We start from the raw sequence: 41,427 nt of genomic DNA on the forward strand, positions 1-41,427 counted from the left end.
CCAGACGGATTCGGGCTGGTCGAGGAAGCGGTCGCCGAACTCGGCCTTCAGCGCCTCACCCACGGCGATCAGATATTCGCCGGGATACAGCCCCTCGGCAATCTCGGGCGACAGGCCATGCGCTTCGCGGTAGCGCTCATAGGCCGAGCGTGCGAGCACATCCACCTGCGCGCCGCCATCGTTGATGTAATATTCGCGGGTGACATCATAGCCCGCAAAATCCAGCAGGTTGGACAGCGCATCTCCCACCACGGCGCCGCGGGTATGGCCCACATGCATGGGCCCGGTTGGGTTGGCGCTGACGAATTCCACATTCACCTTCACGCCCGCGCCAAGGGTCGATCGGCCATACTCCGCACCGGCCTCCAGCACGGCGCGCACCAACCCCTGCCAGACGCCGGGCGCCAGACGCATGTTCAGAAACCCCGGCCCGGCAACCTCGGCGCTGGCGATGCGCGAGTCCTCGCACAGGCGCAGGGCCAGCGCCTCGGCGATCTCGCGCGGTTTGCGGGCAGCGGGGCGCGCCAGCACCATGGCGGCATTGGTGGCCATGTCGCCATGGGCGGTATCGCGCGGGGGCTCCACGGTCACGGCGGCCAGATCCAGCCCCGCAGGCAGATCCCCCGCCGCCATCATCGCCTCCAGGCTGCCCGTGACCAGCGCGCGAATTTCCGAAAACAGGTTCATCTTATCCATCCCATCCATGCGCCCCTGCCCTACGGCGCCGGGCAAACCGGGTCAAGCCAGCGCGCACGCGCCCGCCACAGGCCCCGCCGGGCCGCCCGCGGCCCGGCAGCGCCCGGCGCGGGAGGGTGGGTGGGTGGGACCGCGCCGGGCGCTTCCGGCGCCGGCCAGTCAGACCATCATTTCCTTGGTGGCGGTCAGGCTGACATCGGGCCAGTCCCGCGCCACCCGGTCAATGTCCCATTGCAGCCGGGTCAGGAACACCACATCCCCATCGCTGTCATGGGCGATATGCTGGCGGTTCGCGGCGGCGAATTTCTCCACCGCCTCCTTCCCCCCCGACACCCAGCGGGCCGAGGTGAACTGCGTCGGCTCAAAGCGAACCGGCAGTCCGTATTCCAGCTCGATCCGGCTGGCCAGAACCTCGAACTGCAACTGCCCCACCACGCCCACGATGAAGCCGGACCCAAAGGCCGGCTTGAACACCTTGGCCGCGCCTTCCTCGGCAAATTGCGTCAGCGCCTTGTCCAGATGCTTGGCCTTCATCGGATCGCCCGCCCGGCAGGCCTGCAACAATTCCGGCGCAAAAGACGGAATCCCGGTGAATCGCAGCGCCTCGCCCTCGGTCAGCGCGTCACCGATACGCAACTGGCCGTGGTTGGGGATACCGATGATATCGCCCGCCCAGGCTTCCTCGGCCAGTTCACGGTCGGCGGCCAGGAACAGCACCGGATTGGTCACCGCCATCTGCTTCTTCGCCCGCACATGGGTCAGCTTCATCCCGCGCATAAAATGCCCCGAGGCAAGGCGAACGAACGCCACCCGGTCGCGGTGCTTGGGGTCCATGTTGGCCTGCACCTTGAACACGAAGCCCGCAACCTTCTCCTCCTCGGGCGCCACCACACGCTCAGCGCGCTGGGGCTGGGGTTCGGGGCCATAGGCGGCGATGCCCTCCATCAGTTCCTTCACACCAAAGGAATTGATCGCGCTGCCGAACCAGATCGGACTCAGATGCCCCTCCTGCACGGATTTCACATCCAGCGGCGGCAGCAGCTCGCGCGCCATCTCCACGTCCTCACGCAACTGCGCCAGCAGATGCGCGGGAATGTGCTCGGCCATCTTGGGGTCGTCCAACCCCTCCAGCACCACCGTCTCGGCCACCCGGTTGCGGTCGGCGCGGTCCATCAGCTCCAGCCGGTTGCGCAGCAGGTCATAGCAGCCGATGAACTCCGCCCCCTGCCCGATCGGCCAGCTTGCGGGCGTCACATCGATGGCCAGGTTCTCCTGAATCTCGTCGATGATGTCGAAGGTCTCGCGGCTTTCGCGGTCCATCTTGTTGCAGAAGGTCAGGATCGGCAGATCGCGCAGGCGGCAGACCTCGAACAGCTTGCGGGTCTGGGATTCCACGCCCTTCGCCCCGTCGATCACCATGATCGCCGCATCCACCGCCGTCAGCGTGCGATAGGTGTCCTCGGAGAAATCGCTGTGCCCGGGCGTGTCCACCAGATTGAACCGGTAGCGCCCGAAATCGAAGGACATGGCCGAGGCCGAGACCGAAATCCCGCGGTCCTTCTCCATCTGCATGAAATCCGAGCGCGTGCGCCGCGCCTCGCCCTTGGCGCGCACCTGCCCCGCCATCTGGATCGCACCGCCGAACAGCAGGAATTTCTCGGTCAGCGTGGTCTTGCCCGCATCCGGGTGCGAGATGATGGCGAATGTGCGCCGCCGGGCGATCTCGGGCGGCAATTCGGGGCGGTTTGAAAGGGCGTCCTGCATGGCGCGCGTATAGGCGAGCGCGCAGACCGGGACAAGACGCAGAAATCATGCATATCGCCGGCGCAGCGAAAGCAGACACCGGCGCGAATCACCACTTTTCATGCTATCGTCACAGCTGTTTTATCAAAATGGAGTTCAAAAATGACCGCTTTACGCTGTTCCGTTTCCGCCCTCGCCCTTGTTCTGGCCAGCACCGCCGCTTCGGCGCAGGACGCCCCCCCGGGCGCTGCCGCCAGCGATTGCGACATCAACGCATTTACGCCCATCATCTCGGAACGCACCGGCGAGGTCCTGTACTGGATCAACCCCACCTGCACGGCCGGCACCGGCGGGTCAGGCACCGAGCCGCAACCACCGGCTGCCCCGGCGCCCGCGCAAGCCCCCCCAGCCCCCGAACCGCCAGCCCCCGCACCACCAGCCCCACCACCACCGGACAATGATGCGCCACCAGAAGATGACAATGGCGGGAATGGGTATGATGTGGTCTGAAACCCGTCGCCGCCGCGCAGGCATGGGTGCCGGGAACAGGGGCCGCTGAGCGTGCCCGGTCTGCAAGGGTGACGGCACCCCATACAGCCCGCGTCCTGCTGTGCTGCGAAGCCGGCAGCGGGCGTGGACATGTCACCACCCTGGCTGCGGTGGCGCGCGCGCTGGCGCCGGACTATCGCAGCCAGGCGGTTCTGGCGCGGCTGGACCATGCCGATGTCCTGGCACCGCTTTGCGACCGGGTGGATCCAGGCCTGCATCTTCGGCGCCTCAAGCGGGCTCCGGTTCCACGCACCCTCAGCGCCGCCAGCTGGCTGCAGATCCGCGGCTTCGGCGATCCGGATACGCTGCGTGCGCGCTTCGAATGGTGCTGCGCCGCCCTGCAAGCGATCCGCCCGGCGCTGGTGGTAGGCGATTACGCACCCACCATGCTGATGGCAGCCCGCACCATGGGCATTACCTGCGTGGCGACAGGCGCCGCTTTCGGCCTTCCACCCGCCACGCTGGACCATCTGCCGGAACTTCTGACGCCGCAGGACGCGGCCGCCCATGGCACCGCCCTGCCCGATGATGCCCCGCCCGTAGACGAGGCCGCCCTGTGCAGTACCATCAACCACACACTTGCGCCGCTGGGCCTACCTCCGCTGCACCGCCTGGCCCAGGTCCATGACTGCACCATGGCGCTGCCACGCGGGGTAAGCCTTTGGGACCCCTATGCCGCATGGCGGGACCGCCCGCTGCTGTTGCCGCTGGACCGCCTGCCCCCGCTGGCCGATGGCGCGCAGGGCACCGTTTTCATCTATCTGTCCGGCGCCGATCTGCGCGAAGAAGCGATCCGCACCGCCCTGACCCGCCTGCCCTTTGCCGCATGTCTGGTGGCGCCGGGCCTGAGCGCCGAGGCTGCAGCCCAGCTTTCCGCCAACCCGCTGCTGACCATCTCTCCCACGCCGCTGCCCCCGGACCGGATCGCCGCGCAAAGCCGCGCGGTGCTTTGCGCCGGGCAGGCGGGCACGCTGGCGCTGGCGGTTCTGGCGGGGCTGCCGGTGCTTGCCCTGCCGATGCAGCATGAACAGCTCTCGAATGCCCTGCGCGCCGCCGCACAGCTTTCCGCCTGCCGCGTGCTGCCCCGCACCGCACGCAGCCCCGATGCGATCATCGACACCCTCGCCGCGCTGCTGGCCCGGCCTGCATCTGCAAAAACCGCCCGGCAGGATGCCCTTCGCCTGCGCTCTGCCTATGCCGAAACCGCCATCGAAAGCTACCGGCGCCTGCTGCGACCCCTGGCCGGGCGCGCAGGCAACGCCCCTCTTCCCCCGCCCGGCGATGCAGGCTAGAAGACCGCCATGTTGAAAACCCGCATCATCCCCTGCCTGGACGTTGCCGATGGCCGCGTGGTCAAGGGCGTCAATTTCGTGGACCTGCGCGACGCCGGCGACCCGGTCGAGGCCGCCCGCGCCTATGACGCCGCCGGCGCCGATGAACTGTGCTTTCTGGACATCCACGCCACCCATGAAAACCGCGGCGTGATGCTGGATCTGGTCACCCGCACCGCCGAACAGTGCTTCATGCCGCTGACCGTCGGCGGCGGCGTGCGCTCGGCCGAGGATGTGCGCGCCCTGCTGCTGGCCGGTGCCGACAAGGTCAGTTTCAACTCCGCCGCCGTGGCCGACCCCGATGTTGTCGCCCGCGCCGCCGACCGCTTCGGCAGCCAGTGCATCGTGGTCGCCATTGACGCCAAGACCGTCAGCCCCGGCAAATGGGAAATCTTCACCCATGGCGGGCGGCGGCCCACCGGCGTCGATGCGCTGGACTTCGCCCGCACCGTGGCCGCCAAGGGCGCCGGAGAGATCCTGCTTACCTCGATGGACCGTGACGGCACCCGCGCGGGCTTCAACCTGCCGCTCACCCGCGCCATCGTCGATGCCGTGGGCATACCGGTGATTGCCAGCGGCGGTGTGGGCACGCTCGATCATCTGGTCGAAGGCGTGACGGAAGGCGGCGCCTCGGCGGTGCTGGCCGCATCGATCTTCCATTTCGGCGACCACACGATCGGCGAGGCCAAGGCCCATATGGCCGCCGCCGGCATCCCGGTGCGCCTGGCATGACCCCGCCGGAAAGCCCGCTTGCCCGCCTGGCCGCCACCATCGCCGCGCGCAAGGGCGCCGACCCTGACAGCAGCTGGACCGCACGCCTGCTGGCCAAGGGCCCCGAAAAATGCGCCGAGAAATTCGGCGAAGAGGCCATCGAAGCCGTGATCGAAGCCGTGCGCGGCGACCGCGCCCGGCTGACCGCCGAAGCCGCCGATGTGCTCTATCACCTGCTGGTCATGTGCACCGCCCGCGGCATTTCGCTGGCCGATATCGAGGCCGAACTGGCCCGCCGCGAAGGGCAATCGGGCCTGGCCGAAAAAGCCGCGCGCAAGGGCTGAAGCCCGCCCCCGCCCGGGCTTCATCTTGCCGAAAAATTCTCCGGGGGGACGGCCCGGTGCCAGCAGGGACAGGGGCGGGCAGCCCCCCATGCCGCGCCCGCCACACATCCTGACGATGAACAGTTGAAAGCCGCGCCAAACCGCGCTAACGAAACCCCGGATGCGGGTGTGGCGGAATGGTAGACGCAGGGCACTCAAAATGCTCCGCCGCAAGGCGTGGGAGTTCGACTCTCCCCACCCGCACCAAGGCTCACATCACTCCTTGCCGTCCATCTTCTTGCGCAATCCGGCCAGTGCCGCAAAGGGGCGCAGATCGGCATCCTGCAGCGGCACCTGCCCATCCGGGGCGGCGCGCAGGGCGCCGTCCTCGCCCAGCGCGGCCCCTTCGGCGCGGGGAAAGGGCGGCAGCGCCAGGGTCAGCGCCTCGATCGCCACGGCGCCCACATCGATCACCGCTCCCAGCGCCTCGGCATCCTCATCCTCCGGGGTTTCGATGTCATCGCCCTCGGGTTCGACGAAATCGGCCAGGAAACGGCGCTCCACGCGCTCATCGATCCGCGCAGGAACGGGGGCCAGGCTGACCACGCAGTCCTGCACCACCGTTGCGCCCAGATCGGCCACCAGTTCCCAATCCTTGCGCCCAAGGGGCCGCAGCTCTCCGGCGAAGCGCAGCTTGCGCAGCTTCTGCAGTCCCAGCGCCGCGGCGATCTTCTGGCGGGTGCTGGCATCGGGGACCAGTTCGAACCGCAGATGCGCGCGGGACGCCAGATCATTGCGGCGCAGCACCAGCGTCAGATCGCTGCGGGCGGCGGGTGACTTGGGATCATCGGTCACGGCAGGCTTCCCCATCTTGGTTTGCACGGGACGGACGGCAGCTTCCCGTCAGCGTTCCATTCTTGAACAGTCGGCATGGCTTATGTAAGCCTTGCGGCAGGGTTGCGCAAAGGGCGTATCTTCAGGGCGGGTCCAATCGAGCGGATGCCGCACCATCGCGTGCAGGCCGCACCATCAAGGCATGAGGGGCACCATGACGAAGCTGACGCATCTGACGCGGGGCAGGGTTTTTCCGATCCTGGCGCTGGTCCTGATCATGGGATGCGCGCCGCAGCCCAGTTTCCACGGCTTTGTCCCCAGCGAAGCGGCCCTGGCCGAGGTTGAGGTTGGCCGCGACACCCGCGACACCGTTGCCGAGAAGCTGGGCCGCCCCGGCGCTGCCGGATTGATGGAGGGTGCGGGCTGGTATTACGTCCAGAGCGACTGGGTCCGCCGCGGCTGGAGCGCCCCGGTTGAGATCGACCGCCAGGTGGTGGCGATCAGCTTCGACAGCGCCGACCGGGTCAGCAATATCGAACGCTTCGGGATCGATGATGGCCAGGTCGTCGCCCTGTCACGGCGTGTCACCGACACCGGCCCCACCGGCGGCAGCCTGCTGCGGCGCCTGTTCGGAAATCTGGGCCGGTTCGCACCCGGCCTGATCGATGGGGGCTGATCGACAGGGGCTGATCGCCCGGGCGCGGACAAAACGGCGCGCCCGGGACAGCATGCGCCCGATGCGGCGCGGGCCTCAGACCTTTTCGATATCCTGTGCGATCAGCTTGCCGACCTTGTCCAGCGGGTGATGGATCAGGTCCTTGTCGATCTCGGCCAGGATCACGGCGCGGGTGGCGTCCGACACGCCATCGCGCAGCCCAGACAGCGTCTGCGGCGGCGCCACGATCACCAGCCGCTCTATCCCCTTTTTTGCAACCATGCCATTGAGCGTTTCGGCCACAGACTGAGCAAAACGGTCCCGGGCGATACGGTCATGGTCGGTCAGTTCCATGGCCGAAAGCTGCTGACGCCCGGTATCCTGCATGCGCCCCGGCTTGTCGGCCAGTTCCATGTCAGCACCCGCGCTTTCCAGCTTGCGCCGAAGCGCCAGACGGGGCTTGTCCGGAGTGCCCTCGTTTTCCAGAAAAAGAGCGCGTTCGCCATCGGCCACCAGGGCCCAGACACCTTTTGCCAGCAATGCCATGAATGATCCTCCTGTTGCGCGCCATCCAGGCGCATGGGCGGGATGTGGGGCCTGGGGGGCCTTGTCGCAACCCCGGGCCATCCCCTCACCCGGATCAACCCGCGCTGGCCGCGGCGGTTCCAGACTGCTCCGGCATCAGTGCAACGCCGCCAGGACCTCGGCCCGCTGCGCTTCGATGGCGGCTGTGATCTCGGCGCGGAAGTCGGCGCGGTTGAGGTTCTCCTCCAACGCGAGCATCCCCTTGTCGGCCGCCACCCCCAGAACCACGCCGACGACCGGCAGCGCCGCCAGCAGCGCCCGCGCGGCCAGCCGCAACACCCCCTGCGCGGCCAGCCGCTGCACGACGCGCGCTGCGATCACGGCCCCCAGCCCGCCCATGATGGCCGAAGCCCCCACCCGCGTCTCCACGCTTGATGAGAGGCCGATGCTGCGCAGCTCTGGCAGAGGATCAAAGGCGGGGAAAGCGGCTTTGACGTCCAGCCGCCCGGGGTCGATGTCATCGAGCGGGTTGGCCAGAAGGGCCGCCTCGCGCAGCGCTTGCGCCGCGCGCGCCTCTGCCAGCCCCTCGGCACGCAGGTCTTGCAGCAAAGGGCCCAGATGCGCGTCTGTCCGCAGGGTATCGGTCAGCCGGGTGGTGAGATACCGATCGATCGCGCCCTCCGCATCGCCCTGGGCCGCGCCTGTAACCGCAACCCACAGCCGCGCATAATCCGCCGGCAGGGAATAATACCAGTCCAGAAACGGATCGACCTGATCCAGCATCGCATCGAACCCGGCATCGGCCTGCAGGCGCAATTCGCGCATCGTGGCGTCATCCAGCGCGATCAGCCGGGCGCGGCCATCGGCGATGCGGTCGCGGGTGCCAGCGGGGTGGAGCTGGGCGCCGATCCACTCGGCGGCGATTTGCGCTTGCGCGGCGGGGCGGGCTTCGGGGGCGGTGGCCGACAGGCTGCGTTCGGCACTCACTACCGCAACCCAGCCCAGCAGCGCCAACACCGCCAACGCCAGCAACGCACCCGGTGCACCCAGACGCAATGCAACGGCAGCGTCCGAGGCCCCCCCGCCGCCCGCGCCACATCCGCCCCGCGCATCAGGGCCGCCACAGTCAGCGCGGCCACCGCCCAGCCGCTGGCGCCAAACAGGAGTATCTGCAGCACCCATCCCGCCCAGGACGGGATCAGCGCCGCGATCTCCAGGCGCAACCACGCCTCGGCCCCCAGCCACTGGGCGTTAAGCGCCAGCCCCTCGCCGATCACCGCCGTGGCGGCCGGCGGCCGCTCCCACACCGGTGGCGCCCCCGCCGACGAGGCCACAACCATGACCACCGCCCCCACCAGCAGCGCCAGGCGGCGCGTTCCAGCGTCACGGTGCACAGGCGCATAGAAACGCCCCGACAGCCCGGCGCCATGGCGCAGGACAACCACCGCCACCCCGGCCACAAACCCACAGACCAGCCAGAACGCCGCACCGGACCCGGCCAGCCGCACCAGCAGCACCGCAACCGCCATCAGACCCACCAGCCCGTGCCAGGTGATGCGCAAGAATGCCCCCCGCCGCAGCCAGTGCAGCAGCGATCCCGGCGTATAGACCCGCAGCCGGTGCCCGCGCCGGATCGCGGCATTCGCCGCCCCGGGCAGCGCCGCCACCAGCCCCAGCGCCAGCCAGACCGGCACCAGCACGGCCATGGGCACATAAGGAAGGGCGGCCGCCACAGTGGCGACCGCCCCGATCAGAACCGCAAGACGCCCCGGCGCCGACTGCAGGACAGGCGGCCACGCGTGCCGCGCGCCTGCCTCGGCCCTCAAGGCGCCGGACTGCATCACATCCGCGATGCGACGTTTTCCCAGTTCACCAGCTTCTCCAGGAAGTTGGACAGGTAAGCCGGGCGCTTGTTGCGGAAGTCGATGTAATAGCTGTGCTCCCACACGTCACAGCCCAGCAGCGCGGTCTGGCCGAAGCACAGCGGATTCACGCCGTTTTCGGTCTTGGTGACCTTCAGCCCGCCGTCTGCATCCTTGACCAGCCAGCACCAGCCCGAACCGAACTGCCCGGCACCCGCGGCGGCAAAGTCCTCCTTGAACTTGTCGACCGAGCCGAAGCTTTCGACCAGCGCCTTTTCCAGCTCACCGGGCATCTTCTTGTCGCCCGGGCCCATCATCTCCCAGAACTGGACATGGTTCCAGTGCTGCGAAGCGTTGTTGAAGATGCCCGATTGCGCCACCGCACCGGACTGGTAGGTGCCGGTGATGATGTCCTCCACGCTCTTGCCTTCCCATTCGGTCCCGGCGATCAGCTTGTTGCCGTTGTCGACATAGGCCTTGTGGTGGATGTCATGGTGGAATTCCATGGTCTCGCGGCTCATCCCCAGGCTTTCCAGCGCATCGTGGGCATAGGGCAGGTCAGGAAGTTCGAATGCCATTGGCAACCTCGCTCTCGTTAGAGTGACTGTGTTCACGTAACGGAATAAGAGCCTTCGCGTTCCAAAGGTCAAGTGCCGTGGCACAGCGCCTGCGGCAGCGCCGGGGCGCCGGGGCGGGCGCCCGGGCTCAGTTCTGGCGCGTCCAGACCTGCTCGCGGCAGATGCCCAGGATGCAGCCGGACACGCCCAGTTCGCTGCCCCGCAGCTCCATCCGCGAGGCATAGGTGCGGTCCCGGTCCGGCGCCCAGACACGGCCATTGCGATAGGCGCCACCCCCGGCCGGTTCCATGTCCCAGACGATGGCCCGGCCGATATTTTCGGACTCCATCTGCCGCCCGTTCCCATCAAAAGCCGCCACCAGACCGCCGCAGATCTTGCCGTTGGAACAGGTCTGCATGCGCACATGGCCGAAATTGCCGTTGTCATCGGGCTGGGTCTTCCACAGGCCGTGCACCGGGTCGGCGACCACCGGGGCCGCCATTGCCAGAAGTGCCACGGTGGCAAACGCTGTCAGTTTTCGCATGTCTTCGCTCCTCCCTCTGACCGTTCCTCCCCGAACGGCAGCGACAGGATGCCCTGCACGCGCGGCCCGGGGCAATCTTGACCTTGCGACAGCATGGCCCGCGATTTCCCGCCGATCAGGGTTTCCCCGTCTTGCGTCAGAGGCTATGAGCGCGGCCAAAGCACCTCGAAAGGACCGCGGCATGATCCTCTACCCTGCCATCGACCTCAAGGACGGCCAGTGCGTGCGGCTTTACAAGGGCGCCATGGAGCAGGCGACGGTATTCAACGATGACCCCGCCGCCCAGGCGCGCGCCTTTGTCGATGCCGGCGCCGAATGGCTGCATCTGGTGGATCTCAACGGCGCCTTTGCGGGCGCGCCAGTCAATGCCGCCGCGGTCGAGGCGATCCTGGCGGCGGTCGATGTGCCCTGCCAGCTTGGCGGCGGCATCCGCGATCTGGCCACGATCGAGGCCTGGCTGGACAAGGGCCTGCGCCGGGTCATCCTGGGCACCGTGGCAGTCGAAGACCCTGACCTGGTGGCAGAAGCCGCCCGCGCCTTTCCCGGCCGCGTGGCGGTGGGGATCGACGCGCGCGCGGGCCGCGTGGCCACCCGCGGCTGGGCGACCGAGACCGAGGTCAACGCCACCGAGCTTGCCCAGCGGTTCGAGGATGCGGGCGTCGCGGCCATCATCTACACCGATATCGACCGCGATGGCGCCATGGGCGGGCCGAATGTGGCGGCCACGGCGGCGCTGGCGCGGGCCACGCGGCTGCCGGTCATTGCCTCGGGCGGGGTGTCCTCGCTCGATGATCTGGTGGCGCTGCGCGATTGCGGCGTGGCGCTGGATGGCGCGATCTCGGGGCGGGCGCTTTATGACGGCAAGCTGGACCTGGCGCAGGCGATGGCCACCCTGCGCGCCGCCTGAGTGGGGGCGGCAGATCGGCCTTCCCCTTGCGCCGGGGCGGGATATGTTTCATTCAGGGCGCGATAGCGCAGCACTGCGGACAGGACATATGGCGGACGGGAACATGGCAGCGACAGGGAAACCGACCGAAGAGATCTCGGTGAGGGATGTGTTCGGGATCGACAGCGACATGGTGGTCAAGGGGTTCGAGGAGCGCTCGGACCGCGTGCCCGCCATCGACCCCACCTACAAGTTCGACCCTGATACCACGCTCGCCATCCTGGCCGGGTTCCAGTACAACCGCCGGGTGATGATCCAGGGCTATCACGGCACCGGGAAATCCACCCATATCGAACAGGTGGCCGCGCGGCTGAACTGGCCTGCGGTGCGCGTGAACCTGGACAGCCATATCAGCCGGATCGATCTGATCGGCAAGGATGCCATCAAGCTGCGCGACGGCAAGCAGGTGACCGAGTTTCAGGAGGGTATCCTGCCCTGGGCGCTGCGCAACCCGGTGGCCATCGTCTTCGACGAATATGACGCGGGCCGGGCGGATGTGATGTTCGTCATCCAGCGCGTGCTGGAGCATGACGGCAAGCTGACGCTTCTGGACCAGAACGAGGTCATTACCCCCCACCCCGGCTTCCGCCTGTTCGCCACCGCCAACACCGTGGGCCTGGGCGATACCACGGGGCTTTATCACGGGGTGCAGCAGATCAACCAGGCGCAGATGGACCGCTGGTCGCTGGTGGCGACGCTGAACTACCTGTCCCATGATGCCGAAACGGCCATCGTGCTGGCCAAGAACCCGGCCTATAACACCGCCAGGGGCCGCAAGGAGATCAGCCAGATGGTGATGGTCGCCGACATGACCCGCACCGCCTTCATCAACGGCGATCTGTCCACCGTCATGTCCCCGCGCACGGTCATCAACTGGGCCGAAAACGCCCGCATCTTCCGCTCCATCGGCTATGCCTTCCGGCTGTCCTTCCTGAACAAATGCGATGAGCTGGAGCGCAAGACCGTGGCCGAGTTCTACCAGCGCTGCTTTGACGAGGAACTCCCCGAATCGGCCGTCAGCATGGCCCTGGGCTGAACGCAGGTCACAAAGCTTTCAAAGGGGTCCGGCCAGGAAAATGGCCCGGGCCCCTTTTTCGTGGTCCGGGCCTTTTCCCTGGCCGGGGCCTTCACCTGGTCAGGGGCGGGGCCTCTGGCCTTCGCGGCGCGGCTCGGCTATCGACCGGGGACAACGTCACAGGGGTGCCTCGCATGTCCAAGCCAATCGTCCGCCTGCGCCCAAAGGTTGACCCCCGCCCCATCCGGCATGGGTTTCCCTGGGTCTATGCCGACCAGCTTGTCACCGACCGACGCACCCGCGCGCTGGACCCCGGCGCCCTGGCGGTGCTGGAAGATGCCGAGCGCAGGCCCCTGGCGCTGGTCACGGTGAACCCCAACTCCAAGATCATCGCCCGCGTGCTGGACCATGACCCCGGCGCGGATCTGACCCCCGCCTGGCTGGAAACCCGGCTGACCCATGCGCTGGCCCTGCGCGGGCGGCTGTTTGACGCCCCCTTCTACCGCCTGGTCCATGCCGAAGCCGACGGCCTGCCCGGCGTGGTGATCGACCGTTTCGGAGATCTGGCGGTGATCCAGCCCAATGCGGCCTGGGCGGCGGCGCATCTGGACATGCTGGTGGATGCGCTGGTCGCCGTCACCGGGGTTGCGCGGGTGGTCTGCAATGGCACCGGGCGGGCGCGTGCCCTCGAAGGCCTGCCCGAGGAAATGACGGTCCTGCGCGGCAGCGTCGATGCGCCGGTCGAAGTTCCGATGAACCGCGCCACCTATCTGGCCGATGTCATGGGCGGGCAGAAAACCGGGCTCTTCTATGACCAGCGGCCCAATCATGCCTTTGCCGCCGGGCTGGTGCGGGGCGGCGGGCAGATGCTCGATGTCTTCAGCCATGTGGGCGGCTTTGCCCTCGCCGCGCTGGCCGGCGGCGCCGACAGGGCACTCGCCGTCGACAGTTCCGCCCCGGCGCTGGCGTTGGCGGCGCAGGGCGCGGCGCTTTCAGGCCATGGCACGCGGCTGGACACCCGCAAGGGCGATGCCTTTGCAACCATGGAGGCCCTGGCCACCGAAGGCGCCCGCTTCGAACTGGTGGTCTGCGACCCCCCCGCCTTTGCCCCCCATCGCGGTGCGCTGGATGCAGGCCTGCGCGCCTATGAGCGCGTGGCCCGGCTGGCCGCGCCACTGGTCGCACCGGGCGGGTTTCTGGTGCTCTGCTCCTGCTCGCACGCCGCCGATCTGGCGGCCTTTCGCAGCGCCTGCACGCGCGGGATCGGCCGCGCCAGACGCATGGGGCAGATCCTGCACACCGGCTTTGCCGGGCCGGATCACCCGCAACTGCCGCAACTGGCCGAAAGCGGGTATCTGAAGGCCCTGTTCTGGCGGCTGGACGGATGAGCCACCCCGCACCGCCCGTGGTCCTGCTGGATGCCTGCGTGCTGTTTCCCAGCGTTCTGCGGGAAATCCTGATGGACGTGGCCGGGAACGGCGGGTTCACCCCGCTCTGGTCGGCGCGCATCCTGGCCGAATGGCAGCTGGCCGCGGCGCGGGCGGGTGACGACGCGGCGGCAGTGGCGCAGGGGAAGATCGCCCGCCTGCGCGCCGCATGGCCGGGGGCCGAAGTTGCTGCCGACCCGGAACTCGAATCCCGCCTCGATCTCCCTGACCGCGGTGATCGCCACGTGCTTGCCGCCGCCATCACCGGTGGCGCAGACCGGATTGTCACCCTCAACCTGCGCGATTTCCCCCGGCGCGCACTTGCCGCCGAAAGCCTCCGGGCGCAGTCCCCGGACGATCTGCTGATGGAGCTGTGGCTGGCCCACCCCGGCATGGTCGAAACCGCTGTCGCCCGCAGCATCCAGACCACCGAGGCCGCCTCGGGCCGCGCCCAACCCCTCCGTCCGCTCCTCAAACGGGCCAGACTGCCCCGCCTGGGCAAGGCCTTGGCGCAGGACAGTCCCTCCTGAGCCGCCCGGGCCGACAGGCCCGGGCGCCCGGCCCAACGGGATGACCCGCGCGTCAGCGTGGGGAAGACGGGCGGGAGAGCCCCCTCACCCCTCTTCGCGCTCCAGCCCCACAAGCGCCGCAGCAAAATCGGCCGGATCAAAGGGTTGCAGGTCGTCGATCTGCTCGCCCACGCCAATGGCATGGATCGGCAGGCCAAAGCGGTCGGCCAGGGCCACCAGCACACCGCCGCGGGCAGTCCCGTCCAGCTTGGTCATCACCAACCCGCTCACATCCGCCATTTTGCGGAATACCTCGACCTGGTTCAGCGCGTTCTGGCCCGTGGTCGCATCCAGCACCAGCAACGTGTTGTGCGGCGCATCCGGGTCGATCTTGCGCAGCACCCGCAGGATCTTGGACAGCTCTGCCATCAGATCCTCACGGTTCTGCAGCCGTCCGGCAGTGTCGATCAGCAACAGATCGGCGCCCTCGGTCCGGGCGCGGGTCAGCGCATCATGCGCCAGGCTGGCCGGATCCGTGCCCTGAGGCGCGGTCATCACCGGCACGCCCGCGCGTTCGCCCCAGACCTGCAGCTGCTCCACCGCCGCGGCGCGAAACGTGTCTCCGGCCGCAATCATCACCGACTTGCCCGCGGCGCGGAATTGGCTGGCCAGCTTGCCGATGGTGGTGGTCTTGCCCGCCCCGTTGACGCCGACCACCAGCACCACCTGCGGGCGGTTGGGATAGATCGGCATCGGCCGGGCCACCGGGTCCAGAATGCGCGTGACCTCATCAGCCAGAAGCTGCTTGATCTCGGGCACCGAAAGCCGCCGCCCGAATCGCCCCTCGGCCATGTTGGCCGTGACGCGCAGCGCTGTTTCCACGCCCATGTCGGCCTGGATCAGCACCTCCTCGAGGCTCTCGAGCATCTCGTCATCCAGCACCCGGCGCGGGGCCTCGGGGGCAGCGCCCCGGCCCAGCAGCCGCCCCAGCATCCCGGGTTTGCGGGGCGCGGGCGCAGGGACCTCCGGTGCGGCGGCTTCCGGTGTGGGCTCGGGAGTGGGTCCGGGCGCTGGCACCGCCGGGCGCGGGGCGGGCGGCGGGGTCGGCTCTGGGGCGGGTGGTGGGGGTTCAGGCGGGCTTGCTGATGCGGGTGGGCTGGGCGCGGGTGGGGCGGGCGCCTCGGGAGCGTCAGCCGAGGGCGCCTCCCCACCTTCGCGCACCAGCGCGTCAAGATCATCCTCCAGCTTCGAGGATGACCGGAACATCCGGTCCTTGAGCTTCCTGAAGAATGACATCCCGGCCTCCGCACTGTCTGCCTGTTCTTGCTACTGCACCGACCCTTCGGATGGAAGGGTCCCCGGCCACCCCACACCGTTGCCTTTGGCCCCGAACTATGGAACCTGCGCCCCAGGCCCGCCATTCATCGCCGGAACCGCAGCCATGACCGAAACGGACGCGGCCCTCGCCAGGGCACTCAAAGACCGCGCCACGGCCGCCGATGCGCCACGCATCCAGCCATTGGACCATGCCGGACGCCGCTACTGGATCAAGCGGCTGGAGGTGCTGCCCCTGCGCTGGCGGCTGCAGAAGGGCAACCCGGCGCGCGGCTTTCGCCGGGAACGTGCCGCATTGCGGACCCTGGCGCAGATGGGTGCGCCGGTGCCCCCGGTCGTCGCCGAAGGGCCGGACTGGTTCGCCCTGCCCGATTGCGGCGAAACGCTGGAGAGCATCCTGACCACCCCCGGCCACGCCGCGCGCCCGCAGTGCTTCGCCGCGGCAGGGACAGCGCTGGCGCGGCTGCACGGGCTGGGCATCGCCCATGGCCGCCCCCACCCCCGCGATCTGTGCTGGGATGGAGATCAGATCTGGTTTCTGGACTTCGAACGCGGCAGCCGCGCCCGCGCCCGGGCACGCCACCGCGCCTTTGACGTCATCCAGTTTGTCCTGGCGCTCTATTCCATGACCCTGGACGATACGCCTGAAGTTGCCGCCTTTTGCACGGCCTATCGCGCTGCCGATACAATGGGGGGATGGGCCGCTGCCGAAACCTGGTGCCGACGGCTGCGCTGGCTGGACCCGCTGACCCGCCCCATCCAGCACCATGAGCGTGACCACAAGCAATACCGCCGATACAAGGAATGGCAGGCCCTGCCGCTCACGCTGGCCCGTTTTGATGCGCTGCGCCGCAACTGAACCGGGGCGCCCTGCGGCGCCCCGGTTCAGTTCGCAATGCGGATCGTTCAGCCCGGGCTCATGCCGCGCAGACGCTCGCCCCGGCGGCGCAGCAGTTCCACCACCGTCAGCAGCGCAACCGAGATCAGCACCAGAATGGTGGCCACGGCCAGAATGGTCGGGCTGATATCCTCGCGGATGCCGGACCACATTTCACGCGGGATCGTGCGCTGTTCCACCCCGGCCACGAACAGCACCACCACGATCTCATCGAAGGAGGTGATGAAGGCGAAGAGCGCCCCAGAGATGATGCCCGGCAGGATCAGCGGCATGGTGATCTTGAAGAAGGTCCGCGTGGGCGAGGCCCCCAGATTTGCCGCCGCCCGGGTAAGCGAATGGTCGAACCCCACCAGCGTCGCCGTTACGGTGATCACCACAAATGGCGTGCCAAGCGCTGCATGGGCCAGGATCACGCCCAGATAGGTCTGCGCCAGGTTGATCGAGGAAAAGAAGAAGAACATCCCCGCCGCCGAGATGATCAGCGGCACGATCATGGGCGAAATCAGAATCCCCATGATCAACCCCTTGGCCGGCATTTCCGAGCGTGACAGCCCCAGCGCGGCCAGGGTGCCCAGCGTCGCGGAAATGATGGTTGCCGCGATGCCGATCAGAAAGGAGTTCTGTATCGAACGCCGCCAACTGGCCGATTCCAGGAAGTCCTGATACCAGCGCAGGCTGAACCCGTCAGGGTTCAGGGTCAGCATTTCGCGCGTGAAGGTGAAGAAGGGCTGCGCGTTGAAGCTGAGCGGGATCATGATCAGGATCGGCGCCAGCAGGAAGAAGAAGATCGCAAAGCAGATCACCCGAAAGGTGTAATGCCAGATCTTGTCCTTGGTGGTGTAATAGGCGGGCATGGACATCTGTGTTCTCCCTTACCCGAGCTTCAGGCTGTCAGCGCCGACAAGCCGGTTGTACAGCCAGTAGAGCGCCAGCACACCGACCAGCAGCATGGTCCCCAGCGCCGCCGCAAGGCCCCAGTTCAGGGATTGCTGGATGTGACGTGCGATTTCGTTCGAGATCATGCGCCCGGACTGCCCGCCCACCAGCGCCGGCGTGATGTAATAGCCGATGGAGATGATGAAGACGAGCACCCCGCCCGCGCCTATCCCCGGCAGGGTCTGCGGGAAATAGACCCGGCGGAAGGCCGTCCAGGGCGTGGCCCCCAGCGACTTGGCCGCGCGCATGTAGCTGGGCGGGATGGTGCGCATCACCGAATAGAGCGGCAGCACCATGAAGGGCAGCAGGATATGGGTCATGGCGATGATCGTGCCGGTCATGTTGTAGATCATAGACAATCGGTTCTCATCATCGATGATCCCCAATGTCACCAGCCCCGTGTTGATGACCCCCTGTTGTTGCAGCAACACGATCCACGCCGATGTGCGCACCAGAAGCGAGGTCCAGAAGGGCAGAAGGACACAGATCATCAGAAGATTGGCATGCCGCATGGGCAGGATCGACATGTAGAACGCGATCGGAAAGCCCAGCAGGAAGGTCATGCCGGTGATGATCACGCTCAGCATCAGTGTCCGGCCAAAGAGCGAGACATAGATCCGGCGGTTTTCATCGCGCTGCACGATCCGCCCGTCCTCGTCATACTGGCGGTCCAGTGCGGCAACATAATAGGACGCGGTCAGCGGACGCCCTTCGCGCTTGATGATCCGCCACAGCTCGGGGTCGCCCCAGAGCCGGTGCGCATCAATGAAGGCCTCCTTGTAAGGTGCCTCGAAACCCGATGCAGCACGGGCGGTGCGCGACACGGCGCTGCGCGCGGCGCTGAGTTCGTAGTTCAGCCGGATGCCCATCGGCCCCGTGGCCTGTTCCCGGCGCGGGCGCTCCAGGTCTTCCATCAGATCGGCGTGAAGTGCGGCAAAGACGGCTTCGTCTGGAAGCTCGCGACCGTCCCAGTCGCGCAGCTCCTCAAGCGTTCGCGGGATCGCGTTCACGATCTGATCGTTCTTGACGCTGAGCCACATCATCTGGGCAATCGGGAACACGAATACCGTCAGGATGAAGGCCAGCAAGGGCACCACCAGCGCAAAGGCCATGAGCTTGCGCCGACGTTGCGCGCGTTCAAGCGCGCGCTTGAGGGGGACCCCCTCGGCCGTGACCAGCTTTTCCGTGCCCGATGACGCCCCTGCGCCACCCATCATAGTCGCATCAGCCTGCGCCATCGTTGTCTCCCCGTGAGCCGGCGGTTTGCCCGCATGCGGCTTTTGGTGGGCCGGGGCGCGCAACAGGCGCCCCGGCCAGGATCAGAACCGCAGGATTACTGCAGCATCCAGTTGGCGAAACGCTCGCGCAGCTCATCGCCGTAATCGACCCAGAAGTCGTTATCCAGAACGATGGGCGCGAAGTAGTTTTCCGGCGCGGACGGCATGTGCGGCGCCATGTCGATCCCCAGATCGGCATGCTGGCCGACCAGTTCCGAGGACGAGGCACGCGCCGGGCCGTAGCTGATGAACTGAGCCTGATCTGCCAGACGCTGCGTGTCGGTGGCGAAATACAGATAGTCCATCACCGCTTCAAGGTTCGGGCCATCCGCGGGCACAACCCAGCCGTCCCATTCGACAACCTGGCCGTCCCAGATGATCTCGGCCTCCATGCCTTCGACTTCGATGGCATCGAACATCCGGCCGTTATAGCCGGTGGCAAAGGCGACTTCACCATCAGCCAGCAACTGCGGCGCCTGCGCGCCTTCGGTCCAGAAGATGATGTGATCCTTGATCGTGTCGAGCTTTGCAAACGCGCGGTCCACGCCTTCGGGGGTGCTCAGCACGTCATAGATGTCATCCGGGTCCACGCCATCAGCATAGAGCGCCCATTCCAGGTTGGTGCCGGGGCGGTCCTGCAGCGCGCGGCGGCCAGGGAAGTTCTCCACATCAAACAGATCGGCGATGCTGCTCGGCTGGGCGTCGTCGGGGAAAGCGCCGGGACGGTAGGTCAGCACGGTCGAGTAAAGGATCTGCGGGATGAAGCACTCGCCCAGCGATCCGGGCAGGAAGTCCTCGGACGGCGGTGTGCCATCGGGCGCAGCGGCCAGCATTTCGTCATGGTCGATGGGCATGATGATGCCTTCTTCACAGGCAAGCTGTGCGTCCGACGGCAGCATGTCCACCAGGTCCCAGGTCACATTCCCGGCCTGCGCCTGTGCGCGCAGGCTGGCCAGTGCGTTGGCCGAACCATCGTCGTTGATGATGGTCACATGCGGGTTCATTTCCATCCAGGGCTCATGATAGGCGCGCACCTGGCTGGCAGTATAGGCGCCGCCCCAGGACACGATGGTCAGCGACACCGGATCATCTGCATGTGCCGCGCTCAGCGCCAGAACGCTGGCGGCGGTTCCCGCACCGATCATTTTCAGGGTCGATTTCATTCGAACTTACCTCCTTGGTTGGTAACTTGCTCCGGTCCCTCGTCCGGTCTTGTTGTAGTGACGCCGCAGCGATTTCCGGGCATCACTGATCGTATGTCGCGCAGCTTCAGGACGGGTCCAGAGCGCGACAATCCTCGATACTCCATCCAACGGGCGCCTTCTGGCCGACCTTCATGTCGCGGCCATCGGCATTGTTAGGCACCTTGACGATGAATTCATCATCGCCACAGACATTCATGCGCACGCGAATATGGTCGCCGAGATAAATCAACTCCAGAACTTCGGCCTCGAAGCTGTTGGGTCGCTCCGCCGCGCCCTCGCCCAGAACGACACGTTCGGGGCGCAGTGAAAGGGTAGACTGAACGCCTGTCCCTTCAACATTCACGCGCAACGCCTTGACCACCGACCCGTTGTCCAGCCGGACCGAACAGGTGCTGCCGTCAATGGCATCGACCTTGCCGCGCAGCGTGTTGTTTTCGCCGATGAAGGCCGCAACAAAGGCGTTGTCCGGCTTTTCATACAGCACCGCCGGCGGGGCAAGCTGCTGGATGCGGCCATCGTCGAACACGGCAACATTGTCCGACATGGTCAATGCCTCGGTCTGGTCATGGGTCACATAGACCACCGTGACGCCCAGGCTTTCGTGGATGTGCTTGATCTCATACTGCATCCGCTCACGCAGGTTCTTGTCCAGCGCGCCCAGCGGCTCATCCATCAGCACCAGGTCCGGTTCGAACACCAGCGCACGCGCCAGGGCGATACGCTGCTGCTGTCCGCCCGAAAGCTGCGCCGGACGGCGCCCGGCGAAATTGCCCATCTGCACCATATCCAGCGCGCGCTTGACCTTCTGCTCACGCTCCGACTTGCCCATGCCGCGCACTTCAAGCGGAAAGGAGAGGTTCTCGCCCACGGTCATATGCGGGAACAGTGCATAGTTCTGGAACACCATGCCGATCCCACGCTTGTGCGGCGGGACACTGTTGATGGGATTGCCCCCCAGCGTGATCTCGCCCGAGGTTGCGGTTTCGAACCCCGCCAGCATCATCAGGCAAGTGGTCTTGCCCGACCCCGAGGGTCCAAGCATGGTCATGAACTCACCCCTGCCGATCGACAGGTTCAGATCTTTCACGACCAGCGTTTCACCATCATAGCTTTTCTGAACGCGATCGAACGTGACAAAGCCGTCATCCGGACTGGAATCACTCACGCTTTTCTCCCTGTTCTCCGGCAGCTTTCCTGCCTTGTTGGTTCTGATCATAAACCGAACAGGTATGCGTTGTGCAACCGTATTGTCCTGTTTTCCGCCCCGGAGCCTCAATCCAGAACAATCGACCGGAAAAAACGCAGAATACAGGTCAATTCCACCTGAAATCACGGCGCAGAAGGCGATTCTCTGGCGGGCGCGATGCCCGCCATCCCAACCGGGCGGCGACCCGGACCTCTGAAATGCGCAATAATCCGGCAGGCGCCCAAATCCTGAACAGTGTTCAGCATGGCTTCGGGCCTGAATGATGGTGCGGTCGAGAGGACTCGAACCTCCACGGGAGTTACCCCACAGCGACCTCAACGCTGCGCGTCTACCAATTCCGCCACGACCGCACATCCGTGACAGGCGCGTCTGTAGCCGTTGCCCCCGCCCTTGTGAAGAGGGAATTCGCGCGCCGCACCCGTTTTTGGACACTCTTGCCAGGGCCTGCGGACCGCGCGCGGTTTTTTCGGCTTTTCCCGTCGCCTTCCCCGGGCTAGGCAGAAGCTTGGCGCCATACGCCGCTGCCTGCTGGAGTCCCCGATGCCCGAATGGCGCATGATCGAAGGGCTGGCCGATTACCGCCAGACGCTGTCCGCGATGGAGGCCCATGTTGCCGAAATCGCCGCCGGTCGCGCGCCCGAATCGATCTGGCTGCTGGAGCATCCGCCGCTTTACACCGCCGGCACCAGCGCGCAATCGCAGGACCTCACCGACCCGGGGCGCTTTCCGGTGCATGTGGCGGGGCGGGGCGGGCAATACACCTATCACGGCCCCGGCCAGCGCGTGGGCTATGTCATGCTGGATCTGAACCGGCGCGAACGCGACGTGCGCCGCTTCGTCACCGCTTTGGAGGATTGGGTGATCGACACCCTGGCCGAATTCAATGTGACCGGCGAACGCCGCGCGGGCCGCGTCGGCGTCTGGGTCACGCGCCCTGACAAGCCCCCCCTGCCCGATGGCACCCCGCGCGAGGACAAGATCGCCGCCATCGGCATCAAGCTGCGCCGCTGGGTCAGCTTTCACGGGCTGGCGATCAATGTTGAACCGGATCTGAGCCATTATGACGGGATCGTGCCCTGCGGGATCACCGGGCACGGGGTGACCAGCCTGGTGGATCTGGGCCTGCCGGTCACCCTCCATGACGTCGATCTGGCGCTGAAGCGCAGCTTTCCGCGCCATTTCTGAAACCGCGCCACGCCGGACGCCCGTGCCCGGCCCGCGCTTGCGCGGGCAGCGCCCTCGGGGCGCGCAGGGTGGGTGGGTGGGCGCGGCCCGAGGGCGCTTTCTGCCCCTACTCACCCCAAAGCAACCTCAGGGCCGCGATACCCCCGAAACATCGATCTCCACCGCCTCGGCCAGATCCACCAGGCTGTCATGCAGGATCTGCAACATGTAGCGGGGGTTATGCACATACCCCCCCGGCGACTTGCGCGAGACCTGATAGTTATACGCTGCCTTCAGCAGCCGCGGGGTAAACGCCTGATAGCGGTTGTCCCGGCTCAGCGCATCGCCCGTCGCCGCGCCCGAGCCATCCTGGTCCACGAAGAAATAGGGAAACCCCGCCCCATAGGCGATGGGCGTGCCTGCGACCTCAGCGGCATAAAGGCGGATGGCCTCGAACAGCTTTGCCTCCAGCGCGACGATCTCGGCGTGAATGCCGCCAGACCGGTCGCCGGTTCCGGCGAAATCGCGGTGCTGGGTGCGGATATCGCGCAGATCCTCCGCCCCGCCCTGGTGGCAGGCCACGCAGCCCTCGACCACCGCCTGCGACAACTGGGTGCTGTGGGGGCTGTGGCAGTCGCTGCAGGTGGCCGCACCCGGCACATGCATGAACCGGCCCGCATAGCTGCGCCCGTCATACTGCAATCCCGGACGCACATCGGCGCCCAGGGTCACCGCCGCGGCGGGGCCGTAGTGAATATTGATGAAGGACAGATCGGCACTGACCGTGTCAGCATCCATATCCGCGACCCGGTTGACGACGGCATCGCCGGACTGCCGCCCGCCGTGGCAGACGTTGCAGGTCGCCTCCATCCCCAGCCCGTCCACGGTGATGCCCGCCGGAAAGGTGACAGCGTCCAGCGCATGCGCCTCGGCCGTGTGGCACGAGGCGCAGCCGATCGGCGAATTGATCGCCCCCGCGCGGTGCACGCTTCCGGCTTCGGACCCGTCCGAACCCAGGAAATCCAGAAATCCGGTTTCCGAATGGCAGATCGCACAGGATTCGGGCACCTCACCGGCCTCGTTCCAATAGGTGAAGGAAGGCGAATGATAATCCCCATGGGGTGAGGCCAGCCAGGCCGCAACGATCCGCTCCAGCCCCACAAGGCCGTTGTCATCAGCCCGCGCCTGCGCCGGCATCAACAGAACCACAACCGCCAGCGCAAATGTCACAAAACGCATATCACCCCTCCCTGCTACCGAACGGTGGCCACTTGCCAGATACCGATGATCAACGGCACTTGATTCCCGTCAATGCTTCATGTTCCGATATGCATCATGCTGCCTGCAAGCGCGGCCTGAAACAAGGGAAACAGACGGGATGCACGCGATACTGCCGCGGTTTTCAGGCCGCACACTGGCCATGATCTATTTGCTGGGCATGGCCGTTCCGCTGGCGCTGGCACTGGCGCAGCGGGTGGCCCCGGCGGCGCTGTGGGAGTATGCGGCCGCAGCGCTGGGGATCGTCGCACTGGCCGGAATGGCGGTGCAATTCGTCACCTCGGGGCGGTTCGAGGCAGCCTCGGGGCAACTCGGCATCGACAAGATCATGAGCTTTCACAAGATCGCCGCCTGGTGGCTGCTGCTGGCGGTGCTGGCGCATCCGCTGCTGTATGTTCTGCCCACATGGGCCGCAGACCCGGCCCTGGCGCGCATCCGGCTGGAGTTCTACGTGACCGATCCCGGCTATCGCAGCGGCGTGGGGGCGCTGGGGGCGCTGCTGCTGCTGGTGGTCAGCTCTGCCCTGCGCGAACGGCTGCCCCTGCCCTATGAGCTGTGGCGCGCAACCCATGTCGTGCTGGCGCTGGTGGCCGTGATCGGCGGGCTGCACCATGCCATCGCGGTGGGCAGGTTCAGCGCCGAAGGGCCGGTTGCGGGCTTCTGGTGGCTGCTGGGTGCAGGGATCGCGGCGGTCATGGCCACGCTTTACGGCTGGCGCTGGTGGCATCTGCACCGCCATCCCTGGCGGCTGCAGGCCGTGACAAAACGCGCCGACCGCATGTGGGAACTGGACATCCAGCCCGCGCCCGGCACCCCGCCCCTGCCCTATCACGCCGGGCAATTCGTCTGGATGACCGACCGGGGCCGCCGGTTTCCGCTGCTGGACCATCCGTTTTCCATTGCCGACAGCCCGGCGCGCCCGGGGCTCAGCCTGCTGATCAAGGAGGCGGGCGATTACACCAGCCAGATCGGTCAGTTGCCCGAAGGCTGCAGCATAGGGATCGACGGCCCCTATGGCGAATTCACCCTCGAGGCCCATGATCCGGCGGCGGTGCTGCTGATCGGCGGCGGCGTGGGGATCGCACCGCTGCTGGGCATCCTGCGCGACATGGCCGAACGGGGGGATCGCAGGCCGGTCCGCCTGGCCTATGCCGTGGGCCAGCCGCAGAATTTCGCCTGCCTTGAAGAATTGCGGCGAATCGCGGCCGACGCCGGGCTGGACCTGAAACTCTGGCTGTTGACCGAGGACGGCCCGGCCGAGCCGGACATGGCACAGGGCCGCCTGACGCCTGAGCGTTTGCGTGCGATGCTGGAGGGGCTGGACCCCGCCCGGACCAAGGCCATGATCTGCGGCCCGGGGCCGATGGTGGTGGCGGTGTCGGATGCGCTGCTGGACCTGGGACTGCCCATGGCCAATGTGATCTACGAACGCTTCGACTATGCCGGGGGCACCCGGTCACGCCAGGACCGCGCCCGCACCAGGGCGTTTGTGTCTGTCGGTGCCGCCCTGGGTGTGCTGGTGGCCGGTTTCGCGGTGCTGGCGGGCTGAAACACCACCTGCGCATGCGACACCGCGCCGCAAACCGAAAAAGGCCCCCGGCAGGGGGCCTTGAAACCTTGCAATGGCGCGCGGCTCAGGCTTCGGCTTCGGCCTCAGCTGCGACCGCTGCCGCCTGCGCCTTGGCGATTTCCTTCTTCACCTTCAGCGCATTGGCCGACAGCTCTTCATCCTTGGCGCGGGCCAGATAGGCGTCCAGACCGCCGCGATGATCGACCGAGCGCAGCGCGGACGAGGACACGCGCATCTTCACGGTGCGTCCCAGAACCTCGGACTGCAGCGACACATCCTGCAGGTTGGGCAGGAAGCGGCGCTTGGTCTTGTTGTTGGCATGACTGACATTCTGGCCGGACATCGGCCCCTTACCGGTTAGTTCGCAGCGGCGCGACATATCCTTGATCCTCGTATCCTTGGCGCGGGAACTGGTGGCACCCGGGCGCACATGACGGTCAGGCGCCCGGGGCGCCCGCAATCTCACCGCGCGCTGATAGGCGCATTCGGCACAGGCGTCAAGCGATTCACACGCGCGCGGCGCCGGATAGTTCCGCGCCCGGGGCGGATGCCCGTTCCAGCCGCGTCAGAAGCTCCTGCGCTGCGGCCGCAGGGGCCACGCGCCCGGCGGCGACATCCCGGGCCATATGCTCCAGCAAGTCGCGATTGGCGGGGGCGTCTAGCTCTGCCAGCAAGCCCTGGCGGACATCCTCCAGAAACCAGTGACGGGCCTGGTCGGCGCGGCGCCGGTCCCAATGCCCGTTTTCGCGCCGCCAGGCGACAAGGGCGCCGATCTCGGACCAGACGGTATCAATGCCGCCGCCTTCCAGCGCAGAGACGGTCATGGCCTTTGGAAAGCCTTCGGGGTCCTGGGGGCGGCGGCGCAACAGGCGCAGGGCACCGGCATAATCGGCACGGGTGCGCTGGGCGGCGGGTTTCAGATCGCCATCGGCCTTGTTGACGACGATCAGGTCCGCCACCTCCATGATCCCGCGCTTGACGCCCTGCAACTCATCGCCGCCCGCCGGGGCCAGCAGCAGCAGGAACACGTCCGAAAGTTCCGCCACCACGGTTTCCGACTGGCCCACCCCCACGGTTTCGATCAGCACCACATCGAAACCCGCGCCTTCGCAAAGTGCCACGGCCTCACGCGTGCGCCGGGCGACCCCGCCCAGATGCGTCTGGCTGGGCGAGGGGCGGATGAACGCCTTTGGATCGCGTGATAGCCGCTCCATCCGCGTCTTGTCGCCCAGAATCGACCCGCCGGTGCGCGCGCTGGACGGGTCCACCGCCAGCACCGCCACCCGCAACCCCTGCGCCGTCAGCATCAGCCCGAAGCTTTCGATGAAGGTCGATTTGCCCACCCCCGGCGTCCCTGACAGGCCGATCCGGATCGCCTGACGCCCGCCGCTTTCCCGCGCCAGGGCATCCAGCAGCGCAGCCCCCTGCGCTCCATGATCGGCGCGGCGGCTTTCCACCAGGGTGATCGCGCGTGCAAGCGCGCGGCGTTCCCCCCGCGCCACGCTGCGGGCCAGTTCCTCGGGCGTCACCGCATCCCCCTTTCGTGCCGAAACCTCAACGGTGTTCTGCCCCGTCCGCGCGGGTAAAGTCCAGCCTTGCCCCGCGAAGGCGCCTGCAGAAATCCGCGCGGTGCTATCGGATGATCGGTTCCAGCGGATCGTATAGCGCCTGCGCGGCCTGCCCCTCGGCGCCAAAGGCCAGATCTGGCAGGGTATCGGGCTTGAAGCGCAGCGCGCGCAGCTCGGCCTCGGTCACAAGGCGGCGTTGATCCACCACACCGGCCGGATCGCGCCACGCGGCATCCGGGGTGCCTGCGGTGATGGTGGCGCGAAAATAGATGTCCACCTGATGAAAACTGCCGCGCGGGTCATGAAATTCATTGATCAGACAGGGCGCGCCCACGGCAATGCGCAGGCCGCATTCCTCATGCACCTCGCGCGCCAGATTGTCGGGCAAAGAGGCCCCGCGCTCTACCCCGCCGCCCGGGGCGCACCACAGATCGCTGACCCCGCCAGGCCAGGCATTCACCACCAGAAGCCGCCCCTGATGCAGGATCACCGCACGCACTGCCAGCCGCACCGATTTCGCCATGACCGCTCCCTTGCCGCAGGGGCGCCTCTGGTGGTGGCGCCGACATGCGCCTATATAGCGCGCATGAAATGGATTGTCGCTTTCCTGTTGTCGTTTCCCGGGGTCGCTTCGGCGGCCGATTGCGTTGTGCTGCTGCATGGGCTGGCGCGGACCGAAGCCTCGCTTCTGCCCATGGATGAGGCATTGCAGTTTCACGGCTATCAGACCGTCAACCATGGCTATCCCTCCCGGGCCGCCCCGATCGGGGATCTGGTTGAGTATGTGGGCGCAGCCGCAGCCGAATGTGAGGGCGACCGGCTGCATTTCGTCACCCATTCCATGGGCGGCATCCTTGTGCGCGCCTGGCTGCAGGACCATCGCCCCGAGAACCTGGGCCATGTGGTGATGATGGCCCCGCCCCACCACGGGTCCGAACTGGTGGATCTCTTCGCCGAGATCGAGGCCTTCGAATGGGTCAATGGCCCCGCCGGGCTGGAACTGGGCACGGACATGGCCTCGACCCCGATGCAGCTGGATTACCCCGATTATTCGCTGGGCATCATCGCGGGCAATGTGTCCTTCAACCCGCTGACCTCGGCGCTGATCGAAGGCGATGACGATGGCAAGGTCTCGGTTGAAAGCACCAGGCTGACGGGGATGTCCGATCACATCACCCTGCCGGTGACGCATACCTACATGATGCTCAACCCGATGGTCATGGCGCAGGTGCTGGAATTCCTGCGCTATGGCAGCTTTGACCACAGCATGAATCTTCCCAACGCGCTGCGCAAGCTGGCCAATCCCTGAGCAATCAGGTGCGCAGCACCCGGAACGCCGCCGAAGCCCCCCAGCCGAAGAACAGCGCCAGCCCCAGGGCCAGCAGCCCGTAAAGAAAGGGCTGTTCATAGGCCATGTTGTAAAGCCAGCGTTCCAGAACGGCCTTCTGCACGTCGATTTCCGTGTCGAACCGGTCGATCACCGCCCCGTCGCGCACCAGAAAGACGCGGGTGGCATAGCTGCCCTCGACCAGGTTCTTGGGCAGGGAAATCGTGGTGCTGAACAGGGTATCGCGCTCCAGCGTGACACTGGATTCCAGTTGCTGATACAGGTTCTCGTTCTGGCGGATACGGACCAGCGCATCGGAAAAGGCCGCGGGGTTGGCGACCGTGGCATCCTCGCGGGCCTCGAAAATGGCCAGCCGCGTGGAAATACGGTGGCGCAGGTCCGAATCCAGGCTCAGGATCTGCTCCAGCGGCCCGGTCGAGGCCACGGCATAGAAACTGGGCGCGGCGCGGATGCGCATCGATTCCACATTCACCCAGATCCCCAGCCGCCGCGCCTTGCGCCAGATCACCGCCGGGGTGGGCGGCCCCTCGATGGTGACGATGACATGCAACTCGCCCTCCTCGGGCAGGGGGGCCTCACGTCGCACGGCACCAAAGACCAGGATTTCGGAGCCTTCGAAATTCACCGTCAGGGAAAGCTGCTTCTGGCTGAGCCCGGCAAGGATTTCCTCGGCCCTGGCGGGCAGTGCGGCCAGCAGACAGAGGGCAAGGACCACCAGAAACCGCATCAGAACCGCCCCGGAATGGATATGGAATACAGCTCGGACGGTTGCCACAGCAGGTCAAAGGCGATCTTGCCGCAGACCGCAAGGACCAGAAGCGCCAGCAGGATGCGCAGCATTTCAGGGCGCAGTTTCAGCCCCATGCGCGCGCCGACCTGCGCGCCGATCACCCCGCCGACGATCAGGAACAGCGCCAGCATCACATCGACCGAATTGTTGGTCACGGCATGCATCATGGTGGTGAAGGCCGCCACGAACATGATCTGGAACAGCGATGTCCCCACAACCACCTTGGTCGGCATCCCCAGCAGATAGATCATGGCCGGGACCATGATGAACCCGCCACCCACACCCATGATTGCGGCCAGCACCCCCACGGCCATGCCGACCAGCAAGGGCGGGAACACGCTGATATAGAGCCCCGAGGACCGGAACTTCATCTTCATCGGCAGGTTGTGAACCCAGTTATGGGTGTGCAGCTTGCGCTTCGGCGCGGTGGGGTTGCGGGCGCGGCGCAGGGCGCGCACCCCCTCCTGCAGCATCATCAGGCCGATGGCGCCCAGGAACACCACATAGGACAACTGCACCAGCAGATCGATCTGGCCCAGCGTGCTCATCACATTGAACAGCCAGATCCCGATAGCCGATCCCACCAGCCCCCCCGCCAGCAGCACCGTTCCCATGCGCAGGTCCACCGTCTTGCGCTGCAGATGCGCCAGAACGCCCGAGATCGACGAGGCCACCACCTGGTTGACGCCGGTGGCCACAGCAACCGGCGGCGGCACCCCGATGAAGAACAGAAGCGGCGTGATCAGGAAGCCGCCGCCCACGCCGAACATCCCCGACAGCAGGCCCACCCCGCCGCCCACGCCCAGCAACAGAAAGGCGTTGACCGAGATTTCGGCAATGGGCAGATAGACCTGCATGTCGCCACCTTAGATTGCCCTTGCGCCGGGCGTCCAGCACCAAAGGCTCAACGTTCCTTCACATAGGGTTCGCCGCCTGCGCGCGGGGGGATCGCCCGGCCCACGAAGCCGGCAAGGATCACCACGGTCAGCACATAGGGCAGCGCCTGCATGAACTGCGCCGGCAGCACGATGAAACCCAGATCAATGTTCTGATAGCGGTTGGCGATCGCCTCCAGCAAGCCGAACAACAGCACCGCGCCCAGCGCATGCCAGGGCCGCCATTTTGCAAAGATCATCGCCGCCAATGCAATGAACCCGCGCCCCGCCGTCATGTCCTTGACGAACCCTGCCGCCAGCCCGGTGGCCAGATACGCCCCAGCCAGCCCGCACAGAACACCTGCGATCATCACCGCCCCGTAGCGCAGGCCGATGACCGAGATCCCGGCGGTATCGACCGCCGCCGGGTTTTCGCCCACCGCGCGCAGGCGCAGGCCGAAGCGGGTCCGAAACAGCACATACCAGGTCAGCGGCACGCACAGAAGGCCGACATAAACCAGGATCGAATGCCCCGACAGGATCACCGAATAGACCGGGCCCAGCACCGGCACATCGCGCAGCGCATCGGCAAAGGGCAGGTTCAACCGCGGAAACCGCGCATCCCCGGTCAGCGTGGGCGTTCGCCCGCCCTGCCGGAACCAGTTCTGCGCGATCACCACCGTCAGCCCGGCGGCCAGGAAGTTGATCGCCACCCCTGAAATAAGCTGGTTGCCGCGAAAGGTGATCGAAGCCACGCCATGGATCAGCGACAGGAACATGGACGCGATTATCCCCGCGCAGAGGCCCAGCCAGACATTGCCGGTGGTGAAGGCAAAGGCGGCCGAGAAGAAGGCAGCGGCCAGCATCTTGCCCTCAAGCCCGATATCGAACACGCCCGCGCGCTCGGATATCAGCCCCGCGAGGGCGGCAAACAGCAGCGGCGTGGCCAGCCGCAGGGTGGAATCGAGGATCTGGACAATGGCAATCAGATCCATCAGCTTCGTCTCCGCCTTGCAAACAGGGCCGCAATGGGAATGCGCACCAGATTGTCCAGCGCCCCGGTGAACAGGATCACCAGCGCCTGGATCACCACGATCAATTCGCGCGGGATATTTGTCCACAGCGCCAGCTCGGCGCCGCCCTGATAGAGGAACCCGAACAGCACGGCAGCCAGGAACACCCCGAACGGGTGGTTGCGCCCCATCAGCGCCACGGCGATGCCGATGAAACCCGCCCCCTCCACCGCGTTCAGAAGCAGGCGGTTCGCCTCGCCCATCACGTTGTTGATCGCCATCATCCCCGCCAGCGCGCCGGAAATCAGCATCACATACATGGTGATCCGGAACGGGCTGATGCCGGCGTATTGCGCCGCCGGTTCGCTCTGGCCAAAGGCGCGGATCTGATAGCCCAGCCGCGTGCGCCACAGCATGTACCAGACCAGCACACAGGCCAGGATCGCCACCAGAAGCGAGATATTCGCCGGGGTCGCGCGTGAGAACGGAATGCCGAAAACGTCAAGGATCTCATGCAGGCGCGGCAGGCGCACTTCGGGCGGGAAGCGGGCGCTGGCCGGGTCCATCGACCCCGAAGGCCGCATCACCGACACCAGGAGCCAGTTCAGCAGCGCCGCGGCGATGAAGTTGAACATGATGGTGGTGATGACGATATGGCTGCCGCGCCGGACCTGCAGATAGCCCGGAATCGCCGCCCAGGCCGCGCCGAACAGCGCCGCGCCGAAACTTGCCGCCACCAGCGCCAGCGACCAATGCGGCCAGGGCAGATGCAGACAGACCAGCGCGACGCCCAGGCCGCCCAGCGTGGCCTGCCCCTCACCGCCGATGTTGAACAGCCGCGCCTGGAACGCCACCGCCACCGCCAGCCCGGTGAAGATGAAATTGGTGGCATAATAGAGCGTGTAGCCCCAGCCATAGCTGGAGCCGAAGGCCCCCTGCACCATCATCTTGGTGGCTTCCCAGGGGTCCTCGCCGATGGCCCAGATGACGATGGCCGAAATGATGAAAGCCAGCACAACCGAAAACAGCGGCACCAGCACCACATCGGCCCAATTGGGAATGCGACGGTTGCTCATGCCGCCCCCTTTTCGGTGACACCGGCCATCAACAGGCCCAATTCGGCCTCATCGGTCTGTTCCGGCAGGCGCTCGCCCATGATGCGGCCGTCGAACATGACCGCGATCCGGTCCGACAGGGACAAGATTTCATCGAGTTCCACACTGACCAGCAGCACCGCCTTGCCCGCGTCACGCAGCTCGATCAGGCGCTGGTGGATGAATTCGATGGCGCCGATATCCACGCCGCGGGTGGGCTGGCCCACCAGCAGCAATTCCGGGCCGCGCTCGATCTCGCGCGCCAGCACCAGTTTCTGCTGGTTGCCGCCCGAGAAACTCTCGGCGGTCAGCGCCGGGTTGGGCGGGCGCACGTCGAACGCCTTCATGTAGTCTTCGGTCATGCGCAGGATCGCCGGATTGTCCATCCAGAACGCGCCGCGATTGTAGGCCGGGTCATGGTGATAGCCCAGCGCCACGTTCTCCCAGGCGTGAAAATTCATGATCAGTCCGCGCCGTTGCCGGTCCTCGGGCACGTGCGAGACACCGGACATCCGCCGCGTATACCCGTCCGAGGATTTGCCCGTAACGTCCAGCGGTTGACCCGAAAGCGTCGCCGCCCCCTCCCCCGGGGTCAGCCCGGCCAGCGCCTCCAGCAGTTCCGACTGGCCGTTCCCCGCCACGCCCGCGATGCCCAGGATCTCGCCCGCGCGCACCTGCAGGTCGATCCCGCGCAGGCGTTCCACGCCCATGTCGTCAACCACGCGCAGGCCCTTGACGTCCAGCACCACGGGGCCGGGTTTGGCCGGGTGCTTTTCCACGCGCAACAGCACCTTGCGCCCGACCATCAGCTCGGCCAGATGCGGCGGGCTGGTCTCGGATGTGCGCACGGTGTCCACCATCTCGCCGCGCCGCATGACCGAGACATTGTCCGTCACCTCCATGATCTCGCGCAGCTTGTGGGTGATCAGGACGATGGTCTTGCCCTGTTCCTTCAGCCCGCGCAGGATGCGGAACAGATGGTCCGCCTCGGCCGGGGTCAGAACGCCGGTGGGTTCGTCCAGGATCAGGATATCGGCCTCGCGGTAGAGCGCCTTGAGGATTTCCACCCGCTGCTGATGGCCCACGGACAGCTTTTCGATCAGCGCATCGGGGTCCACGTTCAGGCCAAAATCCGTGGCCAGTTGCTTCAACAGCCCCCGCGCCCGGCTGACCGAGGGTTTCAAGAGCCAGCCCGCCTCGGCCCCGAGGATCACGTTTTCCAGAACAGTGAAATTCTGCACCAGCTTGAAATGCTGGAACACCATGCCGATGCCGGCACGGATGGCGGCCTGGCTGTCGGGGATCTCGGTCGGTTGGCCGTTGATCAGGATCTCGCCCGAATCCGCCTTGTAAAAGCCGTAGAGGATCGACATGAGGGTCGATTTCCCGGCGCCGTTTTCACCGATGATGCCGTGGATCGTGCCCTTTTCGACCCGGATATGAATGTCCTTGTTGGCCTGCACCGGGCCAAATGCCTTGGAGATCCCGCGCAATTCAATGGCGGGAGGAACGGCCCCTGCGGGCCGTTCCAGGGTATGCGCCGCGTCGCTCATTCAGCTTGGCATTCAGAAGGACAGGACCGGGCAGCTGTCATCATCGGTGTAATTGTGCACAACCAGTTCGCCCGAACGGATGGCCTCGGCGGCAGCGTCCACGGCCTCGCGCATCTCATCCGTGATCAGGTCTTCGTTGTATTCATCCAGCGCCCAATCGACACCGCCCGCGGCCAGGTCCATGACCATCACGCCGGTTTCCAGATCCGCACCAGCCTCGAACGCATCGAACACCGCGTTATCCACCCGCTTGAGCATCGAGGTCAGCACCTGCCCCGGGTGCATGTAGTTCTGGTTGCTGTCCACCCCGATCGACAGGATCCCGGCATCGGCGGCGGTCTGCAGCACACCAACCCCGGTGCCGCCCGCCGCGGCATAGACCACATCGGCGCCCTGGCTGATCTGCGCCTGGGTGATTTCACCGCCGCGCACCGGGTCATTCCAGGCGGTGGGGGTGGTGCCGGTCATGTTGGCCACCACGGTTGCATCCGAATTGGCGGCCAGCACACCCTGCGCATAGCCACAGCCAAAACGCCGGATCAGCGGGATATCCATGCCGCCGACAAAACCCACGGTGCCGCTCTCCGAGGCCATCCCCGCCAGCATGCCGACCAGGTAGGAGCCTTCATGCTCGGCAAACAGGATCGACAGCACATTGGGCTGTTCGACAAAACCGTCGATGATGGCGAACTTGGTATCCGGGTAATCGGGCGCAACCTCGTTCAGAACCGACGAAAAGGCAAAACCCGTGGTGACGATCGGGTTCTGACCGGCTTCGGCCAGACGGCGCAGGGCCTGTTCGCGCTGCGCTTCGGACTGCATTTCGATATCGCGATAGCTGCCGCCGGTTTCCGCTGCCCAGCGCTCCGCCCCCATGAAGGCCGCTTCGTTGAAGCTCTTGTCGAACTTGCCGCCCAGGTCATAGACCAGCGCCGGATCAGCAGCGGCAACGCCTGCGCCCAATGCCGTAACGGCAGCAGCGCCCAGAAGTCGAGCATGAAGTGTCATCGAAATCTCCCCTTTGATCCCCGGTCTTTTTCCTTGCCGCCGGGACGTTTGGCCATGTCCGGACAATCCGGGACTGCCTGATTTAGGACCCAGCGCGACGATATGGTCAACAGGAATCTGGTATCGGTTTTGCACGGCTGCGTGTCAGGGGGCGGTTCGGCGCAGAATCAGCGCGTCAATGCCTGCACCGTAATAGCCCGGTCGGCGCCCGACCTGCAGAAAACCCGCCCGCCCATAAAGACGCAATGCCGCAGTGTTGTCGGCGGCCACCTCAAGAAACACCGCTTGCGCGCCGGACTGCCGGGCGCGGGACAGGGCCCGCTCCAATACGGCCCGGCCCAACCCCTGCCCGCGCGCCGGGGGGGTGACCGCGATGGTCAGCAACTCGGCTTCGCCGGCGACTGTGCGAATGACTGCCAGCGCCTGCGGGGACCGGGGCGGCAAGGCGATGACGGAAATGCCCGGATCGCGCAGCAGGGCGGCGAACTCCGCAGCAGTCCAGGGGCGGGGGTGCTCGAAGGCAGCGGCGTGCAGCGCGGCCAGCGCCTGCGGATCCGGGGTCACGGCAGGATCGGCACCGGCGCCTCGCGCGGGGGGGCGGCATCGGCAGGGCGGACATAAAGCGGCGCCGGGCGTTCGGCCTGACGCGCGCCACTGTGCAGGCGGCGCGCGGCCACAAGGGCGATGCGCGCGGCGATATCGGCAGGCGCGGCATCGATCCAGCGCAGGCCGAAGGGGCGCGCAACCTCTTCGGCACGGTGGCCGATGACCTGCATGGCCCCGGTCAGCGCCAGCCCGGGCGGGGGCGCGGACGGGTCAATCAGTTGCGGTGGCCCCTCTGGCGCCCCATCGCGCAGCAGCTGGACATAGGCCAGCCCCCGCGGCGCCTGGATACTGCACAGTTTTGCCCCGCCATCGGCGGGCGCCACGGTGTCGCCCAGGACCTCGAACAGCGACACCCCGATCGCCGGGCAGGTCAACCCCAGTGCCAGCCCGCGCGCTGCGGCGACACTGATGCGGATGCCGGTGAAATTGCCCGGCCCCACGCCCACGGCAATGGCCCCCAGATCAGACCACCCCGCCCCATCCGCAGCCAGCACGGCGCCCAGCATCGGCATCAGCGCCTCGGCCTGTCCGCGCGCCATGTCGATGTGATGGCGGTGACGGATGGCCCCGTCCAGACAGAGCGCGGCACTGCACCACGGACCCGAGGTATCAAAGGCAAGCATGCGGTGTCCCGGAAGCGGCAGCGGCTCAGCCAACCGCAACGGGGCGCACCTCGGTCACTTCGGGGATGTAATGACGCAACAGGTTCTCGATCCCCATCTTCAGCGTCAGCGTGGACGAAGGACAGCCCGCACAGGCGCCCTGCATGTGCAGATAAACCACGCCCCGCTCGAACCCGTGGAAGGTGATATCGCCACCATCCTGCGCAACGGCCGGGCGCACGCGGCTGTCCAGAAGCTGCTTGATCTGGTCCACGATCTCACCATCCGGGCCGTCATGGGTGGCATGGCCCGAAGCTGCAGGGGCCGCACCTTCGATCACCGGGGCGCCGGACTGGAAATGCTCCATGATCGCGCCCAGGATCGCGGGTTTGATATGCGCCCAGTCGGCCTCGTCGGCCTTGGTCACGGTGATGAAATCAGACCCCAGAAACACGCCGGTCACCCCTTCGGCGGCAAAGACGCGCCGCGCCAGAGGCGACGCCTGCGCGGCATCGCCCGTGGGGAAATCAGCGGTGCCACTGGACATGACCTGCTGCCCCGGCAGGAATTTCAGGGTCGCGGGGTTGGGTGTGGATTCCGTTTGAATGAACATGGCAGCCCTCCGTTGCAGAGGATATGCGCCCCCGGTGCCAAGCTGTCAAGGGAAGGGCCGGGAAGCCAACGCGGCACCGGCCCGCGGCGGTGACAGGGCCGGCGAAGGCCTGTGGCACACACGGCCCGGGCGACCGCATCACCCCCCTTGCCGCATGGCTTTGCGGTGACGCGCCCGCGGGTCACAGACGCACCGCCCGGCAGTTCGGATCAGCGCCTGATGTTGGCGTTCTGCAGCAGGGTCAGGGCCGCCGCGGCAGGCGACCATTGCGACAGGCTTTGCTGGACCTGATCCATCAGCAGGAACCTCTGGGTCAGGGCCTTGCGCGTTTCGGGGTCGTCGAACTGCGCCAGTTCGGTGCTGCCGAAGATGCTTTGCGCGCGGCGCCGGAACTGGGTCAGTTGCTGGTCCAGGTCCAGCGCGCCGAAGCCGCTGCCAAAGCCCAGCGCGGTTTCAAACACCTTGCGCAGCGGCGGGTTCCCCATGACCCGGAACCAGGACGCCGCGTCAGACCGGCCCGCATCCAGGATGTCTGTCAGATCACGGTCGATCACCATGGCCATGCGCATGGACTGATCCTGTTCCCCCACCGCAATTTCAAAACTGCGGGCGTGATACGCCTCGATGATCCGATCCACGAACCCCTCGTCGCGCAGGGCGGGGCTTTCGCCGGTAGTGAAGTCAAAGGCCTGGGCCAGCGACAGGTAGCGCTTGTCGCTCAGCCGGTTGGGCAGGCCATCCTCCTTGTCGGGGCCATCTTCAAGGACGCGGCGGATGAAGGCGATGCTGTCGATATCATCCTGCAGGCCAAAGGCGCCCAGGGCGACCTCGCGCAGGCGGCGGTCGGCCAGCAGATCGCTGGCCGATGTCACTTCGGCGATCTGTTCGCGGAAATACTCGGTCGCCCGGACGCGCTGGGGGGCCCGGGCGTGGCTTTCCATCTGCGTATCCAGAGTGCGTTGCAGGAATTTCCAGCCTGCAAGCCCGCCCAATGGGAGTACAGGCTGGAAGCTCATGACAGCCGCGCCGCCAGCAGGCGGGCCTCTCGCGGCAAGAGCGCGCGCAGGGCGCGCAGGGTCATGTAGGGTTCAGCGCGCAGCACCCCTTCGGTGGCGCTGTGCAACAATGCGCGACTGTCGCCATCGGTGAAGACCTGGCTCAACTGTTCGATCCCGCGCAGCAGGTTCTGACGAATCTCCTCGGGCTCGGCATCTCCGGACAGCACAAGCTGTGCCAGATAGCAGACGCGGCTGACCGGAGTGTTGGCATCCTCGGGGCGGATGGCATCGCGCAGGCGCAGGACATTGGTGTTTGGCGTCAGGATCGCCAGACGCGAACGGCGGTCGCCGTTCTCGATCACGGCACCGTTGATCAGCAGCCTCTCCTGCGGAGCCAGCTTGATGACCAGGCCGCTCATGGCGCAGCCTCGTGCTGGCCGCGCAGGCCACGCATGATGGCGGTGTTGACGTCGATCAACGGTTGCACGGTTTCGGTACCGCTCAGCACCTGTTCGGTGTGGGTCATGACGAACTGCGCCAGTGACAGCAGCGAGGCGCGCAGCCCCTGCGGCAGACCATTGCCGTCATCGGCCAGATCGCGGGCCAGGGTGGCCCAAAGCCGACGGTTCATGGTCAGTGCATCGGCCAGGCGGGCAAAGGATGTGCCACTGGCATTGGCATTTTCGGTCAGGGCGCGGGTGGCGCGGGCAAAGGCACGGTATTCGATATCGCGTGGCGTGCGCGAGGCATCATTCGGGTCGGCATAAGCCACCCGTGCATGCAGAAGGGCGTTCATTGGGGAACCTCGTGGCGCTGGGACGTCAGGGCAGGATGGGCAGGGCCATTACGGCCCTGCCCTGCTGGATCAGCGGAAGAGCGCCAGAACGTTCTGCGGCCCCTGGTTGGCGATGGACAGCGACTGGGTGGCCAGCTGCTGCTGCACCTGCAGCGCCTGCAGCCGGGCCGAGGTCGCCTCCATATCGGCATCCACCAGGCTGCCGATACCCGTGGTGAGCGAGTCGGTCAGGTTCTTCACGAACTCCGCCTGGGTGTCCAGGCGGCCCTGAACCGAACCGAAGGCGGCGGCCGCATCGATTGCCGTTTCGATCAGCGCATCGATTTCAGCCAGCGCGCTTGTGGCCCCGGCGGGGCTGGCCACATCGATGGCTGCCAGCCCGGACAGACCACCCGCACCCGGACCCTGCGCGCGGGCCGTCACGGTCAGTTCTGCGGCAGTCCTGTTGGTCAGGGTCAACTCGTCGCCGTCGAGTTCGATCTCGATCCCGGGAGTAGCAGGGTTGACGCCATCATCATTGTACAGCGCGATACCGGAGTTCTGGATCGCGGCGCGCAAACCTGCAGCGATATTGTTTTCAGCGTCTCCACCACCATTCACATCGCTTTCGGTCACGGTGTAGCTGACCTGGCGATCACCGATGTTCAGAACGATCTGGGCGCCAACTTCACCGGCATCGCCAGTGATCGTGATTGTCGTGTCATCACCCACAGCAAGCACTTCGGCGATCGTTTCCCCTTCGCCGAATGCATCACCTGCAAGGGGGTCATTATTCGATCCCAGATCCTGATGGGCCACCGTGATCGTCGAAGTGGTGATATTGCCCTGCGCATCGCGATCAAGCGACGACAAGACATCGGTCTCATCGGCGTTGTTGACCATGTTGAGGCCGTTGAACTGTGCCGCGCCAACAACCGAGCGAATCTGTTCGCGCAACGCATCCACATCGGTCTGAATCTTGGCCCGGTCAACGTTGTCTTCCTGCGCGGCGACAATGTGGCCCTTCATCTGGGTCAGCAGGTCGGTCACGGTTTCCGCTGCCTGGCGACCCACGGCCACGGTGGACCGGCCCAGCGCCAGGCTGTCCGAGATGCCCGAGAAGCCCTTGACGTCGGATTCCATGGTCTTGGAAATGGCCCAGACGGCAGCGTTGTCCCGCGCGGTGGCCACCGACTTGCCGGTCGAGATCTGCGACTGGACTTCGGCCATGTTGGAGTTGATCCCGCGCAGGGTCTGCAGGGCAACCATTGCGCTGGTGTTGGTCAGAATACTGGACATTTTGCAATCCTGTTAGCTTGGTGCGATTTTGCACCATTGATGTTACCGCCCTGAGGCGGCGCTTTCCGACATTCTGCGTAAAGGGGGGCGCCTGGGGCGCTGTTCCCGGTCCCTTCTGGGCGTGAGATCACCCTGCAGGCCATTCCCTAATCAAAGGCTAACAAGCGGGGGATGGGGGCGGTTTCGGGCCGGGTTTCGACCGGCAGGGTTAACAGCTTCGCGCCTCAGGCGCGGCGTTCCAGCTTGGTGCCCGTGCTGGGCGCGGCATTGCGGGCACCATCGGCGCCATAGGTGCACAGATCCGCCCGCGCGCCATCGCTGCGCAGCCGGTCCCGTGCGGCGCGCAATCCTTCGGCGGCCGCCGCCAGCAGGTCACGGTTGCGGTCCAGCCGCGGAGTGATCCGGCTGCGAATCGCCTCGGGCGCGGCGGCGCCATCGCGGACCAGCGCTGCCAGCTGGCGTTCCTTGCGCTCCAGCAGCGGGGCCAGGGCGTCATGGTCACCACGCAGCAGGGCGTCGCGTTCGGCATCCAATGTGGTGCACAGGATATCGAGCGGATTGCGCCGCAACCAGGTCATTCACGCCTCCGGGGCGGCAGCCGGGTCGCCGCCCGCCTGCGCCGTCAGGTAGCGGAACACGGTCTCTCCCAGGCCGATCCCGCCGGCGCGCGCCATGACCCGCGCCTGTTCCTCGATCAGGAAGGATTGCATCTGATCCTCACCCATGCCGCCGCCGAACCCGTCCGGCGCCTTGCCGAACCCGGCGTCCTTGAGCATCTGCGCCAGGAATGCGGCCTCGAACTCCTGCGCAAGTGCCCTGAGACGTTCGGTCTGCGGCGGTTGTGTCGGGATCGGGGCGGGGGACAGGCTGACAGGGTCGGTCACGGTGGGCCTCATGGCGGCGATATGCACTGGAATGGCCCCAGACTGCCCGCTGCGCGTAAAGATTCGGTAATCAATTTGGGGTCATATCGGGGAAAGCGATCGGAAGGCCCGCAATGATACCGACCCTGTCCCTCAACACGCCGCCCCCGTCAGTGACGGGCAGCGATGCGACGCCGCCACCCGCCGCGGGGGGCGGTTTTGCCGCGCTTCTGGCCGGGCCGCGCGCGCAGTCACCGGAAGGGTTGGCGGCTGGGGCAGAGGAGGACGGCGGGTCCACCGCTGCGCCCCCGTCGCCGAATGCCACCAAGCCCGAGGCCAGCGCCCCGCAGCCCCAACAGCCCACGCCCGAGCACCCCGCGCCGCAAGAGGCCGCCAGCACGGCATCGCCAGAGGCCGGTCCGCGCCCCGGGCATCTGCCCGGGGCTGAAACAGAAAAGGCCACGCCCTCTGCGCGGGAACATCTGGCCCCGGGGCAGTTCGCCTCACCTATGCCGCCGCGGGGCGATTCGCCCGTTCAGGGACCGGTGATCTATCGGATGACCGGGCGCGCATCGGAACCGGCCCGCGGGCCTGCCGACCATGGCCCGGCTGGCGGTGGGATCGCCATGAAGGCGCCCGCGCACGGTGCCATGTCCACGGGCGTGCCGAAAGGGGGGCCTGAGATGACCCCGCCCCCAGGCACACCTTCGGAGCCGCCCGCCGTGGCGTCGCGGGATAGCCGCGTACCCCTGGGTGCGCCGGTCCAGGATGCCCCCTTGGTCGTGGCGGATTCCCCCCCGGCGGGTGCCCGGATCATGGCGCCGCAGGCACAGGCGCCGACAGAGGTTTCTGCCGCGGTCAACACCACGGCTGACGATCCCGACCGGGCCGCGCAGGATGGCAGAACGCAGACTTACCCCCGGCCGCCGATGGGCAGGCTGTCGGCGGCGCCCCCTGACCTTGTCACAGCGCCCGCCTCGCCGCCGCGTGCGGCCATCGGCGCGGAACCTCCCGCGCAAACGCCTCGGGCAGAGGGGACATCGGCGCCGACTGGCATTTCTGCCGCGGTCAACAGCACGGCTGGCGATCCTGACCGGGCCGCGCAAGATGGCAGAGCGCAGACCTATCCCCGGCAGCCGATCAACAGGCCGTGGGCGCCGACCCCTGACCTTGCCACAGCGCCCGCCTCGCCGCCGCGTGCGGCCATCGGCGCGGAACCTCCCGCGCAAATGCCTCGGGCGGAGGGGGCATCGGCGCCGACTGGCATTTCTGCCGCGGTCAACAGCACGGCTGGCGATCCTGACCGGGCCGCGCAAGATGGCAGA

At 66.6% G+C, this 41,427-nt stretch carries 45 protein-coding genes and 2 tRNA genes (1 of these 47 cut by a window edge); 14 read left to right on the forward strand and 33 right to left on the reverse strand.

Annotated features, from left to right (window positions below; genetic code table 11):
• Nucleotides 1-687, reverse strand: partial view of an arginine--tRNA ligase gene (gene argS / locus HUK65_RS08145; protein WP_179905710.1) — the beginning only. 1,059 nt of this gene lie to the left of the window's left edge; only the first 687 of its 1,746 coding nucleotides appear in the window; its start codon is at nt 685-687; its stop codon lies off the left edge, out of view.
• Nucleotides 688-855: 168 nt separating this feature from the next.
• A complete protein-coding gene (locus tag HUK65_RS08150; protein WP_179905662.1) occupies nt 856-2,460 on the reverse strand; it encodes a peptide chain release factor 3 in 1,605 nt (534 codons plus the stop codon).
• Between the two features lie 141 nt (nt 2,461-2,601).
• Here HUK65_RS08150 and HUK65_RS08155 point away from each other — a divergent pair, with 141 nt between their 5' ends.
• From HUK65_RS08155 to HUK65_RS08175, 5 genes are all read left to right on the forward strand, one after another.
• Complete coding sequence (locus HUK65_RS08155; RefSeq protein ID WP_179905663.1) at nt 2,602-2,949, forward strand: hypothetical protein; 348 nt, start codon at nt 2,602-2,604, stop codon at nt 2,947-2,949.
• A 68-nt stretch (nt 2,950-3,017) separates the two neighbouring features.
• Nucleotides 3,018-4,280, forward strand: coding sequence for a glycosyltransferase (locus HUK65_RS08160; protein WP_179905664.1), 1,263 nt, complete (start codon nt 3,018-3,020; stop codon nt 4,278-4,280).
• Nucleotides 4,281-4,289: 9 nt separating this feature from the next.
• Nucleotides 4,290-5,051: an imidazole glycerol phosphate synthase subunit HisF gene (hisF, locus tag HUK65_RS08165; RefSeq protein ID WP_179905665.1), complete on the forward strand. Its 762-nt coding sequence runs from the start codon at nt 4,290-4,292 to the stop codon at nt 5,049-5,051.
• On the forward strand, nt 5,048-5,374 hold the full coding sequence (locus HUK65_RS08170; protein ID WP_179905666.1) for a phosphoribosyl-ATP diphosphatase: 327 nt from the start codon (nt 5,048-5,050) through the stop codon (nt 5,372-5,374). The genes hisF and HUK65_RS08170 overlap by 4 nt, the downstream gene beginning before the upstream one ends.
• Before the next feature lie 162 nt (nt 5,375-5,536).
• Nucleotides 5,537-5,620 (forward strand) — tRNA-Leu (locus tag HUK65_RS08175).
• A gap of 9 nt (nt 5,621-5,629) precedes the next feature.
• On the opposite strand, the gene HUK65_RS08180 is transcribed toward HUK65_RS08175, so the two are convergent.
• Entirely contained in the window at nt 5,630-6,208 is a 579-nt protein-coding gene (locus HUK65_RS08180) for a YceD family protein (protein WP_327787067.1), read from the reverse strand.
• A gap of 193 nt (nt 6,209-6,401) precedes the next feature.
• On the opposite strand from HUK65_RS08180, the gene HUK65_RS08185 reads away from it, so the two are divergent.
• On the forward strand, nt 6,402-6,863 hold the full coding sequence (locus HUK65_RS08185) for an outer membrane protein assembly factor BamE (protein ID WP_235441841.1): 462 nt from the start codon (nt 6,402-6,404) through the stop codon (nt 6,861-6,863).
• 75 nt (nt 6,864-6,938) lie between these two features.
• On the opposite strand, the gene HUK65_RS08190 is transcribed toward HUK65_RS08185, so the two are convergent.
• From HUK65_RS08190 to HUK65_RS08210, 5 genes are all read right to left on the reverse strand, one after another.
• A complete protein-coding gene (locus HUK65_RS08190; RefSeq protein ID WP_179905668.1) occupies nt 6,939-7,388 on the reverse strand; it encodes a baeRF12 domain-containing protein in 450 nt (149 codons plus the stop codon).
• Between the two features lie 135 nt (nt 7,389-7,523).
• Nucleotides 7,524-8,354, reverse strand: coding sequence for a hypothetical protein (locus HUK65_RS08195; RefSeq protein WP_179905669.1), 831 nt, complete (start codon nt 8,352-8,354; stop codon nt 7,524-7,526).
• Entirely contained in the window at nt 8,354-9,073 is a 720-nt protein-coding gene (locus tag HUK65_RS08200; protein ID WP_179905670.1) for a hypothetical protein, read from the reverse strand. Before HUK65_RS08200 ends, HUK65_RS08195 begins: the two co-directional genes overlap by 1 nt.
• A gap of 134 nt (nt 9,074-9,207) precedes the next feature.
• A complete protein-coding gene (locus tag HUK65_RS08205) occupies nt 9,208-9,807 on the reverse strand; it encodes a superoxide dismutase (protein WP_179905671.1) in 600 nt (199 codons plus the stop codon).
• A 127-nt stretch (nt 9,808-9,934) separates the two neighbouring features.
• Complete coding sequence (locus HUK65_RS08210) at nt 9,935-10,330, reverse strand: DUF2147 domain-containing protein (RefSeq protein ID WP_179905672.1); 396 nt, start codon at nt 10,328-10,330, stop codon at nt 9,935-9,937.
• Nucleotides 10,331-10,511: 181 nt separating this feature from the next.
• On the opposite strand from HUK65_RS08210, the gene hisA reads away from it, so the two are divergent.
• The 4 genes from hisA to HUK65_RS08230 all read left to right on the forward strand — a co-directional run bounded on the left by hisA (nt 10,512) and on the right by HUK65_RS08230 (nt 14,248).
• Nucleotides 10,512-11,237, forward strand: coding sequence for a 1-(5-phosphoribosyl)-5-[(5-phosphoribosylamino)methylideneamino]imidazole-4-carboxamide isomerase (hisA, locus tag HUK65_RS08215; RefSeq protein WP_179905673.1), 726 nt, complete (start codon nt 10,512-10,514; stop codon nt 11,235-11,237).
• 103 nt (nt 11,238-11,340) lie between these two features.
• Nucleotides 11,341-12,312, forward strand: a complete 972-nt coding sequence (cobS, locus tag HUK65_RS08220) for a cobaltochelatase subunit CobS (protein ID WP_407692423.1) — start codon at nt 11,341-11,343, stop codon at nt 12,310-12,312.
• A gap of 173 nt (nt 12,313-12,485) precedes the next feature.
• Nucleotides 12,486-13,679 carry an RSP_2647 family RNA methyltransferase gene (locus HUK65_RS08225; protein WP_179905675.1) on the forward strand — a complete coding sequence of 398 codons (1,194 nt, stop codon included), beginning with the start codon at nt 12,486-12,488 and terminating at the stop codon, nt 13,677-13,679.
• Nucleotides 13,676-14,248 carry an RSP_2648 family PIN domain-containing protein gene (locus tag HUK65_RS08230; protein WP_179905676.1) on the forward strand — a complete coding sequence of 191 codons (573 nt, stop codon included), beginning with the start codon at nt 13,676-13,678 and terminating at the stop codon, nt 14,246-14,248. The genes HUK65_RS08225 and HUK65_RS08230 overlap by 4 nt, the downstream gene beginning before the upstream one ends.
• Nucleotides 14,249-14,332: 84 nt before the next feature.
• Here HUK65_RS08230 and ftsY read toward each other — a convergent pair whose 3' ends face one another.
• A complete protein-coding gene (ftsY, locus tag HUK65_RS08235) occupies nt 14,333-15,523 on the reverse strand; it encodes a signal recognition particle-docking protein FtsY (RefSeq protein WP_179905677.1) in 1,191 nt (396 codons plus the stop codon).
• 145 nt (nt 15,524-15,668) lie between these two features.
• Here ftsY and HUK65_RS08240 point away from each other — a divergent pair, with 145 nt between their 5' ends.
• The gene (locus HUK65_RS08240) at nt 15,669-16,421 is read left to right on the forward strand and encodes a lipopolysaccharide kinase InaA family protein (protein ID WP_179905678.1); all 753 of its coding nucleotides are present in this window, start codon (nt 15,669-15,671) and stop codon (nt 16,419-16,421) included.
• Between the two features lie 47 nt (nt 16,422-16,468).
• Here the strand turns inward: HUK65_RS08240 and HUK65_RS08245 are convergent, their stop codons facing one another.
• The 5 genes from HUK65_RS08245 to HUK65_RS08265 all read right to left on the reverse strand — a co-directional run bounded on the left by HUK65_RS08245 (nt 16,469) and on the right by HUK65_RS08265 (nt 21,435).
• Nucleotides 16,469-17,320 (reverse strand): ABC transporter permease, encoded by an 852-nt coding sequence (locus HUK65_RS08245; protein WP_179905679.1) that lies wholly within the window; start codon nt 17,318-17,320, stop codon nt 16,469-16,471.
• A gap of 12 nt (nt 17,321-17,332) precedes the next feature.
• Complete coding sequence (locus HUK65_RS08250; RefSeq protein WP_179905680.1) at nt 17,333-18,634, reverse strand: ABC transporter permease; 1,302 nt, start codon at nt 18,632-18,634, stop codon at nt 17,333-17,335.
• Between the two features lie 95 nt (nt 18,635-18,729).
• Nucleotides 18,730-19,836 carry an ABC transporter substrate-binding protein gene (locus tag HUK65_RS08255; protein WP_179905681.1) on the reverse strand — a complete coding sequence of 369 codons (1,107 nt, stop codon included), beginning with the start codon at nt 19,834-19,836 and terminating at the stop codon, nt 18,730-18,732.
• A 106-nt stretch (nt 19,837-19,942) separates the two neighbouring features.
• Complete coding sequence (locus tag HUK65_RS08260; protein WP_179905682.1) at nt 19,943-21,043, reverse strand: ABC transporter ATP-binding protein; 1,101 nt, start codon at nt 21,041-21,043, stop codon at nt 19,943-19,945.
• Nucleotides 21,044-21,348: 305 nt separating this feature from the next.
• Nucleotides 21,349-21,435 (reverse strand) — tRNA-Leu (locus HUK65_RS08265).
• A 190-nt stretch (nt 21,436-21,625) separates the two neighbouring features.
• On the opposite strand from HUK65_RS08265, the gene lipB reads away from it, so the two are divergent.
• Complete coding sequence (gene lipB, locus HUK65_RS08270) at nt 21,626-22,270, forward strand: lipoyl(octanoyl) transferase LipB (protein WP_179905683.1); 645 nt, start codon at nt 21,626-21,628, stop codon at nt 22,268-22,270.
• Between the two features lie 126 nt (nt 22,271-22,396).
• On the opposite strand, the gene HUK65_RS08275 is transcribed toward lipB, so the two are convergent.
• The gene (locus tag HUK65_RS08275; RefSeq protein WP_235441842.1) at nt 22,397-23,488 is read right to left on the reverse strand and encodes a polyheme membrane-associated cytochrome C; all 1,092 of its coding nucleotides are present in this window, start codon (nt 23,486-23,488) and stop codon (nt 22,397-22,399) included.
• A 139-nt stretch (nt 23,489-23,627) separates the two neighbouring features.
• Here HUK65_RS08275 and HUK65_RS08280 point away from each other — a divergent pair, with 139 nt between their 5' ends.
• On the forward strand, nt 23,628-25,076 hold the full coding sequence (locus tag HUK65_RS08280; RefSeq protein ID WP_179905684.1) for a ferredoxin reductase family protein: 1,449 nt from the start codon (nt 23,628-23,630) through the stop codon (nt 25,074-25,076).
• Nucleotides 25,077-25,161: 85 nt separating this feature from the next.
• Here HUK65_RS08280 and rpmB read toward each other — a convergent pair whose 3' ends face one another.
• The 3 genes from rpmB to HUK65_RS08295 form a co-directional block, all read right to left on the reverse strand.
• On the reverse strand, nt 25,162-25,476 hold the full coding sequence (rpmB, locus tag HUK65_RS08285; protein ID WP_179905685.1) for a 50S ribosomal protein L28: 315 nt from the start codon (nt 25,474-25,476) through the stop codon (nt 25,162-25,164).
• Between the two features lie 127 nt (nt 25,477-25,603).
• Nucleotides 25,604-26,626, reverse strand: a complete 1,023-nt coding sequence (meaB, locus tag HUK65_RS08290; protein WP_179905686.1) for a methylmalonyl Co-A mutase-associated GTPase MeaB — start codon at nt 26,624-26,626, stop codon at nt 25,604-25,606.
• A gap of 103 nt (nt 26,627-26,729) precedes the next feature.
• Nucleotides 26,730-27,188: an NUDIX domain-containing protein gene (locus HUK65_RS08295; protein WP_179905687.1), complete on the reverse strand. Its 459-nt coding sequence runs from the start codon at nt 27,186-27,188 to the stop codon at nt 26,730-26,732.
• 63 nt (nt 27,189-27,251) lie between these two features.
• Here HUK65_RS08295 and HUK65_RS08300 point away from each other — a divergent pair, with 63 nt between their 5' ends.
• Nucleotides 27,252-27,974, forward strand: a complete 723-nt coding sequence (locus tag HUK65_RS08300) for an esterase/lipase family protein (protein WP_179905688.1) — start codon at nt 27,252-27,254, stop codon at nt 27,972-27,974.
• Between the two features lie 4 nt (nt 27,975-27,978).
• Here HUK65_RS08300 and HUK65_RS08305 read toward each other — a convergent pair whose 3' ends face one another.
• The 15 genes from HUK65_RS08305 to HUK65_RS08375 form a co-directional block, all read right to left on the reverse strand.
• Complete coding sequence (locus HUK65_RS08305; RefSeq protein ID WP_179905689.1) at nt 27,979-28,740, reverse strand: TIGR02186 family protein; 762 nt, start codon at nt 28,738-28,740, stop codon at nt 27,979-27,981.
• The gene (locus HUK65_RS08310; protein WP_179905690.1) at nt 28,740-29,660 is read right to left on the reverse strand and encodes a sulfite exporter TauE/SafE family protein; all 921 of its coding nucleotides are present in this window, start codon (nt 29,658-29,660) and stop codon (nt 28,740-28,742) included. Before HUK65_RS08310 ends, HUK65_RS08305 begins: the two co-directional genes overlap by 1 nt.
• 47 nt (nt 29,661-29,707) lie before the next feature.
• Complete coding sequence (locus HUK65_RS08315) at nt 29,708-30,673, reverse strand: ABC transporter permease (RefSeq protein ID WP_179905691.1); 966 nt, start codon at nt 30,671-30,673, stop codon at nt 29,708-29,710.
• Nucleotides 30,673-31,767, reverse strand: coding sequence for an ABC transporter permease (locus tag HUK65_RS08320; protein WP_179905692.1), 1,095 nt, complete (start codon nt 31,765-31,767; stop codon nt 30,673-30,675). The genes HUK65_RS08315 and HUK65_RS08320 overlap by 1 nt, the downstream gene beginning before the upstream one ends.
• A complete protein-coding gene (locus HUK65_RS08325; RefSeq protein ID WP_179905693.1) occupies nt 31,764-33,338 on the reverse strand; it encodes an ABC transporter ATP-binding protein in 1,575 nt (524 codons plus the stop codon). Before HUK65_RS08325 ends, HUK65_RS08320 begins: the two co-directional genes overlap by 4 nt.
• A gap of 12 nt (nt 33,339-33,350) precedes the next feature.
• The gene (locus HUK65_RS08330) at nt 33,351-34,346 is read right to left on the reverse strand and encodes a BMP family lipoprotein (RefSeq protein WP_179905694.1); all 996 of its coding nucleotides are present in this window, start codon (nt 34,344-34,346) and stop codon (nt 33,351-33,353) included.
• Between the two features lie 144 nt (nt 34,347-34,490).
• Nucleotides 34,491-34,910: a GNAT family N-acetyltransferase gene (locus tag HUK65_RS08335; RefSeq protein WP_179905695.1), complete on the reverse strand. Its 420-nt coding sequence runs from the start codon at nt 34,908-34,910 to the stop codon at nt 34,491-34,493.
• Nucleotides 34,907-35,575, reverse strand: a complete 669-nt coding sequence (gene tsaB / locus HUK65_RS08340) for a tRNA (adenosine(37)-N6)-threonylcarbamoyltransferase complex dimerization subunit type 1 TsaB (protein ID WP_179905696.1) — start codon at nt 35,573-35,575, stop codon at nt 34,907-34,909. The genes HUK65_RS08335 and tsaB overlap by 4 nt, the downstream gene beginning before the upstream one ends.
• A 25-nt stretch (nt 35,576-35,600) precedes the next feature.
• Nucleotides 35,601-36,167 (reverse strand): NifU family protein, encoded by a 567-nt coding sequence (locus HUK65_RS08345; RefSeq protein WP_179905697.1) that lies wholly within the window; start codon nt 36,165-36,167, stop codon nt 35,601-35,603.
• Between the two features lie 209 nt (nt 36,168-36,376).
• Entirely contained in the window at nt 36,377-37,183 is an 807-nt protein-coding gene (locus tag HUK65_RS08350) for a DUF1217 domain-containing protein (protein ID WP_179905698.1), read from the reverse strand.
• Nucleotides 37,180-37,584, reverse strand: coding sequence for a flagellar biosynthesis repressor FlbT (flbT, locus tag HUK65_RS08355; RefSeq protein ID WP_179905699.1), 405 nt, complete (start codon nt 37,582-37,584; stop codon nt 37,180-37,182). Before flbT ends, HUK65_RS08350 begins: the two co-directional genes overlap by 4 nt.
• Nucleotides 37,581-37,961 carry a flagellar biosynthesis regulator FlaF gene (gene flaF / locus HUK65_RS08360; RefSeq protein ID WP_179905700.1) on the reverse strand — a complete coding sequence of 127 codons (381 nt, stop codon included), beginning with the start codon at nt 37,959-37,961 and terminating at the stop codon, nt 37,581-37,583. Before flaF ends, flbT begins: the two co-directional genes overlap by 4 nt.
• 69 nt (nt 37,962-38,030) lie before the next feature.
• Nucleotides 38,031-39,239, reverse strand: coding sequence for a flagellin N-terminal helical domain-containing protein (locus tag HUK65_RS08365; protein ID WP_179905701.1), 1,209 nt, complete (start codon nt 39,237-39,239; stop codon nt 38,031-38,033).
• A 224-nt stretch (nt 39,240-39,463) separates the two neighbouring features.
• Nucleotides 39,464-39,817 (reverse strand): hypothetical protein, encoded by a 354-nt coding sequence (locus HUK65_RS08370; RefSeq protein WP_179905702.1) that lies wholly within the window; start codon nt 39,815-39,817, stop codon nt 39,464-39,466.
• Nucleotides 39,818-40,123 (reverse strand): rod-binding protein, encoded by a 306-nt coding sequence (locus HUK65_RS08375; protein WP_327787070.1) that lies wholly within the window; start codon nt 40,121-40,123, stop codon nt 39,818-39,820. It abuts the gene before it with no gap.
• Nucleotides 40,124-41,427: the final 1,304 nt, after the last annotated feature.

It is taken from the genome of Rhabdonatronobacter sediminivivens (assembly GCF_013415485.1).
Lineage (GTDB): Bacteria > Pseudomonadota > Alphaproteobacteria > Rhodobacterales > Rhodobacteraceae > Rhabdonatronobacter > Rhabdonatronobacter sediminivivens.

Coding starts and splice junctions, on each gene's coding strand:
- HUK65_RS08350 (WP_179905698.1), bottom strand. CDS start 37,183: ATGAGCTTCCAGCCTGTACTCCCATTGGGCGGGCTTGCAGGCTGGAAA.
- HUK65_RS08295 (WP_179905687.1), bottom strand. CDS start 27,188: ATGGCGAAATCGGTGCGGCTGGCAGTGCGTGCGGTGATCCTGCATCAG.
- HUK65_RS08240 (WP_179905678.1), top strand. CDS start 15,669: ATGACCGAAACGGACGCGGCCCTCGCCAGGGCACTCAAAGACCGCGCC.
- HUK65_RS08230 (WP_179905676.1), top strand. CDS start 13,676: ATGAGCCACCCCGCACCGCCCGTGGTCCTGCTGGATGCCTGCGTGCTG.
- hisF (WP_179905665.1), top strand. CDS start 4,290: ATGTTGAAAACCCGCATCATCCCCTGCCTGGACGTTGCCGATGGCCGC.
- HUK65_RS08330 (WP_179905694.1), bottom strand. CDS start 34,346: ATGACACTTCATGCTCGACTTCTGGGCGCTGCTGCCGTTACGGCATTG.
- ftsY (WP_179905677.1), bottom strand. CDS start 15,523: ATGTCATTCTTCAGGAAGCTCAAGGACCGGATGTTCCGGTCATCCTCG.
- rpmB (WP_179905685.1), bottom strand. CDS start 25,476: ATGTCGCGCCGCTGCGAACTAACCGGTAAGGGGCCGATGTCCGGCCAG.
- flaF (WP_179905700.1), bottom strand. CDS start 37,961: ATGAACGCCCTTCTGCATGCACGGGTGGCTTATGCCGACCCGAATGAT.
- HUK65_RS08280 (WP_179905684.1), top strand. CDS start 23,628: ATGCACGCGATACTGCCGCGGTTTTCAGGCCGCACACTGGCCATGATC.
- HUK65_RS08205 (WP_179905671.1), bottom strand. CDS start 9,807: ATGGCATTCGAACTTCCTGACCTGCCCTATGCCCACGATGCGCTGGAA.
- HUK65_RS08370 (WP_179905702.1), bottom strand. CDS start 39,817: ATGACCTGGTTGCGGCGCAATCCGCTCGATATCCTGTGCACCACATTG.
- HUK65_RS08345 (WP_179905697.1), bottom strand. CDS start 36,167: ATGTTCATTCAAACGGAATCCACACCCAACCCCGCGACCCTGAAATTC.
- HUK65_RS08310 (WP_179905690.1), bottom strand. CDS start 29,660: ATGCAGGTCTATCTGCCCATTGCCGAAATCTCGGTCAACGCCTTTCTG.
- HUK65_RS08275 (WP_235441842.1), bottom strand. CDS start 23,488: ATGCGTTTTGTGACATTTGCGCTGGCGGTTGTGGTTCTGTTGATGCCG.
- HUK65_RS08320 (WP_179905692.1), bottom strand. CDS start 31,767: ATGAGCAACCGTCGCATTCCCAATTGGGCCGATGTGGTGCTGGTGCCG.
- HUK65_RS08200 (WP_179905670.1), bottom strand. CDS start 9,073: ATGGCCGTGCTGGTGCCGGTCTGGCTGGCGCTGGGGCTGGTGGCGGCG.
- HUK65_RS08315 (WP_179905691.1), bottom strand. CDS start 30,673: ATGGATCTGATTGCCATTGTCCAGATCCTCGATTCCACCCTGCGGCTG.
- HUK65_RS08325 (WP_179905693.1), bottom strand. CDS start 33,338: ATGAGCGACGCGGCGCATACCCTGGAACGGCCCGCAGGGGCCGTTCCT.
- tsaB (WP_179905696.1), bottom strand. CDS start 35,575: ATGCTTGCCTTTGATACCTCGGGTCCGTGGTGCAGTGCCGCGCTCTGT.
- cobS (WP_407692423.1), top strand. CDS start 11,341: ATGGCAGCGACAGGGAAACCGACCGAAGAGATCTCGGTGAGGGATGTG.
- HUK65_RS08150 (WP_179905662.1), bottom strand. CDS start 2,460: ATGCAGGACGCCCTTTCAAACCGCCCCGAATTGCCGCCCGAGATCGCC.
- HUK65_RS08225 (WP_179905675.1), top strand. CDS start 12,486: ATGTCCAAGCCAATCGTCCGCCTGCGCCCAAAGGTTGACCCCCGCCCC.
- hisA (WP_179905673.1), top strand. CDS start 10,512: ATGATCCTCTACCCTGCCATCGACCTCAAGGACGGCCAGTGCGTGCGG.
- HUK65_RS08305 (WP_179905689.1), bottom strand. CDS start 28,740: ATGCGGTTTCTGGTGGTCCTTGCCCTCTGTCTGCTGGCCGCACTGCCC.
- HUK65_RS08170 (WP_179905666.1), top strand. CDS start 5,048: ATGACCCCGCCGGAAAGCCCGCTTGCCCGCCTGGCCGCCACCATCGCC.
- lipB (WP_179905683.1), top strand. CDS start 21,626: ATGCCCGAATGGCGCATGATCGAAGGGCTGGCCGATTACCGCCAGACG.
- HUK65_RS08210 (WP_179905672.1), bottom strand. CDS start 10,330: ATGCGAAAACTGACAGCGTTTGCCACCGTGGCACTTCTGGCAATGGCG.
- HUK65_RS08190 (WP_179905668.1), bottom strand. CDS start 7,388: ATGGCATTGCTGGCAAAAGGTGTCTGGGCCCTGGTGGCCGATGGCGAA.
- HUK65_RS08185 (WP_235441841.1), top strand. CDS start 6,402: ATGACGAAGCTGACGCATCTGACGCGGGGCAGGGTTTTTCCGATCCTG.
- HUK65_RS08250 (WP_179905680.1), bottom strand. CDS start 18,634: ATGGCGCAGGCTGATGCGACTATGATGGGTGGCGCAGGGGCGTCATCG.
- HUK65_RS08245 (WP_179905679.1), bottom strand. CDS start 17,320: ATGTCCATGCCCGCCTATTACACCACCAAGGACAAGATCTGGCATTAC.
- HUK65_RS08255 (WP_179905681.1), bottom strand. CDS start 19,836: ATGAAATCGACCCTGAAAATGATCGGTGCGGGAACCGCCGCCAGCGTT.
- flbT (WP_179905699.1), bottom strand. CDS start 37,584: ATGAGCGGCCTGGTCATCAAGCTGGCTCCGCAGGAGAGGCTGCTGATC.
- HUK65_RS08300 (WP_179905688.1), top strand. CDS start 27,252: ATGAAATGGATTGTCGCTTTCCTGTTGTCGTTTCCCGGGGTCGCTTCG.
- HUK65_RS08365 (WP_179905701.1), bottom strand. CDS start 39,239: ATGTCCAGTATTCTGACCAACACCAGCGCAATGGTTGCCCTGCAGACC.
- HUK65_RS08155 (WP_179905663.1), top strand. CDS start 2,602: ATGACCGCTTTACGCTGTTCCGTTTCCGCCCTCGCCCTTGTTCTGGCC.